Below are 57,671 nucleotides of genomic sequence, written 5' to 3' on the forward strand. Positions count from 1 at the left end.
GTAACGGATTCTGCGCATGTGGCGAAGATTCCTGATAAACAATTAACCGTATTGCTGGATCGGCTGCCTATGTCATGCGAAGAAGACTCCCTTGCATTCCCATGTTCATCCGTTAGCCCGTCAGATCTCGCGTATGTCATTTATACGTCAGGCTCTACGGGCAAGCCCAAAGGGGTCATGATCGAGCATCGTTCGGTTCATAATTTGCTCGTTGGCATCATTCAAGAAATACCACTCGAGACGATAAACAATGTATTGTCTTTGACGACTGTCTCATTTGATATTTTCGTACTCGAAACGCTGCTGCCGCTCATGCTAGGTTGTACGGTGGTTATGGCAACGCATGAGGAACAAATGGAGCTTGAGCGACTTGCTCATTTATGCCAGGATCATCGGATCGAGCTTCTTCAAACGACGCCTGCCCGGCTGAGGATGCTGCTGGATAATACCCGCATGGCAGAAGCGCTGGGTTCGCTGCGCTATATGCTAATTGGGGGAGAGGCGCTGACAGAAACGCTATTGCATCGTGTCCGTACGATAACGAGCGCCCGTTTGTTCAATATGTACGGCCCGACAGAAACAACCGTCTGGTCGACCGTCAAGGAACTCACTCATGATACGCGCATTACGATAGGTCGGCCGATTGCCAATACAAGAATTTATATTATGAACGATCACGGCCTGATTCAGCCCGTCGGCATCGAAGGTGAACTGTGCATCGCAGGTAAGGGCCTGGCACGGGGTTATATGAACAATCGGAAGCTTACGGCTGAACGATTCGTACAAGAGCTGAATGGAGATCACGATGATGGATACGGAAAAATGTATCGTACCGGAGACCGTGCCCGTTACCTCAACGATGGAACCATCGAATATTTGGGCCGCCTGGACGATCAAGTGAAAATTCGCGGGAATAGGGTTGAACCTGGCGAGATTGCTGCCGCATTGTCCAACCATCCATCAATCCGTGCAGCGGTAGTCGTAGACGGGGAAGAGGCGGGCAACAGCACATATTTGATTGCCTATTATGAATCGGCAGAACCAGAACCGCTGCCTGTATCTAATCTCCGTGAATATTTAGGATGCCGTCTTCCTGCCTATATGATCCCGTCTTTTTTTGTGCAGTTAAACAGCATTCCTATGAACACAAATGGGAAGGTCAATAAGCATGCACTGTCTCTTCCGAATGCAACAAAATCTCCTGTATCCCGAGATGCCCTGCCGCGCAATGAAGGAGAACGAATTCTTGCTGACATGTGGAAGGAAGTGTTAGATGTGCGGGAAGTCGGACGAAATGATAATTTCTTTGAGCTGGGGGGACATTCACTGCATGCTGCGCTATTAGTTGAAAGAATCCGCAGGGAACGAAACAGCCAGATAAAGCTGACCGACTTTTTCATGCATCCCACGATTGCATCATTGGCAAGCCGCCTGTTCGAGCCGTCCGTTCGCAAAGAGCGGATTGCTGATGTCGAAGAAAGGGTGGAATCACGCAAATCACTGATGAAGAGGCAAAGAGATCTCAGAGGAAAAGCAAGAACATAAAATAAATAGGGGTGAACCACTTGTTACGAGATGAAACATTATGGGAGCAAGGAATCGCTGTCATCGGCATGTCCGGGAGATTTCCCGGAGCTGAGGATGTAGACGCATATTGGAAACTGTTAAGCCAGGGCGATCTAGGAGTTCGCTTCTATACAGATGAGGAACTGCTGCAAGCGGGGGTTCGGGAAGAAGTTCTACAGGATTCCCAATATATTAAAGCAAAAGGGGTGTTGGATGACCCGGTCATGTTTGATGCCGCTTTTTTCGGAATGAATCCCCGTGAAGCGGAATGGACCGACCCCCAGCAAAGGCTGTTTCTCGAATGTGCGCATGAGGCACTGGAGAATGCAGGCTGGATTTCCGACGGCTATCCCGGACGGATCGGGGTCTATGGCGGCTGCTCGCTAAGCACTTACTTGTTGAACCATATTATTGCTTACGGACTCGATCAAGGATTGGGAGATATCACCTCCATTGTATCAAGCAATGATAAGGATTTCTTGACAAGTCGCGTATCATACAAGCTTGATTTAAAAGGTCCTGCAGTGACCGTACAAACAGCGTGCTCCACTTCTTTGGTCGCTGTACATATGGCATGTCAGTCTCTTATGAGCGGGGAGTGCGACATTGCGTTGGCAGGCGGAAGCACCGTTACGTTCCCCAATCATTCCGGATACAAGTACCAGGAAGGCATGATTTTGTCTCCTGATGGAATCTGCCGCGCTTTCGATAGTGAGGCTCAGGGAAGTGTCCCCGGCAACGGCGTTGGGATCGTAGTACTGAAGCGTCTAGAAAAGGCCGCGGCAGACGGGGACTTCATCTATGCTGTAATTCGCGGTACCGCGATTAACAATGACGGTGCACTTAAGGCAGGTTTCACTGCCCCTAGCCCGGAAGGTCAGGCTGACGTAGTTGCAGAAGCCTTGGCGATCGCCGATGTCCATCCCGAGACGATATCATATGTCGAAGCCCACGGCACGGCTACTATAGTTGGAGATCCAATCGAAATCGAAGGATTAACGATGGCTTATCGGCAGTGGACAGATTTAATCGGATACTGCGCAATCGGTTCCGTTAAAACGAATATCGGCCATCTCGACTGTGCCGCAGGAGTGGCAGGATTCATCAAGACGGTGCTCGCCCTTCATCATCGCCAAATTCCACCTTCCCTCCATTTTAAAGCACCGAATCCGCAAATCGATTTTACGGAAAGCCCGTTCTACGTTAATACGGAACTGAGGGACTGGGAAGATGCGAGATATCCTAGGCGTGCGGGAGTAAGCTCTTTCGGCATCGGGTCAACGAACGCTCATGTCGTCCTGGAGGAAGCACCCCTGACAGAAAGCGATGCTTGCTTGCGGCCTTGGCACAGCTTGCTTATATCCGCTAAATCGGAGAAGGCACTTGCCGCAGCTTGCGAAAGGATGGCTGGCTATTTAACTAGAAACCCTTTTATACCATTCGAAGAAATTACTTATACAACGCAGGTTGGCAGAAAAGCATACCCGTTCCGCAAAGCCGTAGTTTGCCGAAATGCCGCCGATGCACAGCGCATGCTGGCCTTTAAACCGGATTCGGAAAAGATTCGGAGCACAGATGAACAACCAATGACTGTATGGATACTTCTCCCTTGGTTGGAGGAGAGCCTTTCCGGGTTACTAGAGTTGTACAGAACTGAACCGCTCTTCTGCCGCGAATTAAATGAAGCAATTGAAAAAGCTGAGTCTGTCAGCGGACTAGAATTGAAAGCCGTATTTAAAGGCTTCTTAAACGATGCCCACGCTAATCAGCAGCATCATCCACTGCAATTAAATTCACGCATAAAACTACTGATCTCAGTAGCGGCTTCTTACAGTCTTGCTTCAGTATTGAATCACATGGGGCAAACGCCCGATCGAATTGGGGGTAAAGAAGAAGGGGAGTATGCGGCCGCCTGCATCGCTGGGTGTTGTTCATTGGAAGAAGCCTTCAAGCTTACGCTTGCCCGGCAAGACTTTATAGAAAATGGAGACATCGAGAAGTTCGCCAATACAGTCAATGGCATACGCTTTGCTGCTCCCCGCATCCCAACCTTGAATGCGGAGATGAATATCGCATTATATAAAGAATCGGAATTGACGGCAAAAATCAGAGAACGGTCGCTAAGTTCAGAAATTACAGAAGCGCTCAAGGATGGGCGATGGAGAGCGATAGCGATCGGATCACCACTGCACACCTACACAAACGGGGATGAAAATTCTTTAAGCTGCTACGACTTTCATTCTTGGGCGGACACTTTGGCAGCAATTTGGGAAGCGGGCAACGAAATGAATTGGCAGGCGCGTTATGCGTTAGAGAAGAGAAGAAGAATGCCGCTGCCAACTTATCCATTTGAAAGACAACGCTATGAAATTCCAAACTCGAGAGGCTTCGACGCATCCTTCCCGAACGCGAAAAGCAATGAAAGACAGGAGGAACCGGAATACCCGGCTCCACTAGAATACGAGAGCCCGCGTCAGTACGTGGAGCAGAAGCTTATTGTATTTTTCGAAGAGGTTCTCGGCATGCCGGAGCTGGACATACATGCTCCATTCTATGAGCTTGGGGCTGACTCTCTGAATAAAATGCAGGTTATATCACGAATTCGGGAGATGTACCCGATCTCGCTGAATGTGCAGGAATTGTATGCGGCTGAAACCATTTCCGAGCTTGCAGACATTATCGAACTAGCCTATATCGAACTGCTGGAAAAAGAAGAAGAGGAAGGAGAGGAAAAAACCCATGACCAATCGGCATTCGTTAGCACAACGTAGAGCGCAGTTATCGGACAAGCAGCGGGCGATGCTAGAAAAAATGCTTCAAGGGGACGTCAAAGCTGATCACGCTCCTTCCTCTGACAGGCATGAGATTCCGGTTCGCCAAAAAAAAGAAAAGCATCGGCTTTCGTACGCCCAACAGAGGCTATGGCTATTTTCTACCCTGGAGCCGGAATCAACGGCGTATAACTTGGTTTACGGCATGAGGCTGAGGGGAGATTTGCAGGTCGAAGCATTCGAGAAAAGCCTGCAGGAACTCGTAAAACGGCACGAGGTTCTGCGCACCGTATTTCACGAGGAGGACGGAAGTCCTTATCAACTCGTGCTGGATGACATGGATATGCCGCTGGAGCGGAAAGACTTGCGGGAAGTACCGCCAAGCGAACAGGATGAAGCGGTGAAACAGCATATGTCCTTGATTAGTAGGCCGTTTGATCTCACACATGGACCGCTGCTTAGGGCGATTCTTCTATGCCTTGCTGATAGGGAGCATGTACTGCTGATTTCCTTTCATCATATCATTACTGATGGTTGGTCCCACCATGTATTTGGCAAGGAGCTGCTGGAGTATTATCTTTCCTTCGTTAGCGGAGAGGCGGAGCGCATGCCCGCCCTTCGCGTGCAGTATGCGGACTTTGCGGAGTGGCAGCGGGAACGGTACTGCGAGAACGCGCTTCAAGAACAGTTATCGTATTGGAAACAAAAGCTGGCTGGAGCGCCGGAACTGCTTCAGCTTCCGACAGATCGCCCGCGCCCTGCACGGCAGCAATATACGGGAAAGAAGCTTAGCTTCGATCTTCCGCAGCAGTTATCGACAAGGCTTTTCCAACTCGCTGCCGAGGAGAAGGCCACTTCCTTTATGCTGTTAATGGCAGCATTTCAGACGCTTATGCATCGCTATACCGGTGAGGAAGATATTTGCGTTGGAACCGCGATATCAGGCAGAAACCACAAAGATGTGGAATCTATGATCGGTTTTTTTGTCAATACGCTCGTCATTCGTTCTGAGATCACTGCAAATTTGCCGTTCCGCGAGCTGCTTCGCCAAGTTCGAAAGCATGCGTTGGAAGCCTATGCATATCAAGATGTTCCGTTCGAGCTTGTAGTGGAGAAGGTGGCTGGGACGCGAAGCTTGGGTTATTCGCCATTGTTCCAGGTCATGTTCACGCTTCAAAATACGCCTGTAATTGATGTTGAAATAGCTGACCTGACATTCGAGCCTTTACACGTAAATACGGAGACAACTCTCTTCGATCTGACTCTTGAAGTGATTGAGAGGGGCGGGAGCTGGAAAGGAACTTTTACATACAATCAAAGTCTATTTGAAGAAGCAACGGTGAAGAAAATGATAAGGCACTTTCTGATGCTGCTTTCCAGTATTGCAGACCATCCAGACACCCCTGTCAAATCTTTGCCGATATTGCTGGAAGATGAGCGTAATCTGCTGCTGAATGTATGGAACAGGACCGAGCAGGAATTCTCCCCTTGCGAAACCCTTCACCGGATGGTGATCGCACAAGCTGAGGCAGAACCGGATCGGATTGCCGTTCAGAACGGAGCCGAAATTCTAACCTATATAGAGCTAGCGGCTCGCTCTGATCGTCTGGCCCATTACCTGATCAAGCAGGGCAGCGGGCCGGGGACGGTTACTGCAATATGTCTCAACCGTTCGCCTGAACTGGTCATTGCCCAATTGGCCGCGCTTAAAGCGGGCGGTGCGTACTTGCCCATTGATCCTGAGATGCTGGTGGAACGAATTGCTCATATCCTAGCAGATTCCAAGGCGTCTAATTTACTGACGAGTCGTTCTCTGCATGAGCATATCGCATCACGCTGTGAGACCAGAATCAAGATGGAACATGAAGGGATCGTTCTAGCTTCGCGGAATGGTTACAAAGAGGCGAGTCCACTGATCGACAAAGTCATTGGCAGTGACGCAGCTTATGTCATTTATACATCCGGTTCAACGGGTAATCCTAAAGGGACAATAATCCCGCATGCATCGGTTGTCAACTTCATGCACTGGTATAAAGACATTTCGGCATTAACGTCCACTGACCGCGTTTGCTTTGCCGTCGGTGTTGGCTTCGATATGTCCGTCGCGGAAATTTGGGGGTCACTGATCTGCGGTGCATCGTTATGGATTCCGCCCGAAGAAATAAGACTTCAGCCCGAGTTGCTGCGAGACTGGATGGTGGACAATGCGATCACGTTTGCCTTTCTTCCAACACCGATAGTCGAGCTATTAGTCAATATTCCTTGGCCTGAACATACCTCTCTGCGCCGTTTATTCACGGGGGGAGACAAATGGAACGCAACGCTTCCAATCGGACTTCCGTTTGATGTATATGAAGCATATGGTCCCACGGAGTGCACGATCGCCAGCACTTATCGCATCATTGAACCGGGACATGCGCATAGCCCCGCTCATATTGGTAGGCCGCTCGCAAATACAAAAATATATATTGTGGATAAAATGCTGCAGCCAACCCCGATAGGTATTCCCGGGGAACTGTGCATCGGCGGAATCGCGGTCGGCAGCGGTTATTTGCGAATGCCGTCGATGACCAACGAGAAGTTCATACCGGATCCGTTTTCGTTACGAGAGGGAGCGCGGTTATACCGCAGCGGAGACCGGGCCCGCTATTTGCCGGATGGACGTATCCAGTTTCTTGGGAGATTGGACGATCAGGTGAAAGTTCGGGGCTTCCGTATCGAGCTTGGTGAAATTGAAGCGGCGCTTGCCGCACAACCTTCTATAAAAGAAGCGGTCGTGATCCTGAGGGAGGATATCCCTGGAGATAAACGAATTACGGCTTACATGACAGGAAATACAAAGATTGCGCCGGACATAGAAGTCCTTCGTCGCGCTCTTAAAGAGCGTTTACCTGATTATATGATTCCAACGGCATTTGTTGCGCTTGATCGACTTCCGCTCAATAATAATGGCAAAATCAACCGGAAGGCGCTGCCGAAGCCGAATGAGGATAGCATGTCTAATGATCCGTCCGACGAACCACGCAATGATATCGAAAAGCTGTTGTGCGGTATAATGTCTAATCTGCTTGGACTTGGCAGGGTCGGAATACATCAGAACTATTTCGAGATCGGCGGCGATTCGATCAAGACGATGATGCTGATATCCCGTGCAAGACAAGCGGGTGTATCGATATCCCATGAGCAAATTTACCAATATCAGTCTGTTGCGGAATTAAGCGGAGTTATTGCCGAGTGCGACAAGGGAACGGTTGCTGCCCACGACGAAAAAGCAGTGCGAGAGAACGAAGCCGATGCGGGCTTTTCATTAGTAGGATTGAACCGAAGCGATGTTGCCGCTATTGCCTCCTTGGATCCTGAAGAGATTGAGGACGTATATCCGGTTACGCCGCTACAAGATTACATGCTTGATACCTTGCTGAACAATCCTGAACCGGCTCAGTTTTTTGTAAATATGGTCATGCGCTTTACGGACAAATTGGAGCCTGAACTCATGACACAGGCCTGGAATCGAGTGGCAAATCATTATGCATTAACGAGGACGTCCATCTTCCATGAAGGATTCGACCAACCGATACAGGTTATGCGGCGGAATGTTCGTATACCGGTTCACTACGCGGATTGGCGCGAATGGGATGCTGACCGTCAATTTCATGAACTGATGCGATATCAGGATGTTCAACTGTGTGCAAGTAATATTGCTTATATCAAACGGCCGACTACTTATGAAGTCATGTTTGCTCGGATAGGAGATCGCGAGCATTTCCTGGTTATGAGCTGTTCGTATTTGCTGATGGACGGGTGGAGTCATTTTATTGTCTTGGCCGAAGTGCTCAAATGCTATTACAGTCTGGTGGAGAGCAGGTCTTATCAGCTCCCGCCGGTACGCAATTATCGGAATTACATAGCATGGTTGCAGCAGCAAGATATAGAACAATCTAAGCGATATTGGATAGCGGAACTTGCTGGCTTCCGCCATGCGACCCCGCTTATCGAAAATGCTCCGCATAATCGGGGGAGGTCAGGAACTGGCGGCTTCGCGAAACAATACGTCGAATTCGAGGTCTCTGCTCCGCACATGGTGAAAGAGCTAATCCGTCAAAGTGGTGTAACAATGAGCGTAGTGTTTCAATTGTCTTGGGCGCTGCTTTTGGCTCGTTATACAGGTCAGCGCGATGTATTGTTCGGCGTCATGTCGACTGGCAGACACCCGGAATTCGAAGGGATTGAGGAGATAGTTGGTCCTGCAATCAATACGCTCCCCATGAGGATACGTTTGCTTGAAGACGAAAATGTATTGCAGATCCTCAAGCAAATTCAAGCGAAGCAGCTTCGATTGACGAAATATGATTATACACCGCTCAAGAAAGTCCGGGAGTGGAGCGGACTAGCGGATAATCAGATCCTGTTTGAGTCATACATGATTGTTCAGAACCTCGGATCATACTTTGATATCGCCATCGAAATGGATGAGGATGAGATTCCGTTGGTTAACGAGTATGGCAAGTCGCTTGCGATTTTCAACTCCGGTACGCCGCTGCGCATTGATGTCGTTGGGACTTTGGAGGGGAGCTGTCAAATTTATATGACCTATCTTAAAGCGCGTTTCCGCGACGAATCGATCTTGCAAATGCTCTCGGATCTTCAGAATATGTTCAATGACCTCTGCCTCCATCCGCATCAAAGCATTGCAAGCTTGATCTCTGCAACCCCTGAGCCTGCATTCATTTAAGTGAAGCAGAAAGGGGGGATGTGGATACATCCAATAAGAAGGTTGAAAAATTCATGCGAAGGAGCAGAATGCGAAAGCATCTGCTCTTTTCGTTTTTCTTTCAGCAGAAAGCTTCATTACATGCTAGATTTCATTGCACAAAATGAATTTTAGAACTATCGCATTCAGTTCTTGAATCTTCGAATCGCATGGTATATTATGTAAGGGAATGAACATTCATTCCGCATAAAGGGTGATACGATTGTCCACTAACAAAAGAGAAGACATTTTACACGCCGCATTACATCTATTTACCGCACGCGGGTACGATGCAACAACCGTACCAATGATCGCTGATCGGGCCAATGTTGGCGCTGGCACCATTTACCGATACTTTGAGAACAAGGAGGAGCTGCTGAATTCCTTATTCCAAGAATGTACTGAAAAATTTTTCCATTCCGTTTCACAAGGATTTCCTGAAGCTGCAACTGCTCGCGCACAGTTCCATCATATTTTTGTTCAGACCATTTATTTTGCAAAGGAAAATAGAGAGGCTTTTTCGTTCATAGATTCACATTTGAATCCTAGATTGCTGGATGAGAAAAGTCTGAAGACATTCGAAGTAGGCATGGATTTTATCCGACACTTTTTAATCAAAGGACAACAGGAGGGCACAATCTCCCCGTTGCCTCCCAATGCACTGATCTCCATTTTCTATGGGGCTCTTGTTAAATTATTCGAAACAATACGAGCAGAGGTGCTGGAGGAGACGAACGAGCTTCTTGCTGGCGTGGAGGAGTGCTGCTGGAATGCGATCCGAGTCCATTAACTCGGATGTCTTCTGCACATTACGGAATGAATATTCATTCCTATGATTTGAAATCATGATTTTTATTGCTATCCTGCACAACACGGCATCTTATGAGCTACCTCTTACGAAATGTTAGATACCATCCGAGGAGGCAAAATTATATGTCAATTTCGATTCCACAGCCCAAAACATATGGCCCGTTAGGAAATGTACCTCAATTGAATCCAAATACTCCGATACTGTCATTCATGAACCTTGCCGAGCAATACGGTGAAATCTACCGGATGAAGCTCCCATTTGGAACGCTGCATGTTGTCTCTGGCTACGAGTTGGCTAAAGAATTTAGCGACACTGCGCGCTTCGGTAAAATCGTGGACAAAACAATCTTGAACAATGTGCGCGCCTACGCAGGGGACGGATTGTTCACCTCTGAGACCAACGATCCGAACTGGAAAAAGGCCCATAATATTTTATTGCCAAGCTTCAGCCGTACAGCAATGCGAGGCTACTTCGATAAGATGCTTGATTTAGCGATGCAGCTTATCCAGAAGTGGTCTCGCCTAAATCCCGATGATCAAATCGAGGTGCCAGAGGATATGACAAGGCTAGCTATGGATACGATCGGGCTATGCGGCTTTAATTACCGCTTCAACAGCTTCTACCGTGATCAGCCTCACCCGTTTGTAACGAGTATGGTTCGGGCTTTGGAGGAATCCTTGAATCAAGCGCAGCGGCTTGGCATTCAGGATATGCTTATGGTCAAAACACGGCGGCAATTCCAGCAGGACATTGATGTCATGTTCTCCCTAGTTGATAAAATGATCGCTGAACGCAAAGCTCATGATCATGAAGGGGCAAACGACTTATTAGCTTATATGCTGAAAGGAAGAGACCCTGATACGGGCGAATCATTGGATGATGCAAACATTCGATATCAAATTATTACGTTCTTGGTAGCCGGACATGAAACAACGAGCGGCTTATTGTCATTCGCCCTATATTTTCTACTGAACAATCGTGATAAGCTGCAAAAAGGCTATGAGGAAGTAGATCGTGTACTGAAGGATCCTGTTCCTACCTATACACAGGTCAAGAACTTGAAATATATCCGCATGATTCTCGATGAATCACTGCGCCTATGGCCGACAGCCCCTGCCTTCAACTTGCTTGTGAAGCAAGATACGCTGCTCGCGGATAGATATGAGATGAAGCAAGGAGATCGCTTGCTCCTTTTGCTCCCTCAATTGCACCGTGATCCTGCTGCCTGGGGAAGTGATGCACACGAATTCCGCCCAGAAAGATTCGAGGATCCGAGCCGAATTCCCCACGATGCCTACAAGCCGTTCGGCATCGGACAGCGTGCGTGCATCGGGCAGCAATTTGCTCTGCAAGAGGCGACGCTAATGCTCGGACTTATTCTCAAAAATTTTGAACTCATCGATCATACGAATTATCAATTGAAGCTAATGGAGTCGCTCACGATAAAACCCGAGGGATTTATGATGCGAGTTCGCCCGCGTCGCACTCGCAACGAAGCAATTTCCGTTCATGGCGGTCAGCGCGTTCAATCTATTTTAGAAACAACGGCCATTTCAGAATTGAATTCGAGCTTTCCTCACAATATTCCGCTCCTCGTACTGTATGGCTCTAATCTTGGCACAGCAGAGGGAATTGCCCGCGAACTGGCGGAGAAAGGCCGACAACTAGGCTTCAAAAGTAAAGTAGCGCCCCTTAACGATTATGCAGCGGACTTGCCCAAGGAAGGCATTACGTTTATTGTGACAGCATCATATAACGGTCAGCCGCCCAGCAATGCACGACGCTTCGTAAAGTGGCTAAAGGAAGTGGAGCCAGAATCATTGAAAGGAGTTAGCTATTGTGTCTTTGGTTGCGGCGATCATAACTGGCCTAGTACCTATCAAAGCATTCCCATATTCATTGATGAACAGCTCGCGGCTAAAGGAGCGAATCGTTTGCTGCCTGTCGGACATGGCGATGCCAGCGGTGAATTCGAAACCGAAGTGGAGGAGTGGCGCGATAAGCTGTGGCCAGCAGTTATGCGTTCACTGGATTTGAAATTTGACGGAATTGATGGAATAGAAAAATCGACAGCTTCTTCTTTAACCGTAGAGGTTGTAAACATATCGGTTGAATCGCCGTTTGCCGATGCATACAATGTCCATTGTGCAACGATCCTCGACAATCACGAGCTGCAAAGGGGTGGAAACGGGCGCAGTACACGCCATATCGAGATTGAATTGCCTGAAGGAGTGTCTTATCTTGAAGGGGATCATTTAGGCGTGTTCCCTATCAATGCGGATAATCTAGTCGAACGGGTAATCAGCAGATTTGACTTAAATGGAAGCGATCATGTGGTGTTGCGAACTACAGGGAATAGTCCTTCCCATTTGCCATTACATCGCCCTGTACTGATAAATGATCTTCTAAGCCGGAGCGTCGAACTTCAGGAGCCTGCCACTCGAGCACAAATTCGCGAGCTTGCCGCATTGACGGTATGTCCTCCGCACCGAATTGAATTAGAAGCACTGCTTGAGGCAGAGAGCTACAGACAGAACATCCTTGAAAAGCGAGTATCGATGTTAGATTTACTTGAAAAATATGAGGCTTGCTTAATGACGTTTGAGCGCTTTTTAGAGCTGCTCCCGCCACTAAAAATACGATACTACTCGATATCCAGTTCCCCTCGCGTACAGCCGAATCAGATTAGTCTCACGGTAGGGGTCGTACAGAGCCCAGCTTGGAATGGACGCCATGAATATCGAGGCGTTGCTTCCAATTTTCTTGCAGACAGACAACCAGGCGAATCAATCATGATGTTCATTCAGCCGCCGCAATCCAATTTCCGGCTGCCGGAGGATCCGAGTACACCTATTATTATGGTAGGACCCGGAGTAGGGATTGCGCCGTTTCGTGGATTTATTCAAGCCCGGCAGGCCATGAAGGAGCAAGGGATTTCGCTTGGCAGCGCGTATCTTTATTTTGGCTGTCGAGATGCGACGGATCATATCTATGAGGAAGAGCTTAAGCAATATCAATTAGAGGGAATTGTTACGGTACACACCGCATTTTCTCGAATTGCGGGTCAACCAAAAACATATGTCCAGCATCTTATCAAGCAGCAACAGCACGAAGTGATCGGTCTCCTTGATCAGGGAGCAATATTCTATGTGTGCGGTGATGGAAGCGCTATGTCACCAGATGTGGAGGCAACACTTAAGCAGATGTATCAAGACGTTCATGGTGTTGGCGAGACGAAAGCGAACAGATGGCTGGAGCAGCTCGGGGCCGACGGGAGATATGTGAAAGATGTATGGGCAGGCAGAAAGCTTAATTACCAAACAAGTTGTAAATGAGTTGCAGGACAAGGGCGCCCTAGATGGGCGCCCTTTATCATTTGGATAGTTCAACTAGGTCATTCGTGTGATTGTGTTGAAAGGACAGGCTTTATATACTTGATTGGAGGTTGAAAGTAGTGGAGACCTTCTAGGATCAGAGACTAGTAGGGGGAATATCAATGATATATATTGAAGCTGCCGGGGTCGAGGAAGACGATCGGTACTATTTTGAGATAGACGAGAACGGAACGGCATATCGACAAATAAGCAAATATGGCGATTCACATTGTGAGGTTTCCACTTCGCCCGATTTTGTACTGTGCGATCAAGAAGTAATTGTTGAGGCGTACGATCGTATCCTTACGAAGGAACAATTTGAAATAGAATGGCAGCAAGCGATTGAGCCTAATCTAGCGGCATGGAAGCGAACGAAGAAGCAGTATCCACCGGGTAAACCAGTTAGCGGGGAAATTGCAATGTTTTATCCGCAAGGAGCGATCATCCGATTAAGCGATAATGCTTATGCTGTAACAGATTACAATAAACTGAGAGAACGAACGCCGGCACAATATTTATATCCAGGCTACTGGATAGAAGGGATTGTCTCACAATACGATGAGATCAATTTATGGCTGGTTATCGAGAACTGTAAGATAACGGGAGAAAACTCTTTGTAGGTAGTAGCAGCGCTATTGATACTAACTTTTGCAGAAGGGAAGAGGCAAGATGACGAAAGACGAGGCGCTATTTCTTCTCAAATGCCATGCCTTCCATCATGATGATATCGAGCACGAAAAAATGACGAATGGATTTTTAGGCATGCTGAGACCTTTTCGCGGTGAATTGATTGAAGATAATTTCCACGAGCTGATGAAGATCATTGAAGTTCTGGCTGATGAGTTCGCGAAGCCGCAAGTAAACAGAATCTTGATATCGTGCTTCTGGAGCATCTGCCAGCTATCCCGCGCATGGGCTTTATATCCTGACGGCATGCTGCAGAGCAATGGCCTGCTTTCCCAAGAACAGGTTCGAAAAATCGACGAATGGATAGACATGATCTCGTATGCTGTGATGGTTTTATTGGAAGGCGAAGATCAATTGGATGAAGCGTTATGGGGATATCGAGAATACTTGCGTCACCTAGAGAAATGAAAACCGTCGTGAAGGCGAATCAATGGGTTATCGAGGAAAATATAATGCATTTAGGAGAGTTATGGAAGCTGCAAGATGACCTTTTGTTCGATTACGTAAAAAAGTAGATGCAAGCGTTTTTTCTGAAGCATTTAATGTTATGAAAGCAGTTATCGAGATAACCATTTTTCGATATTGCTTCGTATGAACGATGAAATGGAAGAGGTGACGTGCTTAAATAAATCAACAGCGAGTATAGCATGTACTACTCTTTTTGTTCATTGTCATGGATCCGTGCAGACAATCTACATTTTGGTATAATTTCATTTTTTCAGGAAATGTTACATCTGTAAATGATTTTATACAACGGAGGATGTACGATGATTGAACGAAACGAGTTGCTCACGAACGGAGAAGTCACGATCGAACCCGATATAAGCAACCTTCCGCAATGTGTTGAAGATGTCAGAAAGGCTGTTGTTTCCAATATTCCCGGTCCGCCCGATCCGACGGATTACCACCAACTGCGCGGCAGATTGGAAGCAGTACGCAGAAAGCTGCCTGTTCTGTACCGGGACGCAGTCGTCGAACCATTCCTTAGAGCGCTGGATCAACTGGGTCCAGAAGGATTCACCGACATTTTAATTCACGATCCCCTGCGCAAAGGACCGGCCTTTCTGCTGTTCGATATCGCACAAACCATACTGCAGAACGGCGAAGGCTATAATGCGGATGCCACTGACGCTTTTCAGGAGATGGTAAGCGATCTGTACGACGGTTTCTTAAGCGCTGAGGACAGAGCGAGAGTGAAACGTCCAGACTTGAGCATGATACCGCCGCTCGTCAAGTGGGGGATGCCTGAATTCGGTCCGTATACCCTGCCTATTGACATAACAGACCAGATAGGCTTAAAAACGGGTATCGTAAGTCTTCCTCCCGCTCATGCCCGGCGGGGCCTCCTGGCCTGGTCCAGCTTGGGTCATGAAACGGGCGGGCATGATATTTTGCATGCTGATACGGGACTGCTTGAAGAATTGGCGGATACGGTACGAGCGGCTCTTCTCGCGAACAATCTCGGAAATGATTTAGCTGAGTATTGGGCTAAACGCATAGACGAGACGGCATCAGACGTCCTAGGGATACTCAATCTGGGGCCTGCGGCCGGGATCGGTTTAATCGGTTATTTCCGTGGAATCCGGGCGGCCTATTCGGGTATTCCCGCGCTCAAAAATATCGGTTCTGAGAGTGACGTCCATCCTGCTGACATTTTGAGAGGATATTTAGCCGCCTATGCCGTAGGTACCCTGCAGTTCGACCAGGCTAATATATGGGAGCGGCTCATCGAGACAGAAACGGACAAAGATCTGACCCACATCCGTCTGGAAGGAAAAGTTGTCGGCGCCGAGGAAGCCAAGCTGTCTGCAAAGATCGTGGCTGCCGCCATCATGACGACGAAGCTGCATACGCTGGAAAATCATAGCTTGGATCAAATTCAAAATTGGAGAAACCTGGACGAATCCTTCACTGCGCAATTACGGGCTTTGTTGAGCACCGCGGGTCCGCTGCCTGAACATTTGCAATCTGGATTCTACGCAGCTCACGTGGTCGCGGCCGCCGTGACGGGCGCCTTGGTGCAGCATGCGGATATCGACATGATTTTTCAGCGGATGATACTGCTGTTAAAATCGATGCATGATCATAATCCATCGTGGGGACCTTTGCTTGTTTTGCATCCCGGAGATATCGTGCGCCATCGCGTATACCAGGAAGACTGATTCTAGGAACGCTAGGAAGCTCCTCACCCGAGTTGGACTCGGTGGAGGAGCTTTCTGCCAGATGGGGGTTCTGCCCTATGCACCTGAATATGATCCACTATCGTTCTTCATCTATTATTACTAAAGTTTTGACTTATTGAAGCAAGCGATGTCTACTTTTACTGCAATCAAGAATGGCAATCACCAGCTTGCTCCTACTATTGATGAACTGCTTCAGTTATTCACCAGCTAACTCATATAGAACCTTTCGTCGTCATTAGAACAATAGAGAAGGTGATGCGTAATTTCGATAATTTATCTACCTTTAGCTTAGCCGTATGCTTACCTGAATAGGTATAATAAATATACGTTAGCAAACCCTAACAGCACGATACATACGAAATAGCAGGAATGAAAAGGAGATACAATGAACGAGAGACCTTCTAATTTAGACGCAGGATGGAACTTCGACAACAGTTTCACCCGTCTTCCACATTCATTTTATTCCAAACTGAATCCAACTCCTGTACGAGCGCCGGGACTTAGTGTTCTGAATGAATCGCTCGCTGTCTCCCTAGGATTAAGTGCAGAAGCATTAAGAAGCGAGTATGGCGTAGCTACGCTTGCCGGCAATACGATTCCTGAAGGGGCAATGCCTCTCGCCCAAGCTTATGCTGGACATCAATTCGGTTACTTTAATATGCTGGGGGACGGAAGAGCGATTCTGATTGGCGAACAGATTACCCCATCAGGAGAGAGATTCGACATTCAATTGAAAGGCCCGGGGAGAACTCCCTATTCGAGAGGCGGAGATGGGCGAGCTGCGCTCGGGCCGATGCTGCGTGAATACATCATTAGCGAAGCGATGTACGGTCTAGGTATTCCAACGACTCGCAGCTTAGCTGTGGTGTCCACTGGTCAACCGGTAATACGCGAATCTGAACTTCCAGGTGCAATTCTCACTCGTGTTGCAGCAAGTCATCTGCGCGTAGGAACGTTCCAATATGCATCCAATTGGTGCGGCATCGAAGATCTTCGCGCACTGGCTGATTATACACTGCAGAGACATTATCCGGAGGCAGACGGCAGCGAGAACCGTTATTTGGCGCTGCTTCAGGCAGTGATAAAACGCCAAGCATCGCTCATTGCGAAGTGGCAGCTTGTCGGGTTTATTCATGGAGTCATGAATACAGATAATATGGCGATTAGCGGTGAAACGATTGATTATGGCCCTTGCGCCTTTATGGATGTGTATCATCCAGATACCGTATTTAGCTCAATCGACAGGGAAGGCCGCTACGCCTACGGGAATCAGCCGAATATTGGGGGGTGGAACCTTGCCCGATTTGCAGAAACAATCCTGCCTCTGCTTAGTGACAACGAACTAAAGGCTGTGGAGATAGCGGAAGATACATTAGGTGAATATTTTGATCTATACCAACGCAATTGGCTTGATGGCATGAGAGCCAAGTTAGGTATATTCCATGAAGAAGAACAAGATGAGACACTGATCCAGAACCTGCTCAATCTGATGCAGAAGCATCGTGCGGATTATACGAATACGTTCCGCGCACTTACACTCGGCATATGCGAAGAACATTCTTCCTTATTTGGCAGCACCGAATATGCACACTGGTATGAGCAGTGGCAAGCAAGACTTGAACGACAACAGCATTCCAAGGATGATGTACGTCAGCTTATGCGCAGAAGCAATCCTGCCGTCATACCGCGCAACCATCGAGTTGAAGAGGCATTGGATGCTGCTTCTCAAGAAGGAGACTATAGTGTGATGCAGCGCCTGCTGAATGTTCTCTCAGAGCCATTTGCGTACTCGACTGAGCAGGAAGAATATACTTCACTGCCAGCTGCATCAACGCGCCCTTACCGAACTTATTGCGGCACATGAATCGGAAACATTGCATTGACTTGACATGAACTTTCCCAGGATGATACGATGATTGCATAATTTTCTAGGGAGAGATGTTGATGTTGGCGGTCGTTCTTAACTAATCGAATTCCATATATGAGGAATATGTAATACCAGTGAGAAGTGTTGCTGCTTAGCAATGTTTATTTGCTGTGGATGTGCGTATCCTCGGAATTAGTTAAGAACAACGGATATCATACATGCCTTAGATGATAGGTATGCCTATTTTTTGAACCCGCATCCGTGCTTCTTCAAGCACGGATTTTTGCTTTATTGTGGGGCTTATTTAGGCATCAATCAAGAAGGGCGTAGAATGACGTTTGTTCATTCTGCGCCCTTTTTCTGCGCCATGAATGAACGTCATTCCGCCATTGAGGAGGGATTTACGAATGCGTAACTTTATCGAAATCGCAAACGAAAGCGTACGCCTGGAAGAAGGCATTTCCATCATCGAACAACTATTGTTGGAGTGTTACATGAACCCTGGTATATCCACCAAAGAACTGGCCCGTGCAGCACTTATTCCCATCCCGGTTGCGGCTGCCGTCAAACGGGAGCTTATCAAGGCTGGAGCAATCGAGCAGGATAAGGGAGCACGCTGCTCGATGAGAGGCAGAGTATGGGTTGAAGAGCAATGGGGCTATCGGGGAATCAACAAAAAACTGTATCAGGAGCTGATGGCTTGCGAAGACTTGTCTCATCCCGAGCTCCACAATCTGTTGGTCGTTCTGAAGGAAATTATGATTCATCGTCCGATGGTCGATGTGCGGATCGATCAATCCAAATGTACGCCGGAGACAAGCCTGAGAAGAGCACTTCTATGTCTCCGGCAGCAGACCTTAGTAGGCAAGCAGATATTATGCGTTGGAGATGATGATTTGGTCAGTATCTCCATCGGCTTGCTGCTTCAAGTACTTTTCCCTAATGGAGGGCATTCCAAAACAATCGTACAAGTAATTGATGTGGATGAACGATTTCTACAATACATTCATGATATAGCGCAGCTAAGGCAATTGCCCATTCAATACGTCCATCACGACTTAAGGGAACAACTGCCTGCACGCTTGCACGGTCAATTCGATTGTTTCTTTACCGATCCGCCTTATACACTGCAGGGCATGAGCCTCTTTGTATCTCGAGGAATTAGTGCACTCCGGAAGAGAAAAGGATTGCCGATATTCTTGTCCTTCGCCCACAAGTCACCTGACTTCATGTTCGCGATGCAGCGTGAATTTATAAGAATGGGAATAACAACAAGTGCAACATTGCCCCGATTCAACGAATACGAAGGGGCGGAGATTATAGCCAATCGAAGTCAGATGATTATTCTCAAGACGACCGAGCGTACTATGCCAGAATGTAAAGGGCGGTTCATGGATGCACTATACACTGGCGAAGTGAGACAAACGATACGCAAGTACCAATGTAAACGGTGCGGGAACAAGATCACGGTTGGCATCCAAGGGAAGATGGCTACAATAGAGCAGCTTAAGCAGCGAGGCTGCTTGTCATGCGGCAACGATACGTTTCATTTGATTAGTAAGAAAAAAGTAAAATAAAGTAACGGAGGATGAATATGAACATTATGATCCGAAAAGAAACAGAGGAAGACTATCAAGCTACAGAATTAGTTGTAGAGCGCTCATTTGCAGCGATGGAGCACAGCGATGGGAAGGAACATGAGTTAGTATCCCGTATTCGACAATCAGATGGTTTCATCCCAGCGTTATCACTGGTTGCTGCCCACAATCATGGTCAACTTATTGGACATATCCTGTTGTCCCGCATTACCATTCAGGGAGATAAGCACAGCGTGCAATCACTCGCATTGGCTCCGGTAGCAGTCTTGCCGGAATACCAATCCCAAGGGATTGGGAAGAAGCTTATATGCGAAGCTCTGCGACAGGCTGCACAACTTGGATACGAGTCTGTAATCGTACTCGGTCATCCTCAATATTATCCGAAGTTCGGTTTCAAACAAGCCACTACATGGGGAATAAAGGCACCCTTTGAAGTGCCGGATGAAGCATTTATGGCATTAGAGCTGCGAGAACATGCTCTGGAACATGTAGCAGGGGTTGTAGAATACCCAAGTGTATTTTTTGAATAAAAAGCAAACCAATTCCAAAATTTTCTTCCTTGGAGGGGGTGGAACGGGAATTAGATCATGGGAGATTCTATTTTGGGAGACAGAATCGTTGCATATGGTAAAAAGTATCATGATAATTGAGTAGATATTTGGCATCGCTCTATTCGCATGACACACGTACATTTTTGACAGAAGAAGATATTCAAATCATTTGTAATGACGTTAAGCGGCTGAGGTGTGGATCCAGTTGAATGAAAGCAGCGAAGCTAATGGCTTTATCGGACTTGATGGAACGAAGATAGAGATGTTGTTCGTAGATCCAGACAACCATGGATAGGGAATATGATGTTCAAGTCAGTCTCCTCAAAGGAGTGGCTTGAACTCTTTTTGTCTTGAGATTAATTTCACAATAATTCAAGATGATGGACGTCATATTTGGATTGTTCCATCATATGATCGATACTGACCGAAAGGTTAGTAAAAAGTGAAGGAGGCGAAGCTTTGCCTGTAAGGCTCTACGAAAGAGAAAAATTGTTGAGGGCCTGCATATCCGTATTCGCGAGCAATGGTTATAAAAACACTTCGACCGGGATGCTGGCTGAAGCAGCCGGCACATCGAAGGCTTTAATATTTCATCATTTCACCAGCAAGAAGAAGCTGTATTTCAGCTTATTGGATCATTGCATTGAAAAGTTATCAAGCGAAATTCGAGCGGACTACATACTCGATAACGAGGATTTTTTTGAGGCTATAGATTCGATCAGCCGCTTAAAACTCAATTACTTTCGCAAACACGCGAATGAATACAAATTGGTGTACGAGGCTTTCTATTTGACGCCTGATGAACTGAAAAAAGACATTGAGCTGAAGTATGGGCACGCAATTGCCCTCAGGTATCAAGAGTGGGAACGATTATTTGAAAAAGTTCAGCTGCGAGAAGGCGTTCAGCGCAAGCAAGCTTTTGAGCTGATCAAGATTACGCTAGAGCATTTCCAAAGGAAGTTTATTGAGGAGCTCAAGGATATAGATAACATTGAGGAAGAATGCCTTGATGTCTTGCTTGATGAGATGAAAAGCTTCTGCTGCATGATCCGTCATGGAATTGCATCGGACACGACTGACACGAATGCATGACCCAATGATTATGGAAACGGCGAATGTGAAAAGGAGCGAAAATATGAAGAGATTAACGAGTGACGACTTTATCACTACGGAACCAATGCACGATGTCGTCTCATTTTATTCGAAATTTTATGAGCAACATGAACCGCTGTACCGCCTTGATAATTTTTTTGGCATGGGGGAAGCATGGCTCGCATTTCGCCACGATGATGTTGTTGCAATATTGAAAGACCCGCGCTTCATCAAAGACATCCGCAAGCTGACACCAAGGGAACAACCCATAGAGGAGAACGCATCCGTGAATGCCTTGATGGAATGGGTGATCAACATGCCGAATATGCTCACTGTTGATCCGCCCGATCATACCAGGCTGCGCAGGCTGGTATCCAAAGCCTTCACCCCCAACATGATTGAGGAGCTGCATCCCCGTATTCAACAGATTGCCGATGAATTGCTGGATGCTGTGCAGGAGCAGGGAAAGATGGATCTCGTATCGGATTTTGCCTATCCGCTTCCTATCACCGTCATTTCGGAAATGCTCGGCATTCCCGTTGCTAAGCGAAGCCAATTCCGAGAATGGACGCGTACACTTGGGCAAGCCTCACTGGATCCGAAGGAAAGTGAGGCGGTTGTTGCCACACTGAATGAATTTATTCAATATATTCAATTACTTCTAACCGAGAAACGCAAAAATCCTGGAAACGATGTAATCAGCAGTCTCGTTCAGACCTATGACGAAGGTGATCAATTAAGCGAGAATGAGCTCCTATCGACCATATGGCTGCTTATCTCCGCCGGACATGAAACGACATTCAATCTGATCGCGAACGGCACGCTGGCTCTGCTTCAGCACCCAGATCAGATGCGTCTGCTCCAGAACGATTCCTCTTTAGTGCCTTCCGCAGTGGAGGAATTATTGCGTTTCGCTGGTCCAGTCTTGCTTGGCAGCCGCATTGCGGGCGAAGATATAGTGCTTCACGGTCAGACGATCCGCAAAGGCGAAATGATTGTGATCACGCTGAATGGAGCCAACTTTGATCCACATAAGTTTGCGAATCCCGGTACTTTGAACATTACGCGTGAAGAGAATGAGCACTTAACCTTTGGCAAGGGAATTCATCACTGCTTAGGCGCCCCATTGGCCCGATTGGAAGGTCAGGTTGCTTTCCGCACACTGCTGCGACGACTGCCTAATCTGCGCCTCGCAATTGATCCCGAGCATCTGACCTATAACAAGGACTCAATGCGTTCACTTGCGAGCTTGCCTGTATTGTTTTAGGCTCTTCATCACAGTTCGCTTGCCTGTAATTCGACGTTCACATGTCTTCAGGTTTTGTCGTATCAATGATACGCAAGCTTGAGGACATTTCTTTTTTATAAACATAAAAGCCTTTAGCAAGATTGGAACAGCATCTATCCCACAGAACAGATACAATAAAGGGACAACGAACGACTGCTAGAAGAAAGGACAGATCTCGCATTGGATTACAATGACGATATTCAGCGCAGTATCGAGTATATCGAAACAAACCTCACCAGAGAGCTTACCGCCATTGAGATCGCAGAGCATATCGGATACTCGGTATTTCATTTTTGTAGAGTGTTCAGTGTTCACCAAGGCGTGCCTCTGATGGATTTTGTGCGCAAGAAAAGACTGATTCAGGCAAGGAGAGCGCTGCTCACGAACCGCAAAATTATCGATATTGCCCTAGATTACGGGTTCGAAACAGCAAGCGGTTTTTCCAAAGCCTTCCGCAAAGAATTTGGCTACAGTCCGACCGTTTATCTTACTAAGTTCGAAGCATGGCATTCAAGCCATCTATACATTCATTTGGAGGGAGACAGGATGAATCCTATTTTTGTAACGAAATCCGAATTCAAAGTAGCTGGCTATGGTATTCACACGAATCTGGCGAACGGGTATACGAAAGACATCGCAGCCTATTGGGATACGTATATCGGTGACAATTTAGAAAGTAAAATGTATGCGCAATTAACTCCGCCGCAGCACGGTGAGGTGGGAATCTGTATCCCCTCATCCGATGAAGGGAATATTGTCTATTTATTTGGCGTCATCGTTGATGATTATAGCAAGGTTACACCCGACATGATCACTGTCGAAGTTCCTGAGGCGCAGTATGCCGTATTCACAACACCGTCAGTCGATTACTTCGGAAGCGAAGCAGCCTATAATGCAGATCCGCTGGCTGCTGCCGTTCAAGCAACCTGGACATATATTTTCGAAGAATGGTTCCCGAACAGTGAATTTGTATACGATGAATCCAAGCTCGATTTTGAATTTTATGATGAACGCTGCCACGGCCAGTGCAATGTCGTCATGGATATTTATGTCCCAGTTAAAAAAACTGCTCAGGGGGAATAGAGTATGGAGAAGCAATATTATGGAGAATTATGTTCCTTATTTTATGATTTGGATAAGCCGGAAGCGCCGAAGGAGCAAATGGACTTCTGGATGTCTTATGCTGATAAGACAATGAGAATATTAGAGCCTATGTGCGGGTCAGGCCGTTTTCTAGTCCCATTTCTTGAACAAGGCTATCAGATCGATGGATTCGATTTGTCTGCAGATATGATACATAGATGTATAGAGAAACTCACATCATTAGGCTTCAGTACACGTATTGATATATGTGATTTTAACAACTTTGATACGACTGCTGAAAAATATGATCTTATTTTTATTGCGGCTGGATCATTATCCTTGTTAACAAAGCGTGAAGAGGTGATCAAGGCACTGAAGGTCATGAAGAATTGCTTAACCTCAACCGGACGAATTGTGTTAAGCGTTGCAACTGATCTGTCTTATCGGGGAAGCGATCCATCAAGCGTAAACCAGGAACAATTGGAATTGGCAGCGTTCGAGGAAGGCAGGAGGGTAGGGAAGGACTCCGTAGAAGTTGCACTGCGAAGCAAGCATGCTTACGATACGGACAAACAAATTTTGTACTCGATGATTTCCTACGAGTTGTACATCGATAATAGGCATGTACGTACCGAATACGAGGATTTTCATTTGAGACTGTATCAGCCAAAAGAATTTGATCGCATCGCAGAAAAATGCGGGTTAGTGGTAGGACATAAATATGCCGACTTGGATAAATCAAATGTTGATTTTCAGAATGCAGAAGAAATTTATTACGTGCTTCATCAATAGTAAGGGAGGGCGGTTGTTAATCTACAACACGAAGCCGCCCTCTTGAATTCGTTATTTAGCAGATACCGGAATATGTGTAAAGCTGGAGAAATCAAACAGCCCCATATCCGTCAGCTTCAATTCAGGTATTACAGGCAAACATAAGAATGATAATGTGACAAAAGGATTGAATTCCTGAGAAGCTCCAATACGCGCTAAAGCCTCATTAAGCTGTTCCATGTCCTCGAGTACCTTTGTATAACCATTTATCGCCATCAGTCCGGCCAGTGGAAGCTCAATCGCGGCAAGCACCTTGCCACCACTCGTCACAACCAACCCGCCCTCCATCTGACGAAGCGCCTGAATGGCAGTTAGCATATCCCGATCATTGCTGCCGGCCACAACTAAGTTGTGGGAATCATGTGCCACGGTGGAGGCGATCGCACCAGATTGGATGCTGAACCCCTTCACAATGCCAAGTCCGACGCAGCCAGTATGATGGTGCCGTTCAAATACAGCGATTTTCAACTGATCCTTCTCTACGGAAGAACGGAAATATCCGTTCTCAATGTCAACTGCCTCTACAAGATGAGTCGTAATCAGACTATTTGGATTAATGCCGATAATATGACAGTGGCGCTCCTGATTGCCAAGTTCGATTTGCAAATCCCGCTCTGTAATATCCGGCAAATGTACCGTCTTCATTAGTTGAGATGGGATAACAGCAGAATGAAGCTGCGGTCCTGTATATTGTCCGTTATCGCCAACCCTATTGCCGGCTTTATATACCTGAGCAATCGTAAGATCATGCAGATTATCAAGCAGCAGGAAATCCGCCTCGTATCCAGGGGCAATCGCGCCCTTCGTATGCAATCCGAAGCACTCAGCTGCATTCAAGGAAGCCATCTGTATCGCCTGAAGCGGATCAAGACCGCAGCGGATTGCAAGACGGGCGTTATGGTCAACGCTGCCTTCATGGAGCAGCTCATCCAAGTGCTTGTCATCCGTGCAGAACACACAGCGGCGTGCATTGCTTGCCGTTACAGCAGGGATGAGCGCTTCAACATCCTTGGCAACCGATCCCTCGCGAAGCATCACATACATGCCTCTGCGCAGCCGCACTCTAGCTTCCTCGGCTGTCACGCATTCATGATCGTTGCGGATGCCGACTGCCCGGTACACATTGATAGCCTCCTCATCTAAACCTGCGCCATGACCGTCAATCATCCGACCATTCCGATGCGAAGACAGCAGCTTGTCCACCATATCGTCATCACCGCGTCTTACAGAGGGATAATCCATTACTTCCGCCAGTCCCAATACGCGAGGATGAGCGTAGAAAGGTTCCAAACTGCCAGCATCCAACTTAGCTCCTGCATGTTCGAACGGCGTACATGGAACGCAGGAAGGCAGCATGATATATACGTCAAGCGGTAAATTCTCAGAAGCATCAAGCATATATTGAATCCCGGCTGTCCCAACGACATTCGCGATTTCATGCGGATCAGTTATGACTGTTGTAACCCCGTGCGGAAGCACGACACGTGCAAATTCAGCAGGCGTGACCATAGCCGATTCAATATGAACATGAGTATCGATAAAAGAAGGAGCAATATAGCGGCCCTCCGCATCAATGACGCGTTCTCCTTCATAGCTGCCGCCAATACCTACAATCATGCCATCTACAATCGCGATGTCGCCTTCCATGATTTCCAGATTGAAGACATCGACGATTTTTCCGTTCGTGATGACAAGATCGGCAGGCTTCCTTCTGCCTGCTGCGGCAATTCGATTAATCCAATGCTGCTTGCTCCAATTCATTCGAAATCACATTCCTTTTCTCGTTGTATAAATAGTGTGGGAAAGTATTGCCCATATAAATACAAAAGCTTTAGTTTTTGACAACTAAAGCTTGACGGTAAGGAACAAGAAAAGCTTGTCCGTATCATAAAGTCGATTAAACAGGCTCAAAACGACTCCTTGAGACAAGCGCTCTTATCCTCGTAGTCAAGCTGTTTACGGCAGCTCGGTAGAGACGATTGGACCCTATTTCCAAAGTTATACGAAGAAGTATGCGGTTGTAATTCTCTACATTGTATAGGGCGTCCTAATTCTCGTCAACCCTCGTGAAAAAAGTCAGGTTCTAATAGGATTTTCCTAATAGCAGGAAATGCTGTGGGGGAGGACTTCGTGAGGACTTCGTGAGACGGATTGGGCAGTAGAACAGAGGGAGCGAGGTTCCCTCTGTATTTTTTTGTGATTGATTGTAGAGCATGGATCATTAAGACATATCGGATTCCTTGCTCGGGACATTTAGCTGCTGCTGGTTGACTGGGAGTGTCATGACTGCTCCAGCGTGCAGGTTTAACAATGCGATCGTTTCTTTCGTATTCATACTGAATCCGCTTTGTGGGGAATGCAGGTAGTTGATAGCGACGGGCAGCTGATCGATTTTCGCTGTTTGAAAGCTGTCATTTTGCTGTGTTTCGCTCAATAACACCTTGCTGCCGTCAGGCCTAACGAGATACTGCCTGATGTAACCGTCTTCGCGAGCCGTGACGAGACGGCCTTTTTTGTCCCCTTCTTTTTCTTCTTCCTTGCTCGCGGTTTCTTTCATCGTATCTGCAAATAATGCCTCTTGGCCTCGATTGGTTCGGTTAGCAGCAGGCGAGAATCGGTAAATTGGCGATTCAATGCGCATTTTCTTTATTCACTCCTTCATTTATTAAAAAAGTATCGTCATTTTATGTATCGGAAAAGCAAGTCCGTTTCTTTAATCTTTGTATGGGCTTAATATTTGCACCAATTCATTCGATGAAATAAAAATCCGGCAGGTTGCGCAGCAACTTTCCTGTATATAAGGCTCAACACGAATTTAATAGATTAGTTGATTCACCAGCTTTAATCGGGAGTTTGTAGGGGGACAAACATTTTACTGAACGAGTGGCCTTTTCCTATATTGGAAATGTATTTTATTGGTTAATAGACAGTCCTATGTTGAAATATGATTTTTTTTGATTGAAACTACTAATAAATGGTTGTATCATATAACTCAAGTATGCTTATGGTATAAAATAGAAATTCAGCTATTTTATGCAGTCCTTCGTTCTTACAATTTATGATCCAGGTGGGTGATAAGGTGGAAATAGGACATGAGACGAAAAATCTGACTGGGCGCATTAGGGAATCGCCCTCCGTGCTAGTAAATGAACTTGTGTTGCGACCGCAATTCGAATACGAGCTTCAATACCTATTGCCTTATTACATCCGCATTGAACAAGTAATGGCAAGAGAATATGCGCGCTTAGGAGTGCTCTCCGAGAAAGACATGCTTGCTATCGTCAAACTATTGGAAGAGATTGAGCAGAAGCGTTCTATCGGGGCAGACCCTGAAAGCAATATGTCCGATATCCTGTTTGCACTGGAACAATGCGTGCAGAGCCGCATGAGCCGCATGCATCAGTCATCCTCGGAACTTTGGCATATGGATCGCAGCCGAAATGACGTACAGGCCACAGCGCAGTTGATGTTCGCGAGAGATGCACTAATTCGAGTGACAGAGCATTTGCTGGATTTCACTGAGGCTCTTCACTTTCTCGCTAGGAATACCGCAGATCTTCCCATGCCGGGTTACACTCACTATCAGCCAGCTCAGATTATAACGGCCGGCTTCTACATATCCGCTATGAGCGAACAACTGGGCAGAACAATTCGCCGGCTGCTGGCTGTATTCGACGACATCGACGAATGTCCGCTCGGGTCAGGTGCGATGGCTGGGTTGGAACTGGCATGGGACAGAACATGCTTGGCTCAGCAGCTTGGCTTCTCCCGTCCGGGACGACATGCGTTGTCCGGCGTCGCGTCCAAGGAATGGATGCTGCACATTGCCGCAGAATTATCGACCTTGGGCGTCGCATTGAGTCGATTCGCCACCGATTTTATCAGTTGGGGAAGCAGCGGATATCACTTCATTGATTTACCCGATTCCTTATCGGGTATCTCCTCAGCAATGCCTCAGAAAAAGAATTTTCCCATCTTGGAACGCATTAGAGGCAAGACAGCTCACATCTCTGCCTACTATACGGATTTTGTCATGATTCAGCGTAATACGCCATATACAAACCTGGTTGAAACCGCAAAGGAAGGAGGCCGTCATTTTCAGGATCTCATCGACGCGACCTGCCATACAGCGGCGTTATTCACAACGGTCATTCGCCAATTGAATTTTAAAGATGAACGTCTGCTCGGCATCTGTACGCAAGAGTTTTTCGGAGGGTTCAGCCTAGCCAACCTATTGGCTCTTAGAGCCAATATTCCTTATCGGACGGCGCAGGTTCTGGCGGGCAGGTATATTGTCGCCATGCTTAACGATAAGAAGCTTCCTCAAGAGGCGCCGGCTCCGCTGCTGCAGGAAATTTGCTCCGAAGCCGGATACAGCATAGACATTGGGGAAAGTGAACTTCGCATCGCTTTTTCGATTGATCACAGTCTGTGGGGCAAATGCACCTCAGGCTCAGTTCGCCCTTCCGAGGTTTTGTCGCTGCTGGACGAGCAAGTCAAGGAATGTTTTAGCCACAAAGAGCGATTGCAAGCAAACAAGCGGCGGATCGGCCGCAAATCGGGACTATACGAATGAGTACTTAGCGATATCAAAGATACAGGAGAGAGAGGAAACATGATGCAGCATCAAATGTCCATCATCTGCACGGGTTCGGGTAAGGCTTGCGGCACGTTCGGGGAACTGCTTCAGGGTGTCAGTGTGGACGGCAATGATTTTCTGGTTACCATGCCGATCAATCGTTTTTCAACTGCCACGTTTACCTCTTACGACCAGTGTTCGGATATTATGGTGTATCCGAGCTCCAAGCATAAATCGAAACAGTTGGTTGATTTAATCTTATCTCATTACAGACTTCCGCCAGGTGGAATGCTGGAGATCGAAAGCAATATTCCTGTAGGAAAAGGTTTGGCGAGTTCATCTGCTGATCTTGTAGCTACGATACGGGCGGTCAGCGATTGTTTCCAATTGAGGCTTGATGAACGGCAAACGGAATATTTTTTAAGGAAAATCGAGCCGACCGACGGCGTGATGTACAGTGGAATCGTATCCTTTTTCCATAGGCATGTCCAGCTTCACCGGTTCCTTGGCGAATCTCCTCTCTTGACTGTGCTGGGAATCGATGAAGGCGGCGAGCTTGACACCGTCGAGTTCAACAACAAGCCCAAGCCCTTTTCGAATATGGAGTGTCGGGAGTATGACGATATGCTGTGCCGAATGACAGAAGCGATTCGCGCCAAAGACGTCCGAACGATCGGCGAAATTTCGACGCGCAGTGCGATCATGAACCAGAAACTATGTGAAAAAAAAAGGCTGGACGATGTCCTTGCCATCTGTCGACAGGTGGACGCACTCGGGGTTATAGTGGCGCACAGCGGGACTTTTATTGGCATTTTATTTACGGAATCCGATAAAAGACATTTTCAACAGCTTCATGCTGCGCGCCTCTCGTTGCTTCGCCTAGCGGATGAGGTGCACCTGTTCCATGCTTGGAATGAGGATAAAAAGAAAGGAACGGCTGGACGACAGTGCCAGAATGACGAATTTCCTGGCCGGAACGGGAACGGTGCAGTCCAGACAGTAGGTGCGGCGACGCTGCTATACGGCAATGATCAGTAAAGGAGGGACGCGAGATGCTGCATGAAAGCATGGTAGACGCGGTGGGACGCGTACCGCTCGTCAAGCTTAGGCTCGATGAGCAGTGCAGAGGTAATGTGTACGCGAAATTGGAGCTTATGAATCCCTTCGGCATGAAAGATCGCGTAGCCAAACAAATTATCCTAGAAGCAAAAAAAGCGGGGCAGCTCAAAGACGGCGCTCCGATCGTGGAGAGTTCCTCCGGCACTATGGCTTGCGGCATTGCGCTTGTAGGTACGCATTTGGGCCATCCCGTACATATCGTAACCGACCCAAGAATCGACCCGATTACGATGGCCAAGCTTACATCATTAGGATGCCGCGTATACATCGTAGATAAGATGAACGAAAACGGATGGCAGGGGGCACGTCTGGAGAAGCTGCAAGAACTGCTAAACCAATACCCTGACGCATATTGGCCGCGTCAATACGATAATCCCGACAACCCTCGCGCCTATAAGGAGCTTGCCGAAGAGTTGGTGTCAGATCTTGGTCATGTGGATATTCTGGTTGCTTCCGTCGGCAGTGGCGGCTCCATGTCGGGTACGGCTGCGGAATTGCGCAGACATAATCCCAACATGCGCGTCGTTGCAGTTGACGCGACCGGCAGCGTTATTTTCGGTCAACCGGATCGCAAAGACCGATTGCAAAGCGGATTAGGCAACAGTCTTGTAGCGGCAAATGTGAACCATAGCATTGTCGACGAGGTTCATTGGTTAAATGACGAAGAATCGTTTGCGGCCACATTGCAACTGGCGGAACGCGAGAAAATATTTGCCGGCAACAGCTCCGGTTCAGTATATGCCGTTGCGCGGTGGATCAGTACTCGAGTCAATCCGGAGACGAAAATCGTCGCTCTATTTCCGGATCGAGGCGATCGTTACGTCGATACCATTTATAGCGAACGGTATCGGCTTGAGAAGGGAATTCACCAACTAAGGCTTCCCGATGAGCCTTTACAGGTTTCGGAGCAGTGCGTGGTTCATTCCTGGTCTTATACCCAGTCGAAAGGAGCATATGCAGGTGTGCGATAAACTGGTGTTCATAGAAGCCAATACGACCGGTACGGGCATGCTGGCACTGCGCAAAGCTGCCGAAATGGGATGGGAGCCACTTTTTTTGACCAATTGCCCCGATCGATATGACGGACTTATGGAAACGGGCTGTTCCGTACTTGTATGCAACACTAATTCCATTCCTGACATCGAACAAATGCTGGGCTCGGAAATAGACCGCGGTGCAATTTGCGGCTTTGCAACTACAAGCGAGTTTTATATTGAAACAATCGCCACCCTGAGCCAGCGCTACCAGCTTCCGGGCAACTCACCCCAAGCGATCAAGACCTGCCGCAATAAACATATGACGCGCTTGCGGCTGGAGGAGGCAGGAATAAGGCAGCCCGAATTCGCCGTCGTTCGTTCGGTTCATGAACTCGGCCAAGCTATCGGTTGCATAGGATTCCCTTGCGTAATCAAGCCTGCAGACGATAGCGGATCGAACCACGTGAAGCTGTGTAGGAGCCGAGAGGAAGCAGAACAACAAATTCGATTGATTCTGGACGTACAGGTAAATATGCGCGGACAATCCACGTCAATGACAGCACTAGTAGAGCAGTATATTGACGCGCCTGAATACAGCGTGGAAATGCTTTGCTGGCAGGAAACCATGCGCTGTATCGGCATTACGGAAAAACAAGTGGGCGGCGCTCCATTTTTTGTAGAGAAGAGACACATTTTCCCCGCCCCATTGTGCAAGAAAAGCGAAATGGAGATACGATCCGCCGTGGAGTCAGCTCTGCAAGCTGTAGGCTTTCGAAACGGCGCCGCCCACGTTGAAGTCAAATTGACGGAACAAGGCTGCTCTATTATCGAAATTAATGCTCGCCTGGCCGGCGGCATGATTCCAGAATTGATTCGCTACACAACGGGAATTGACGTTCTAGAGCAGCATATTCGCTGCTCAGTAATGAAGCCGGAACCATGGAACGGAGAGATGGTTGGATTTTCCGGCATTCAATTTTTGACAGCGAAAGAAGCCGGGGTGTTGCGCGAAGTGCTTGGCAGAGAGCGAATCGAGCAGTTGCCGGGTATGCGGCAATTGACAATTACGGCCAAGTCCGGTTCCCGCGTAAGGCTGCCCCATAACGCTTATGACCGGTTAGGTTATGTAATCGTTACGGGACGGACATACGAGGAAGTCCGGGATACGCTGGATCGGGCATCCGAGATACTGGAAGTACGGCTGGAGGATGAGGCAGCCGCAGCAAGCATCAATCCTTAAGAGGAGGGTGTATTCGGAATGGAGCGAAAGGAAAAAGAATTCAAATGCGTCATCTGGGATCTGGATCATACAATTTGGGACGGCGTTCTCCTTGAATCTTCGAATGATGTGCGACTGCGCCCAGGAATAGCCGAGGTTATCAAGGAGTTGGATGCACGAGGGATTCTCCACTCGATTGCAAGCAAAAACGATCATGCACATGCATATGCGAAGCTGGAGGAATTCGGAATTGCCGATTATTTTCTGTACCCGGCAATCAATTGGAACGCCAAGTCGTCCAATATCGCCTGGATTCAATCTAAACTAAATATCGGCATGGATTCGATGCTGTTTTTGGACGATCAGCCTTTCGAGCGGGATGAAGTTCAAAGCTTTCATCAAGAAATTGCTTGCTGGGCTCCCGACGATATACAGGGGCTGCTGGTTCATCCAAGGCTGAACCCGGCTTTCATTACGGTCGATTCGGCTCGACGCCGGCACATGTACATGCAGGATCAGAAACGTAACGAGGAAGAACTTCAATTTGAAGGGCCCAAAGAAGAATTTCTCGCCTCGCTTCGCATGGAATTCATTATTTCGGAAGCCCAGCATGAGGATTTAAAGCGAGCCGAGGAATTGACGGTAAGAACCAATCAATTGAATTCTACGGGAATCACTTATGATTTCGAGGAACTGAACTATTATTGCACATCGGAGCAACATAAGCTGCTCGTATGCGAATTAACAGATAAATACGGCTCGTACGGCAAAATTGGAATGGCGCTGATCGAGATGGGGGACACAGCCTGGCATATGAAATTATTGCTTATGTCCTGCCGCGTCATGTCACGCGGGGTCGGAAGCGTGCTTCTCAGTCATATCATGCAAGAATGCAAAGCGTCCAATAAAGTGCTGCGAGGAGATTTTCGCAAGACGGGACGCAACCGGATGATGGAGATGACCTACCGTTTTTCCAACTTCAAGGAAATTTACAATCAAGCTGATCTCATTGTATTCGAAAACGACTTGTCGATCATACAGCCGCTTCCTTCCTATATTCGAGTTCGAATTGGAAATCATGCGGGGATTTAAATGAAATAGAGCAGGGAGATGATGTTGCCATGCATAAGGCTGGCATTATTGGCGCAGGTACCATGGGCATCGGCATGACGGTAGATCTCATTTGGCACGGCATCCCGTCTGTGCTGATCGACGTGAGCGAGAACGCGCTTGCCGCAGCGAAATCTGAAATTTTGAAAACCGTGCGGCTTGCTCCGCTCATCAACCGATCAGCCCCCCGGTTAACGGCTGACCAGGCACTTGAACTGGTTACGTTCGACACGGAGATTTCGGCTGTTGCAAACTGTAATTTTATTGTCGAAAACGCAACGGAGAACGAATGCGTAAAAAAGGAGATTTACGGAACACTCGATCAAATATGTCCGACAGAAGTCTGCTTCGCCGCCAACACATCGTGCATCTCCATTACCCGCATCGGCAGCTTTACCGAACGGCCGAGCAAAGTAATCGGGATGCATTTCATGAATCCTGTCTATATGAAATCCTCCGTTGAGGTCATTCGGGGTTATCACACCTCTGCAGATACGATTGATCAGGCTCATCGATTTCTGGACAGCTTGGACAAAGAAGCCATTCTAGTCAACGATATGCCGGGCTTTGTATCGAATCGGATATCTCATTTGTTTATGAACGAAGCGGTTTATGTCGTTCAAGATCAGGTCGCTTCGCCCCAGGAAGTGGACGACATCTTTAAAAAGTGTTACGGACACAAAATGGGACCGTTGGAAACCGCGGATTTGATTGGGCTGGACACCGTATTGGATTCCCTGAATATCCTTTATGAAAGCTATCAGGATAGCAAATTCAGGGCGGCCCCCTTGCTGCAGAAGATGGTGGATGCCGGTTTGTACGGCAAAAAAGCGGGCAAGGGCTTTTACAACTATAGTTAGCAAGGAGGCAGAACGATGGAATTCCGGCGACTGACGGACATGCTTCATGCTGTAAGGCGACAGGAGGATAGAGGAATTACCTTTATCCAAGGAGGTGAAAAGGAACACTTTCTTTCTTACAAAAACCTGTATGACCGGGCTCGGCACCTGATCGGTTATTTTCAGGAAAAAGGAATCGTGCCTGGAGACGAAATTTTATTCCAAATTGAAGACGAAGAGCTATTTATTCAAATGTTTTGGGCATGCGTGCTGGGCGGTTTCATTCCGGTACCTGTATCGGTTGGCAGCAATGATGAGCATAAAAGGAAATTGTTTCAAATATGGGACGTGTTGAAGCGTCCCGTGCTTTTGATAGCTGAAACCAGCTATTCGTACGTAGAAGCTTTTTCTCAAAAAGCGGACTACCAAGATCGATGGTCCGATATGAAGAAGCGCACTTTGTTTGCTGACAGCATTGATTTCGCATCCTGCAGGCCCGGAGCCGTCCATGAGGCAGAGCCGTCGGATACAGCTTTTATCCAATTCTCATCTGGATCGACAGGAGAACCAAAGGGAGTCATACTGACCCACGATAACCTGCTTAGTAATATACTTGCGATGATAAACCGCTCGGCTATAGGATCAGAGGATTCAACGCTTAGTTGGATGCCCTTGACACATGACATGGGATTGATCGGCTGCCATATGGTGCCAATAGCCGCACAAATTCAGCAGTATCTCATGCCCACTTCCTTATTCATTCGCCGTCCGACACTATGGATGGCGAAATGCAGCGAACACCGATCGACTATACTTTCATCGCCGAATTTCGGCTATCAATATTTCTTGGGAAAATTCAAACAAGAGGCGGCTTCAGCATGGAACTTGTCCCATGTGCGGCTCATTTTTAATGGAGCGGAACCGATTTCAGCAGAGCTTGCCGCCCGGTTTATGGCTGCATTGGCTCCATGCGGGCTGAAGCAAAATGCGATGTTTCCCGTATACGGTATGGCCGAAGCTTGTCTCGCTGTAACCTTTCCCCCTGTCGGAGATGAATTGAATACGATGCACCTGAATAGAAAGCATCTCTCACTCGGAAGCGTCGTCAAGGAAACGGAAGCCGGAGAGGGCGTGTCCTTTGTCGATGTAGGCAGCCCGGTTGATGATTGCTGTATATACATCGGGGACAGCTCTGGCACGGATTTGGCTGAGCTGATGATCGGCGAAATTTACTTGAAGGGAAGAAATGTCACTTCCGGTTATTACAACAACGAATCGGCGACAGCCGAACGAATCACGTCTACCGGTTGGCTTCGGACAGGCGATCTCGGTTTTATGCGCAATGGAAGGTTATACGTAACCGGACGCGTTAAAGACATTCTGTTCGTTAACGGGCAGAACGTATATCCTCATGATATTGAACGAGTATGCGAAGCTGTGGAACCGATCAAGCTCGGCACGATAGCGGCCTGCGGAGTAAGCAATCCCGAGGCGGCCAGCGACGATTTGCTCCTGTTCGTTCTCTATCGCGGCAAGCTGGAGGATTTCGCTCCCCTGGCGGTAACGCTGCGGAGCCATGTTCAGCGTCAACTAGGTATCACTGTTGAGCATGTCGTTCCGGTTACCAGGCTCCCGAAAACAACGAGCGGGAAAATACAGCGCTACAAGCTTGGCGAATGGTATCGGCAGCAACATTTCGCCGAAATCATCGAGCAGGTATCCGAGTATGTTCAATTGCACCTGCAGGAACGCCAACTCGCGATGCCCGTTTCGGGGACGGAAGAACGGCTGCTGGAAATATGCTGCCGATTATTAGGAGTCAACGAGATCGGCACACTTGACAGTTTGTTTGATTGGGGCAGCAATTCCCTACAGTTGACCTATTTGATCGCAAACATCAGAGCAGAGTTCGGCGTAAAAATCTCTTTGCACGACATTTTTCATCAGCCGACAATTCGACAAATCGCCCATTTGATCGAACATGCTCAAGCGAGCGATGCGGATGAAGTCATAATGGAGGTCGATCCCTCTGAAAGATCGATATTCCCGACAACGCCGCCGCAGCGCCGAATATATGCCTGGCAGCAATTAAACAAGCAAGGAGTAAGCTACAATATTACCGCCGTCCTGAAACTGGAAGGGCCGCTATCCTTTGAGCAGGTCGAGAAGGCTTGGTCGGCAATTGTCAAGAGACATGGAGCGCTGCGCACTTATTTCAATTTTCAGGACGGAGAACCCGTGCAGCAAATCGCTGCCGTTTCTGACCTTGTTGTCAGACTGGACTACGAAGAAGTCTTTGGCGGCATCGATATCCAAAATTATGCGGACTCGTTCGTTCGACCTTATGATCTTCATCATGCGCCGCTTTGGAGGACAAAGCTGTGCAAGACTTCGGAAGACCAACATCTGTTCCTGATCGATCTTCATCATATCGTGATCGATGGAACATCCATGCACATCATCATGAGCGAATTCGTTCAGCTCCTGTTGAATCAGAGTCTCGGCCCGTCGCCCCTTTCCTTTGCCGATTATGCCTTGTGGCGGGAGAAACAGCCTTTATCTGAAGAGCATCAAGCTTACTGGCTCGCGGAAATGTCGGGAGAACTTCCCATACTTGAGATGCCGACCTGTTCTCCTCGTCCTGCCCTATTATCTGGTGCGGGCGACCACTACTTCGACAGGCTGAGTAAAGAGCTTGCGGAGCGCTGCAGGAGCTTCGCTCGCGAACAATGCGTAAGCGTCTATATGGTGCTTTTGGCAGCATACAAGCTTATGCTCGCCCAATGTACCGGACAGCAAAATCTTGTCGTCGGCACATCGTCTGCCGGGAGAACCATTCCCGGTACAGAACGAACCGCCGGCATGTTCGTACAAACGCTAGCGATTCGGAGTCAGCCGGAAGGCCATAAAACCGTATCCGAATATGTTCGGGAAATCAAAGAGAAGACGCTGCTCGCTCTTGAACATCAGGATTATCCGTTCGAGCGGTTGCTTGAGAAATTGCCAATCCGGCGGGATGCGAGCCGAAATCCGCTGTTCGATACAATGTTTGTCTATCAAAATATGGACAAAGCAGCCTGGCGGGAGAACGAGCTTCACATCGAACGCGTTCCTTATTCCGCGAAATCATCCAAATTTGATTTTTCGCTCATTGTGGAGGATTTGGACGATACATTCGCGCTCGATTGGGAATACAGCCTGGATTTGTACGAGCAGGGCATGATATCGGAGCTAAATGCTTACTATTGCGGGATTTTAAGTCAAATGTGCGAGAATCCGGAGAATCGATTATGCGAATTAAACGTCTTGAACTCGTCCCAGCAGGAGGAACTGCTGCGAATGGGGGCAGGCCCGGAAGCCGATTATCCGAAAGACGCATTCATTCACTGGCTGGTCGAGGATCAAGCTGCCATGACGCCCGATCATACCGCCATAGAGGACGGGCAACGTTCGCTAACTTACCGGGAACTGGACGAGCAGACCAATCGCCTGGCTCGCGTTCTTGTCGCTAATGGCTTGCAGCGGGACATGCTGGCTGCTATTTTGCTGCCTCCGTGCTTAGAGCAGATCGTCTGCATTCTGGCCGTGATGAAGGCAGGAGGAGCCTATCTGCCAATCGATTCCGATTATCCGGCGGAACGCATTGCTTATTTGTTGGAGGATAGCGGTGCGCAGCTTCTGTTAACAGGCGGTCATTTGCGCGATAAGCCGAGATTTTCAGGCAGAGTGGTCGATGTGCTGGATCCGTCCTTACTGGAAAAGAGCAGTCCCGAGCCGATAACGCGCTCCGGTTTACCTCGTCAGTTGGCCTATGTTATTTATACGTCAGGTTCTACGGGAAAGCCGAAAGGCGTCATGGTCGAGCAACAGGGGCTGGTCAATTATATATGGTGGGCACGAAAAGTATACGCAAACGGGGAGAAGGCTGATTTCCCTCTGTATTCTTCAATCTCGTTTGATTTGACCGTAACCTCTATTTTTACCCCTCTCGTAACAGGCGGTAAAATCGTGATTTACGGAGATGACGACAAGGATTTGGCCGTGCAGCGGATTTTCAAAGACAATAAAGTGCAAATCGTAAAGCTGACGCCTTCTCATCTCAAATTCATTAAGGAATGGGACAACCGTCATTCGATGGTAACGGCGTTGATTGTTGGCGGGGAACAGTTGGATATGTGTTTGGCCTCGGAAGTTTTTGACAGCTTTGGCGGAGAGGTTGCGATTTTCAATGAATACGGACCGACAGAAACCGTAGTCGGATGCATGATTTATCAGTTTGATGCGCAAATTCGGCGAGCGTGCGTACCGATCGGGAAAGCTGCCGATAATGTCCGCATCTACTTGCTGGATGGCAGTCAACGGCTTGTGCCGAAATTCAGCGTTGGTGAAATTTACATTGCCGGGGATGGTGTTGCACGAGGATATTTAAAACGGTCCGATTTAACGCGGGAGCGATTCGTAGAAGATCCGTTTGCCGAGCGCCTAGGTGCTGTTATGTACCGGACCGGGGATTTGGCTCGTTGGTTGCCGGACGGCAACATGGAGTATATCGGACGCGCTGATGATCAGGTCAAAATCCGCGGATATCGCATCGAACTGCAGGAGGTTCAGCATGAACTCCAGCAACTATCCGGAGTCCGTGAGGCTGTCGTGGCGGCGCACCAAGATAACGCCGGGAAAGCTTATTTAAGTGCGTATGTGATCGCCTCCAGACCCGTTTCGATATCCGTCATTCGTAAAGAGTTGAACCACACGCTGCCGTCCTACATGCTGCCGGCTTACGTCGTTCAGGTCGAGCATATCCCTTTGACTGCGAACGGAAAAGTCAATTTCCATGCTCTCCCCAAGCCTCAAGACAACATTCGTACGAACGGGGTGACAGGGGCGCCGCGCAACGAGACGGAAGAAACGTGCGCGCGCATCTGGGCGGAAGTTCTAGATTTGGACGGAATAGGCATTCATGATGAGTTTTACGAAATGGGTGGAGATTCCATTAAAGCCATCCAAATTTCATCCCGGCTTAAGCAAGCAGGGATTTCGGTCGAAACGAAACAGATTTTGCAGCATCAAACTATCGGTTCGCTGTGCGAGAATCTGGATATGAATGCCGTTGCGAAGCGTTATGAACAAGGCCTTATTTCAGGAGATAAGGAAATGTTCCCGATTGATCATTGGTTTTTTGAACAAAAGCTCCGGCATCCCGGTTATTACCATCAGAGCGTGCTGCTGAAAATGAAACAGCCGATCGTGCTGGAACGCCTCCGTACTGCGCTTGGGCAGCTCGTTTTGCATCATGACGGACTAAGGCTGAATTACCGGGCAGACGGCGAATCCCTATTTTATCAAAATAAGCATGCGCATCTATCTTTTCCGCTTGAAACCTATGAACTGAAGCAGCAATCCGAAGAACAAAAAATGCTTGAAATCGAAGCAGCTGCAAGAAGCTTGAAATCCAAATTGGACATCTATAAAGATCTGCTCATCCGAGCAGTCGCATTTACATCGCAACTCATAACCGAATATGTGCTGATTACGGCTCATCATCTTGTCATCGACGGAGTATCGTGGCGCATTTTGCTGGAGGATGTCAAGCTTGCATACGACCAGTTATCCGAGTCCCGGCCTGTCGCATTGCCGGCCAAAACAGCCTCTCTTCGCGACTGGCACGAAGGCTTGCGGCAATATGCGGAGCAAGCGGAAGTCAACCAGCAAATCGACTATTGGAGCGCTAACCAACAGGCTCAGCACTGGTTCTTTCCTCAAGCCGCGGAAGTCAAAGATTGGACTTCTGGCCGCAGAGAATGCCATGTCACATGGCTTGATGATGAATGTACCCGCACGTTGCTTACACAATCACATCGGGCATTCAACACCGAACCGGTGGACTTGATGTTAACCGCTTTTGCCAGAACCATGCACTTCTTTACCGGACATTCCTTGATCGGATTGGAACTGGAGAATCATGGGCGTCATTTGGAAGGCATTGACGCTTCACGGACGATAGGCTGGTTTACGGCGCTATTTCCGCTTAGGCTGGAACTGCCGCAGGCCTCTCTATCCAAGCAAATTCAATCAATTAAGGAGCAATTGCGTCAGATTCCGGATAAAGGAATCGGTTATGGAGTTCTTGCTTATATGAATAGAGATCTCCTCGAACGAAGCTGCGAACCTGCGCCGTTCCGCTTTAATTACTTGGGGCAATTCGGCAGGGAAGCGGATAATGACTGGTTTGAGCTGGTTTATCAAGAACATGCCATGGAATGTCATCCGGATAATCGAATGAGCGCCAAATTAGAGCTGAACAGCCTGGTGATGAACGGAAGGCTAAGGCTGGAATTGATGTATCACTGCGAGGCTTATGATCAAGAAACGATCGGGCATTGGATGAGCGTTTATGTACAGCAGTTGCAGGATATTATTTCTCATGCCACCAACGAGCGCGAGGAGCAATTTACTCCTTCTGATTTCGATACGGTCGAAATTTCACAGCAGCAGCTTGATATGTTGTTTAAATGAATTTTTTACTACGTGAACAAAAAAGGACGGAGTCGCATGGCGGAGGCAAAGCAAATCGAAAGGGATCAAGTACAGGACATTATCGGATTGACTCCTTTGCAAGAAGGGATGCTTTTTCATTATCTTAATCCGCAAGACAGGGAGCATTACTTTGAACAGCTCTGCGTATGGCTGGAAGGGGACGTTCAGGCGGATCTGGTTCAGCATGCCTGGAATCTTGTTATTGCAAATAACGAAGCGCTGCGCAGCGTATTTCGCTGGCAAAAGCTCAAATCACCACTGCAAATCGTCCTGAAGAAGTGGGATTTTACCGTTGCGCTTCACGATTGCTCCCAAATGACCGCTGAACAGTGGAGCAATTTTCTCCATCAATTGAAAAAAGACGACCAACGGCAAGGCTTCGACCTGACGGAAGTGCCGTTTCGGGTCACTCTCTGCAAAGAGAGCGAGCAGAAATACGTCATGATGATTAGTAACCATCATATTTTGTACGATGGCTGGAGCAACGGCATCCTCCTGTCCGAATTTCTAGATGCTTATCAGCACTTATACCGAAATGTTCCTTATGCTCCCGGCATCAAGACGAGCAATAAGGAATATCTCAAATATGTACAATCGCAAGGCAAAGCCGGGCAGGAGCACTATTGGCGTTCCTATCTTGCGGGGTTCGATACTAAATCGCTGCTCCCCGCGTTCCCATCTCCTTCCGAGAAGGAAGAAGCGCCCGGCATCCACAACTTCAGGCTACCGGCCGAACAAACGCTGGAACTGATACAGTGTGTCAGGTCTCTTAAAATAACGCTGGCTGCATTTGTATATACGGCCTGGGGGATTTTGCTTCAACGCTATACCAATTCCGCAGAAGCTTTATTCGGCACCACAGTCTCCGGCAGAACCGACAAAGTTCGAGGAATGGAGTCGATGGTCGGCCTTTATATTAACACGCTCCCATTCCGCGTAACTGCCAAGCCGGAGGAGACGGTTTCCGAACTTCTTGCGCGAATGGAAGAGGCGCTGCGTGTACGGAACGATTTTGAAGCGACTGCGCTGATCGATGTTTATGAATATAGCGACATCGATAAAAGGGAGGGACTGTTCGAATCTGTGCTCGTATTCGAGAACTATCCCTTGAACGCAGCAATGCAGGATGAAGAGCAAGTCATCCGCTTTACCGATTATGAAATGAGCGAGTCGACTCCATACGAAATGCTGCTTAGCATACATCCCGGGAACGAATTGAATTTTCAAATGCAATATGCGCTGCATAAATTCCCGCTAGAGCTCGTAACTCAGCTATCCAAGCACTTTCTTTGTCTTATTTATGAGATGATCACGCGTCCCGAAGCTTCGGTCGACGAACTTCATATTATGACGGAAGAGGATACGCATCGATTGTTGACCGATTTCAACGGAAGCTGCCAGCCCATCCCTATACAGCATACCATTCAGCAGCACTTCGAGATGCAGGCTGCATGCTCTCCTCAGCGCACGGCCATTATTTATGGACAAGCAGTCCTGACTTATGAACAGCTCAATAAGCGGGCCAATCTCCTGGCGCATCACTTGCGCGCCAAGCAGGTTGAACCCGAGCAAGTCGTTGGAATTCTCTTGGAGCGGTCAGCCGATGCGATCATAAGTATGCTGGCCGTGCTCAAGGCGGGCGGTGCCTATATGCCGATTGATCCGGAATATCCAGCCGATCGAATCAAGCATATGCTGGAAGGCAGTGGATGCAAGCACCTTCTTACTCAGCGGAATTGGTTGGAAAAGCTGGATAACACCGATATCGAAACGGTGCTTCTGTCCGAATTCGATTTCGAGAAATCCGATCCCGGCAATCCGGCACCCATTAACGAAATAAGCGACCTGGCGTACATCATTTATACGTCCGGCTCGACCGGGAAGCCGAAGGGCGTCATGGTGGAGCATCGCAATTTGAACAGCTTCATTTATTCTTTCATGTATGATCAGCTCCAGGCTGAAGACCGCGGGATATGGCAGTCATCCCTGTCTTTCGATACGTCCGTCGAGGAAATTTTTCCTTTGCTGCTGCGGGGCGGAACTTTGGTCATTTTGCCAAGAGCGGATGTACTGGATATCAATCGGCTAGTCCACTGCATTCAAGAACAACAGATTACGTTCATGTCATGCTCGCCGCATTTGATTCATCAGTTGAATGGGAGGTTGACCGATCATAGGCTGCGTTTGCTGATATCGGGAGGCGATGAGCTCAAATGGTCTTATTGCGACGATTTGCATGGCATGAAGCTGTACAATTCATACGGGCCCTCGGAAACAACTGTTGCCGTTACCTATTATGAATGCTTGAGTCCGACAAAAGGACGGATTCCAATTGGCGGGGCTATCGCCAACCATTATTTCGCTGTCGTGGACAGGCTGGGTCGACTTCAGCCGTATGGCGCCGAAGGCGAGCTATGGATCGCAGGGCCGTCCGTTGTCCGAGGATATTTGAACTCGCCGGAGATGACGGCGGAGAAATTCGACGAAAGTCCGTATTTCCCAGGAGAACGCATGTACAAGACGGGCGATTTGGTGCGCTGGCTGCCTGGCGGATTGCTTGATTATATGGGAAGGGTGGATCAGCAGGTTAAAATTAGGGGATACCGCATCGAACTGGCCGAAATTGAATGTGCGCTGCTGAACTGCTCCGGAATTCGAGAAGCGGCAGTGTTGGCCGTTGAGGTAAATAACGGGCATCGGACACTATGTGCTTACTATGTAGGCATTCAACAATCCGAATCCGCACTGCGATCCTATCTGCAGGAACGGCTTCCCGCTTATATGATCCCATCCTATTTTGTGCATATGGAGAAGATGCCGCTTACGGTCAATGGAAAATTGGATCGGCATTCGCTGCCGGCGCCGGCAATGCAAAGAGATAACGAAACGCGTTGTGTGGCTCCTTCCAATGAAATCGAGCAGCAGTTGCTGCGCATATGGAAAGAGCTGCTGCCGACAGAAAGAATCGGCATACACGACAATTTCTTCGAAATAGGCGGCGATTCCATCCTGCTGATGAGGATGCACGCACAAATCGACATGCTCCACCCAAATCGCGTAAGCATTACGGATTTGTTCGCTTATATGACCATATCCAAACTTGCGCAATTTATTGGGGAAGAGGGGGCACATATTCAGTCAGGGCAGGTATTCGAAGGAGTCGTGTTACCGCAGGTTTTCTTTACCCGCATGCCCAATGGGTCTGCAAGGCAAATCAAGCATTTTGAATGTGCCGAACCGCTATATTCCAAACTGAGAAAGCTTGCGCAAGGGGAAGGGCTTGAAACGCATGATGTCGCTTTGGGCATGTTCATGTATCTCCTTCAACAAGCGAGCGGTCAGCAGGCAGTGGAAGTACAATCCATTGTCAGCCGAACAGACACGGTTGTGCCGATAAGGGTGGATTTTAATGCGATCGAGGATTTCTTCCAGCTCTTTTCTTTTGTGAAGGAAATAAATAATGGAAAATGGATCAACGGATCTCATTCGCTCCAAACGGCAATTGTCGAAAGACGGGGGGGATTGCCGGATACGGCAATAGTGCCCCTTTTTGTAAAGTCCGGCCTGATATCCAACTATTCGGCGTTGACCCGAAGTTATGATCTTATACTCGAATTCCGAGAAACAAGGGATCGGTTGGAATTCTGCTATGAATACAGTAGAAAATTAAGCCAGGAGGGGCTCGATCATTTGGTTCTCGGCTACAATCAATTGCTTGCCGACCTTGTGGAGCAATATGAGCTGCTCGCATAAATCTCTTGCTTGGAATGGGACGAAAGGAGGCTTGCGAATGAAAAGCGTGAATGTAGCCTTGGAAGAAATGAAGCTGGCAGTAACGGGAGTGGGTGGCTTCTTGAAGGACGCCCGTGATTTTCGTGATTGGTGGAATTCATCCCCCATATCGATGGAAGAAGGTACAGCAATCGAAGAAAAAGATCGATTCGATGCCCGCTTTTTTCAGATGACCATTCAAGAAGCGGCAGAGATGCATTCGGCCGAACTCGATTTTTTGGAAGCATCGTGGACGGCTCTGCAGACTGCTGGGTGCACACGAGGTTTCGGCAGAAGAATTTGGATCTACGCCGATAGCAAGCTCATTCAACAGCGGACCGCAGCTCGATTAACGGCCGCTCTATCCTCACTACCGATTACGATCATTCACGGGAACAGTTTGCCGAACATGTTGCTGGATATCCGTGTCCGTCTGAACGGCAACCTGAACGATGTTGTACTGTGTGCGACTTTAGGGAGCAAGGGCGTGGGGACTTTTGTCATAAGTCCATGGAATATTGCGGAGCGGAAGCTGTTATCCATTACGGCCGTCCTTTGTGTGGATGGCGAGCATGTCCGCATAGAGACGGACGGGCAGCCGTCCTTGAATGAACTCGAAACCGTAATGCCCGCGCAACCACGTGCCGGAGAACTGCTCATGCTAGCGGCGGGAACAAGTTCGGCACTGGAGGTCTCAACGGATCAACTTGTCGGCTATCTCAATCAACACGTTGATGCAAATCTGGGAGATGTCGCCTACAGTCTGCATAACATGGCGGCATCACTCCCTGAGCGCCGCATTCTGGTGTCCTCCGGCATTCGTGAGGCCGTCGAGATTTTGCAGAACCGGGATGCGTGTCGATATTGGGACAGTTCATGCGATGCAAGTACTCGCAAGCTCGTTTTCATGTTTTCAGGTCTTGGAGATCATTATGAGAACATGGGACGCGACATCTATGAGCAGGAACCGATCTTTCGCGATACGGTCGATGGCTGCTGTAAATTTTTGCAGCCTCTCCTGGGATTCGATCTGCGCGAAAAGCTTTATCCGGTGCGTTCGGCCAAATCCTCAGGCGGAGGAGAACAGCTTAGCACGGTGCCGGAACTGGACATTCGGCGCATCCTTCGCCGAGACTCGCCAGGAACTGCGGGCGAGCAACGGGATTCGACGTCGTGGGCGCATCCAGCTTTGTTTACAGTCGAGTATGCACTGGCACGCCTTCTGGAATCCTGGGGCATCAAGCCGCACGTCTTGATCGGCCACAGTCTAGGAGAGTATACTGCGGCCTGCATTGCAGGGGTATTTACGTTAGAGCAAGCGCTGACCATCGTCGCCAAGCGCTCCCAACTCATCAATGGGCTGGAGAAGGGAGCGATGCTCGCCGTCTCGATGACAGCAAGCGAGGTCTCGCCGCTGCTGCCGGAAGGCACGACAATCGCATTGATGAACAGCCCAGAGTCACTGGTCATTTCCGGCACCGCGGAAGGCATCGGCGAGCTGGAGCGGCGTCTTGCCCGTATGGGTGAAGTATCTGTCCGCATTCCGTCCGATCGTGCCTTTCACTCGCCGATGATGGAGCCTGCCGCCTCTGCACTGTCGGCACTGATCTTCGAGCATGAACCGAAGCCTCCGTCCATTCCCTTTTTGTCGAACGTAACGGGGACATGGATAACGGCAGAACAAGCAACAGACCCCGGATACTGGGCAGACCATCTGTGCCGAACTGTGCGCTTCAGCGACGGAATAAACGAAGTTATTCACGACGGGGATGCGATTTTCGTGGAGATCGGACCGGGGCAATCACTATGCAGCTTTGTGCGCCAGCATCCGTCTGCTGCAGATGGCGAGCGGCTTCAGACTATTCCGACCATGCGGTATGCTTACGAGCACGCTTCCGATCGCCTCTTCCTGCTCCGAACTATTGGACAGCTATGGCTGAACGGGGTTGACTTTTGTGTGGACGCCTTTTACCGGAAAGGATGCCGGCATTTGCCGCTGCCGACATATCCGTTCGAGCGCATGCCTTTGACGAAGCGCTCCAAAACTATCAAGGGAGGATAAACCGATGGAAGTACAGCATAAGGAAAAAATTCGGGCTTTTTTGGCGAAATATTTCAAACAAGTCCAGTTGCACGACGACGATCAATTGTTCTCGCTCGGATTTGTCGATTCTCTTTTCGTGATGCAACTCGTCACGTTCTTGGAATCCGAGTTCGCCATCGTGCTTGACAATGATGATTTGGAATTCTCACATTTCCGCACCATTCAAAGCATGTCGGATTTGATTGAGCGCAAGCTCGCAATAAAACAATGACATTTGATCGGTGGTGAAAACGATGCATTTCAACCTGACTCCAGAACAGCAATCCCAGTATGAACAATTCAAGCATTTCGTAGACCAGGACATTGTGCCGATCGCCAACTCGTATGACCAACTGGAGAAAACGCCAAGAGCCTTAATTGACAAGCTTGCCTCGCTGGGCTATTTGGGCGCGCTTATCCCGAACTCATATCGCGGTTCTGGCATGGACATGATTACGTTCGGATTGCTGAACGAAGAACTGGGGCGCGGATGTTCGTCTATCCGCAGCCTGCTCACGGTTCATACCATGGCAAGCCAAGCCATCATCCGCTTTGGCACGGAAGAACAAAAAGAGACGTGGCTGCCCGCAATGGCAATAGGCCATACCATCGGCGCGTTTGCCCTGAGCGAACCGAATATCGGCAGCGACGCTCGGCATATCGAAACGCAAGCCGTGCTTTCCGGAGATCATTACGTGCTGAACGGGACGAAGAAATGGATTACGTACGGACAACTGGCGGATGTATTTTTACTTTTTGCCCAGGTCAATGGTCAGCCGACCGCATTTCTAGTCGAAAAAAATCGGCCTGGTCTTTCCATTGAGCCCATTAACGGTATGTACGGCACGCGCGCTTCGATGCTGGCCGAGCTGCGCCTGAACGATTGCCGCATTCCAAAAGAAAATATACTGGGCAAAGAGGGAACGGGATTCCCCTATGTGGCGCTGCATGTTCTAGAGTATGGCAAGTACAGTGTCGCATGCGGGGCAGTTGGTATTGCACAAGCATGTCTGGAAGATTCGATTCGGTATACGGAGAGTCGTATTCAGTTCAAACAACCTTTAAAAGAATTCCAATTGGTACAGGCCATGATTGCAGAAATGCTTGCAAATACAAAGGCCGCCCGCTTGTTATGTCTGAACGCGGGATTTATGAAGCAAAACAAAGCGTTGCAGGCCGGGGACGAGTTGAATGCCGCCAAATATTTTGCATCGCAAATCGCGGTTAAGGCAGCGAATGACGCCGTTCAGCTTCATGGTGCGAACGGATGCAGCAACGAGTATTCTGTGCAGCGCTATTTGCGAGATGCCAAAATTACGGAAATTATCGAAGGCAGTACACAAATTCAGCAAATGAACATCGCGACATACGGTTATCTGGAGTATGGAACGAGAACCGCAGCCGCATCATGCAATGCCTGAGGTTCAGCAAGCCCTTGGCGCAGCAACGAAGTAGAACTGCCGGATTGTGCCGGCAGTTCTCACAAATTCCGGAGGGGAGCAGCTTATGCCTAATCTCGCCAAAAAGTCCGCTCCCTCATTTGTTACGAAGTGCTTGGCGTTAGCGGCGAGCGCGGAAAACAAGAATGAGGATGCCGGCGTATATGAAAAAGAAGTGATCGAGCTTTACCGCAAGCTGGAAGCAATGAACGAAACGTTGAACAGTGAAGGAAGAAGCCCTGGCGAGGAAGAAAAGCAGCAAGCGGCAGAGTGGCTGAAAAGAATATTGACAACCAAACAAATTCATCCCGCTGAACTGGCGGAACGAATGGATGACCTGTGGAGCTTCTCCCTTAACGCGCATTAACAGATGCATAGAATGCTAAAGGGGCAGAAAGGAAGTCGTTATGGTAAAGAAAAAGCTGGGGTTCGACAAAGTTACATTGCTGAAACGCGATAACATGTCATCGCATGCCGAGCATTATGAAGCTCCATCTTCAAGAGATGTGGCCATTATCGGGATGTCTCTGCAAATGCCGCAAGCCAACAATCCGGATGCGTTCTGGCAGAACATCAGGGACAAGGTGGATAGTGTCAGGCTGCCTTCCGCAAGTAGACAAAAGCAGGCGAAACGCTATGCGGCGGTCGCATATGGAACGGACTATCAGGCGAAATTCTACAAAGGCGCCTGTCTCGACAATATCGATTCGTTCGATTACCGTTTTTTTAATCTGTCCCCCCGCGAGGCAAGCCTGATGGATCCGAACCAAAGGCTGTTTCTGCAGACTGTATTCTCCGCTATTGAAGATGCGGGATACGACGGCAGAAAACTGGCCGGAAGCCGTACGGGCATATATGTCGGTTACGGAGATGACGGGGAGTATTCGCGGATGTTGCAACTGTTGGAGCCCGATGCAATGAGCGTGGCGCTGGCCGGAAATATCCGTTCGATTATCGCTAGCCGAATCTCTTATTTACTGGATTTGAAGGGGCCAAGCATGCTGATTGATACGGCGTGCTCTTCATCGCTCGTTGCCATACATCAGGCTTGCCAATCCCTGCGCGCTGGGGAATGCGACATGGCGATTGCCGGTTCGGTGAAAACCTATATTTTGCCGCTGGATACCTCGCAAAGAATCGGCATCGAATCATCGGACGGACGAACCCGATCATTCGATGACTATTCCGATGGAACCGGTCCGGGCGAGGGGGTGGCAGCGCTTATTTTGAAGCCGCTGCCTCAGGCTGTCAGGGACGGGGACGCGATTTACGCCATAATCAAGGGAAGCGCCGTTAATCAAGACGGAAGCTCCATTGGTATAACGTCGCCGAATGTATTGTCGCAGGAAGATGTTCTTATTCAAGCCTGGAGAGACGCAGGCATTGAGCCGCAAAGCATCGGTTATCTGGAAGGGCACGGTTCCGGGACGGAGCTGGGCGACCCGATAGAAGTCGATGCGATACAGCGCGCTTTTCGCCGATATACCGATAAAAATCAGTTTTGCGCATTGGGATCAATCAAATCGAATATCGGCCATCTCGATCACGCAGCGGGGATTGCCGGGGTTATAAAAGCGGTGCTGGCTCTTAAGCACAAGGAACTGCCGCCAAATCTCCATTTCGACAAACCGAATGCACGAATTGACTTTATCCGCTCTCCTGTGTACGTCAATGACCGCGTAAAGCCCTGGCCACGAGACGCAACGCCTCGTCGATGCGGGGTGAGCTCGTTCGGCATGAGCGGAACAAACTGCCACATCGTGTTACAAGAAGCTCCCGAACCAGGATCGACAAGCTATCCCGAAAGAGAAGAATTGCTGCTTTTGTCGGCCAAAACGCGCGAAGCGCTGCTTCATCTCGTTAAACGTTATACTGCATTTTTGCACGAACATGCGCCCATTCCGCTGACGGAGATATGCTACACCGCCAATACGGGAAGAATCCACCATCCATGGCGGCTGGCCGTACGGTGTTCCAGCATAAGCGATTTACAGTCAAGGTTGGGGGCAATCGAGGCACACGGTCTGACTCATCGCCCGGAGTATGGCCATTATTTTGGCATGGCGGCAGAGGCTGATGTGAAGGATAGCATCTATCCGGCGGATCGTGAGCTTTCTGAGCTGGCGGAGCTGTTCGTGAAGGGTAGCGAGGTGATATGGGAAGCCTGTTATCCATTTCACGTGAATAAGCGGAATTTGCCTACCTATCCATTTGAAGCATGCTCATGCTGGCTGAATTTGCCCGTTCTTCCGCAAGAGCAGAAATTTCATTCTCTCAAATGGATCCGGGAACAGCTTCCTACAGCAGCGAACAAATCAGATATGGGTACGGTGCTTGTAATTGTGGACAAGTCGGGTTTCGGAGTAAAGCTGGTGAAAAAATGGCGTTCGAAAGGGAGACGCGTCATTGAAGTCGAGATTGTACCGGATATCCATAACATGAAGCTGAACGATTACCGTTACGTTACCGACGGCTCGGAAGAAGGTTACCGGTTCGTGCTCAAAAGCGTGAAGGCGGAGCGTCTTACAAAAATCGTCCATATGGGCGGCTTGGACTGCGACCACCATCCCCGTTCACTCGCGGAATTGGAGAACACGCTCCATGCAGGCTTGTACAGTCTTTTTTCTTGTGTCAAATCCCTGGCAATGCTGCAGCGATCCCAGCCTATTGAGCTTATTTTGACCGCACGATATGCGCAAGAAGTAAATCAGCTTGAACCGCAGATTCATCCGGAGCATGCCGCGCTGTTCGGGCTGGGCAAGGTTGTCGGACTTGAAAATCCGCAGCTCAAATGCCGCGCCGTGGATTGGGACGATGAAACTCCACTGGCCACAATCCTTCAGGAACTGGACGTATCGTCCGATTCGTATCATGTCGCATTTAGGGGCGGAGAGCGTTATACGGAGCAATTCGCTCCGCTTTTGTTTGAGGAAGAGCCGGATGTTCCGCTGCAGTTGCATACTGACGGCATCTACGTCATTACGGGGGGGATGGGCGGCATCGGACTGGAGACGGCGAAATATTTCGCGGCTAAATCACCGGTCAATCTCGCTTTGTTGAATCGGACCCCTTTGCCGGATCGTTCCAAGTGGCCTTCAATATTGACTGATGCGAACCAGACAAGTACGGCACGAAAAATCGCAGCGATTATGGAGATCGAGCAGCTCGGAGCAAAGGTTCATCCCTATAGCGCGGATGTAGCCGATTATGAAGCCATGCAGGAGCTTTTCGCCGCTCTACGTACCAAGCACGGCAGCATCAGAGGCATTGTTCACGGAGCCGCCGTAGGGGGATCGGGATTTCTTTTGAACCGCCAGGAAGCCAAGTTTCGCGAGGTCGTTCGACCCAAAATTCAGGGGACATGGATATTGGATAAATGCACGCATCATGACCAACTGGATTTCTTCATCCTCTATTCGTCCGCAACGACATTGACTGGCGGCCTTGGTGAAGGCGATTATACGGCGGCCAACGCTTATCTCGATGCTTTCCAAGCCTATCGCAATCGCCAAGGAAAGCGCACGCAAACTATCAATTGGGTATCTTGGGCGGAGACAGGAATGTCCTATGAACATGGGGTCGCCGATGACGATTTGTTCGAAAAGCTGACGAATGCTGAAGGCATCGAAGCGCTAGACACCATAATTCGCAAAGGAATTCGCCAATCATTCGTTGGGACAATTGCCTACCGCAGTAAATATCGCAATGAAAATCTTATGCAGCATGGCATACTGCCGTTCCGATTCGCGGACGAAATTGCGGCGAAGATGAACCAAGCACGTTCGACCTCAGTTACGGATGTTGTCCCTGGCGCATCTGATTTCGTTCAAGCCGAACGCACCGAAGGGTTGAACCTGAAAGAAATGCAGCTTGCCGACATTGAACAAGCTACGGCTGAAATATGGAAACGGAGTTTGGGCGTTCACCATATCGATCCGGACGACAGCTTTTATGCTCTGGGCGGAAACTCGCTGATCGGGATGGAAATCATGCTGGAGCTTTCCAAAAGAACCGGCATTCAGTTGAACGTTGCCGTTCTGCTCGAGCATGAAACGTTAAGAAAATTGAGTCAGTATCTGGAATCGACCGCCAAAGGACATGATTCAAGGCCTAAAATGAAATCAATCCCGAAGGCAAAGACATTGTCGTAGCAAAAAACTTGGAATCGCAGCTTGCATGATAACCGCATTCAGAAAGGATTGATGGAACGTGAAAATGAATTTGGAGGCGGAAGCGGCCATCCACAAATACGAATTGTCTCATGCGCAAAAGCGGTTCTGGTTTACGGAACAGCTTGAGTTTGTTCAGGAGGCTTCCGTTCATGCCATGACTCATGTTTCAACCGCGTTTACACTCCAGGGTGCATTGAATGAAGCTCTATTCAAGCAAGCGGTTCAAGTCATAGTCGACCGGCACGATACGCTGCGCACCTGCTTTATGGAGGAGGACGGGAATCCGGTTCAACTTGTTCATGAGAAATTGCCATTCGAGGTTCAGCATGAAGATTTGAGCCGTTTGCCGGAGGAAACGCAATCCCAGGCATTGAATCAGCGAATTGATTCTGCGTTGAACCAGGCGTTCGATTTGAAGCAACCCCCTTTAGTAAGGGTATATCTGTATAGATTGGCCGAAAATGAACATTTATGCTTGATTGCGGCACATCATATTATTTCCGACGGATGGGCTGTGGATGTGTTCATGTCTGAGCTCATGGCCAACTATGCAGCTTTCTTGAATGGCCAGCCGTCGCCTCTGGAGCCTCTGGATGTGCAATATGCGGATTTTGCCCATTGGCACAATCACCGTCTTGCCGAAGGAGAGCTGGACGGCATGAAACGATTTTGGTCGGACAAGCTGGCGGGAGAACGAGCCGATCTGAACTTTCCGCTCGATTTCCCTCGTCCGGCCCTGCAATCCTTTAACGGAAGCACTGTCCCCGTCATTATTGATGGTGAATGGATGGAACGGCTCAAGCAGACATGCGAAAGTCTCGACGTCAGCCATTATATGTATTTGCTTGCCGTATTCAATGTGCTGCTCGCCAAGTATACGAGAAATGAAGACATTATTATCGGAACATCCCTGTCCGGTCGCGTTCATCCGGACGTCTTGCCCGTTATCGGCTGCTTCGTGAATACGCTGCCCGTGCGCAATCAGGTAGAGGGAGACGAGTTGTTTCAGGATTTTGTTCTGAGAATGAAGCAGACTGTGTCTGAGTTGCATGAAAATCAGGAATACCCGTTCGACAAAATTGTTGAGGATCTTGGGGTGGAACGAAGCCTTAGCCGCAACCCGATATTCGATGTGTTGTTCGAGGTTCACACCTTAAAAACGGATGCCGCAAGCAGCGTAGATTTAGGCAATGATATGACACTTGCTTACCATAAATCTTTAGACTACATCCGCTTTACCGGCTTCGATTTCGTATTCGAGCTGTACCAGAAAGACGGCTATATTGACGGTTATATCCAATACAACTCGGATTTGTTCCGCCCAGATACGATGCAAAGGCTCAGTCTTCATTTTATTCAGCTCTTGCAGCATGCACTAGAGACTCCTAACATCCGGATCGCCGATCTGGACATGCTCGTCGATGAGGAAAAAAAGCAGGTCATGGAAAAATTCAATCATTGGAAGCTGGACTTTCCGACCCACGAGCCGGTTCAAAGTTTATTCGAAAAGCAAGTAGAGGACACGCCGGATCAAATCGCGCTTTCATTTGAAGGCGTTGACGTCTCCTATCGGGAATTAAATGAACGCGCCAACAGGTTAGCGCATCTATTAAGAAAGCAGCGGGCGAACCGCAATCAATTCGTCGCCGTCATGAGCGAGCGCAACCTGGAATGGGTCGCGGCATTGATCGCAATATGGAAAAGCGGCGCCGCCTATGTGCCGGTCGACCCGAATTTGCCCGATGAACGGCTGTCTTATATTTTGGAGCATAGCGAAGCTGGTATTGTCATCACGCAGAGAGCGCTGCTTCAGCGCGCTAGGAGAATGTCCTTTCGCTCTGTGCGCACGATTGTCTGCCTGGATCAGCTCGATTCCTGCGATGATGCAGATTTCCAGATTCTTCATAAAGCAGATGCCGACCTTATGCCTTCCGACAATCCGCAGCATGTCAATGCAGCATCCGATATCGCATACATGATCTACACGTCAGGCTCGACTGGCAACCCCAAAGGCGCACTTGTTAGACATAATGGAATGATCAATCATTTATATGCGAAGATCACGACGCTTGGCGTTACGCATGAGGATGTCATCATTCAAAATGCATCCGTGAGCTTCGATGTATCTATCTGGCAAGCCATGACGGCGCTTATGGCAGGGGCCCAAACCTCACTCGTTTCCTTTGAGACATCCAGAGATCAAACGCTGTTGTTAGCGCATTTGAAAAAAAGCGGCGCTACGATTATAGAAACGGTTCCGTCCATGTTATTTGCGTTTATTGACACGGTTGGGCTCGTGTCCAAGGAAGAACGTCAATTGCCGAATTTGCGTTGGATGATTGCAAATGGCGAAGAATTGCCCGTTAAGCTCGTAAATTCTTGGTTTTCTCATTTTCCGGAAATCAAGCTCATTAATGCATACGGACCGACTGAGTGCTCGGACGACGTGACTCAAAAAGTGCTGGAGGGACCTGTAACCGAACATCAGATTCGTATTCCGATCGGTCGACCTCTTCCTAATATGCAGTTGTACGTTATGGATAAGTACCATAAGCTTGCTCCCGTGGGCATGAAGGGCGAAATTTGGATCGGCGGGATTGGCGTCGGCGGCGGATATTGGAAGAACGACGAACTGACGGGAGAAAAATTCATCCCTGATCCGTTCAGCGACGATCCGGAGGCCCGCATTTACCGCACGGGGGATCTGGGCCGTTGGCTGCCGGAGGGCGAGCTCGAATTTTTCAGCAGAATAGACTTTCAAGTTAAAATCCGCGGGTTCCGAATCGAATTGGGCGAAATCGAGGGCTGCATCGGCAAGCATCCGGAAGTAGACGAGGTCGCGGTGATCGTCATCCCAGAATCCGACGGGGGCCAAGCGCTGGCTGCCTTTTATACAAGCCGAAATGGTCTGGAGCCGGACTCGCTCAGGAACCACCTACACCAGCAGCTTCCTTACTATATGGTACCGGCCCATCTTACTTGCATTCCGGGCATGCCGCTGCTTGCCAGCGAGAAGATCGACAGGCATGCACTAAGGAAACTGCGGGATACGCTAAAAGAAAACGAGCCCGTATTTGCTTCCAAGCCGCAGACTATGATGGAATCCGCCTTGATCGACATTTGGAAAGAGTCGCTTGAAGCAACCCAAATCGCGCCTGACGATAATTTTTTCCTCGTTGGCGGACATTCTATCAGCGCAGTCAAGGTGGTCAACCGGATTCGTGATCGGCTACGCATCCAAATTGCGCTGCAACAAATCTTTTTGACGCCTGTTCTCAAGGATCTGGCGGCTTTGTTGGATGAGCAGGTAGCGCGACAAGGGAAGTCGAACATCAGCGAATTGTCTCCAATTTTGAAAAGGCCGCCTCAGCATGCCTACGAACTTGCGCCGGTTCAATTGCCCGAATGGTACTTTCACGTTTTGGAACCAGACAATCCTTATTACAATGTCAGCTTTGACATTATGTTCGAGGGCCACTTGCAGCTAGATGCATTTGAGCGGGCATGGAGAATGCTTATTGAGCGTCATTCCGTATTGCGGGCATATTTCAGGATTGATGAAAATTCCGGAATTCCGTTTCAATATATTACACCGGTGGCGGATTTTCCTTTTCACTTATTGTGCGAGAATTATACGCACATTCCCGAACACCATGTGGAGGCGACCGTTAGGCGGCTTTCCCAAGAACATGCAAATCAAGTATTTTCATTCGAAACGGGGCCTCTTTTCAGCATTCGACTCGTCGAATTCAAAGGGAATCGTTACTTTTTCTTGTTTGCCACACATCACATCATTTGGGACGAGACTTCGTCCATTCAGCTTTTTAAAGAATTGAATGAACTGTATAATGCCGAAATGATGGGCCGATCGCCGAAACTGGCGGATTTGGAAGTAGAGTACACCGACTATATGCAATGGATCAACGAGGCTGTGCGAACCGGCAAGCTGGAAGAGCACCGGCAATATTGGCTGAAGGAGCTTGCCGATCCTCCTAACGGACTGCAACTGCCAACCGATTTCCCGCGCCCGCCGCAGATGACGTTCCGGGGCGGCACTATTTTGGGACGGTTCGATTCCGAATTGGAAAGCCGGGTTTATCGGTATTGCCAGGAACAAGGCCTTACCTTGAACATGTTCTTGTTAACGGTGTTAAATTTACAGTTGTACAGGCTAAGCAACCAAAAGGACTTTATTGTAGGCTCGCCGATTGCCAATCGTGACGACGTCCGGATCGAGCATGTGCTCGGCCTATTTGCCAAAGCGATGCTGCTCCGTTGCCGCATCAGAGAGGGAATGAGCTTCGAGCAGCTTGCCGCGCAGGTGAAGAAAACGTCGATCGAAGCCTATGACAACCATTTATATCCAAGCAATTTTATCATTGAGGAACTGCGTCCGGATACGGATTTGTCGCGCACCAAGATGTTTTCCATCATGTACGGTTTGCAAAACAATAAAAGAGAGATGTTGAGTCAACTGAGTTTTGAAGGCTTGTCTTACAAGGTGCAGCCATTTGATTTCGAAGAGATTAGCGCACGCTTCGATCTTACTTATGTTTTCGACGAACTGGAATCCGGTATTGAAATCAATCTGAATTATAATACGGATCTCTTCAAGAGAACGACTGCCAAGCGTCTGGTCGAGCAGTTCTTCTTGCTGACGGAGCAAGTGCTAAGCGAACCATCGAAGCCGCTGGAGACATTTGAGCTTGTGACTGCAAAGGACAAAATCACGCTGCTTGAGGAATGGAATCGGACAGACCACCCTTATAACGATGCAACCTGTGTTCACCGTTTGTTTGAAGCGCAGGCTCGCCGAACGCCCAATCATGCGGCTGTGACATTTGCAGACCGGACGCTTAGCTACCAAGAATTGAATTCCAGATCAAACCAATTGGCGCGCGCGTTAATCAGAAAAGGAGTGCGGCCAGAAAATAAGGTGGGGATATTGCTCGATCCGTCTGAGGACATGATTATCGCGCTCCTTGCGGTTTTAAAGTCGGGAGGAGCTTATATTCCGCTGAATCCCGATCTTCCCGATTCGCGCCGGCAGTGGATTGCCGACCGGACAGGGATGTCCATCATCATTTCGGAAGGGCGGCTTGCACAAGATAAACAGCTTCCTTTCCAACAATGGATGCTCCTAGATGAAGAGGCTTCCGAGTTGGAAAAGGAATCTCCTGCTGACCTGCAACTGTCTCTTGATTCTAGAAATTTGGCCTATGTAATGTTTACATCAGGCTCGACCGGATTGCCGAAAGGCATTGAAATTGAGCATCGCGGCCTCGTCAATTTGCTTGAGTGGACGCAGCGAACCTACCCGTTGACAGACCGCGATTCAACACTGCTGATAACGACCTATACGTTTGACTCTTCC

The 57,671-nt window shown here is 48.6% G+C and carries 31 protein-coding genes and 1 riboswitch (2 of these 32 cut by a window edge); of the genes, 29 read left to right on the forward strand and 2 right to left on the reverse strand.

Annotation, left to right across the window (positions count from 1 at the left end):
• From NO352_RS09780 to NO352_RS09850, 15 genes are all read left to right on the forward strand, one after another.
• Positions 1–1,545 carry the 3' portion of a non-ribosomal peptide synthetase gene (locus NO352_RS09780; protein WP_289355508.1) on the forward strand. Its footprint begins 7,956 nt before the window's first position, so the window shows 1,545 of its 9,501 coding nt (coding positions 7,957–9,501); the start codon falls outside the window, past its left edge; its stop codon occupies positions 1,543–1,545.
• Positions 1,546–1,565: 20 nt separating this feature from the next.
• Positions 1,566–4,337 carry a type I polyketide synthase gene (locus NO352_RS09785; protein ID WP_289355509.1) on the forward strand — a complete coding sequence of 924 codons (2,772 nt, stop codon included), beginning with the start codon at positions 1,566–1,568 and terminating at the stop codon, positions 4,335–4,337.
• Positions 4,306–9,069, forward strand: coding sequence for a non-ribosomal peptide synthetase (locus NO352_RS09790; RefSeq protein ID WP_289355510.1), 4,764 nt, complete (start codon positions 4,306–4,308; stop codon positions 9,067–9,069). The genes NO352_RS09785 and NO352_RS09790 overlap by 32 nt, the downstream gene beginning before the upstream one ends.
• A gap of 232 nt (positions 9,070–9,301) precedes the next feature.
• Positions 9,302–9,877, forward strand: coding sequence for a TetR/AcrR family transcriptional regulator (locus NO352_RS09795; RefSeq protein ID WP_353961246.1), 576 nt, complete (start codon positions 9,302–9,304; stop codon positions 9,875–9,877).
• A gap of 143 nt (positions 9,878–10,020) precedes the next feature.
• Complete coding sequence (locus NO352_RS09800) at positions 10,021–13,233, forward strand: bifunctional cytochrome P450/NADPH--P450 reductase (protein WP_289355512.1); 3,213 nt, start codon at positions 10,021–10,023, stop codon at positions 13,231–13,233.
• 161 nt (positions 13,234–13,394) lie between these two features.
• Positions 13,395–13,892: a hypothetical protein gene (locus NO352_RS09805; protein WP_005550914.1), complete on the forward strand. Its 498-nt coding sequence runs from the start codon at positions 13,395–13,397 to the stop codon at positions 13,890–13,892.
• 49 nt (positions 13,893–13,941) lie between these two features.
• Positions 13,942–14,367, forward strand: coding sequence for a hypothetical protein (locus tag NO352_RS09810; RefSeq protein WP_005550913.1), 426 nt, complete (start codon positions 13,942–13,944; stop codon positions 14,365–14,367).
• A gap of 359 nt (positions 14,368–14,726) precedes the next feature.
• On the forward strand, positions 14,727–16,121 hold the full coding sequence (locus NO352_RS09815) for a hypothetical protein (protein ID WP_005550911.1): 1,395 nt from the start codon (positions 14,727–14,729) through the stop codon (positions 16,119–16,121).
• A gap of 406 nt (positions 16,122–16,527) precedes the next feature.
• Positions 16,528–18,006, forward strand: coding sequence for a protein adenylyltransferase SelO (locus NO352_RS09820; protein ID WP_005550910.1), 1,479 nt, complete (start codon positions 16,528–16,530; stop codon positions 18,004–18,006).
• A 410-nt stretch (positions 18,007–18,416) separates the two neighbouring features.
• Positions 18,417–19,586 carry a bis-aminopropyl spermidine synthase family protein gene (locus NO352_RS09825; protein ID WP_268620269.1) on the forward strand — a complete coding sequence of 390 codons (1,170 nt, stop codon included), beginning with the start codon at positions 18,417–18,419 and terminating at the stop codon, positions 19,584–19,586.
• 17 nt (positions 19,587–19,603) lie between these two features.
• Entirely contained in the window at positions 19,604–20,137 is a 534-nt protein-coding gene (locus NO352_RS09830; RefSeq protein ID WP_268620268.1) for a GNAT family N-acetyltransferase, read from the forward strand.
• Between the two features lie 480 nt (positions 20,138–20,617).
• Positions 20,618–21,250, forward strand: coding sequence for a TetR/AcrR family transcriptional regulator (locus NO352_RS09835; RefSeq protein ID WP_289355513.1), 633 nt, complete (start codon positions 20,618–20,620; stop codon positions 21,248–21,250).
• 43 nt (positions 21,251–21,293) lie between these two features.
• Complete coding sequence (locus tag NO352_RS09840) at positions 21,294–22,517, forward strand: cytochrome P450 family protein (protein ID WP_268620266.1); 1,224 nt, start codon at positions 21,294–21,296, stop codon at positions 22,515–22,517.
• A 201-nt stretch (positions 22,518–22,718) separates the two neighbouring features.
• Positions 22,719–23,621 carry an AraC family transcriptional regulator gene (locus NO352_RS09845; protein WP_262866742.1) on the forward strand — a complete coding sequence of 301 codons (903 nt, stop codon included), beginning with the start codon at positions 22,719–22,721 and terminating at the stop codon, positions 23,619–23,621.
• A 3-nt stretch (positions 23,622–23,624) separates the two neighbouring features.
• Positions 23,625–24,413: a class I SAM-dependent methyltransferase gene (locus NO352_RS09850; RefSeq protein ID WP_040736841.1), complete on the forward strand. Its 789-nt coding sequence runs from the start codon at positions 23,625–23,627 to the stop codon at positions 24,411–24,413.
• Positions 24,414–24,464: 51 nt separating this feature from the next.
• Here the strand turns inward: NO352_RS09850 and ade are convergent, their stop codons facing one another.
• Both ade and NO352_RS09860 read right to left on the reverse strand, forming a co-directional pair.
• On the reverse strand, positions 24,465–26,213 hold the full coding sequence (gene ade / locus NO352_RS09855) for an adenine deaminase (RefSeq protein ID WP_289355514.1): 1,749 nt from the start codon (positions 26,211–26,213) through the stop codon (positions 24,465–24,467).
• A 163-nt stretch (positions 26,214–26,376) separates the two neighbouring features.
• Positions 26,377–26,478, reverse strand: a riboswitch (purine riboswitch).
• A gap of 195 nt (positions 26,479–26,673) precedes the next feature.
• Positions 26,674–27,093 carry a hypothetical protein gene (locus NO352_RS09860; RefSeq protein ID WP_289355515.1) on the reverse strand — a complete coding sequence of 140 codons (420 nt, stop codon included), beginning with the start codon at positions 27,091–27,093 and terminating at the stop codon, positions 26,674–26,676.
• Between the two features lie 438 nt (positions 27,094–27,531).
• On the opposite strand from NO352_RS09860, the gene NO352_RS09865 reads away from it, so the two are divergent.
• The 14 genes from NO352_RS09865 to NO352_RS09930 all read left to right on the forward strand — a co-directional run.
• Positions 27,532–29,028 carry an argininosuccinate lyase gene (locus NO352_RS09865; protein WP_268620264.1) on the forward strand — a complete coding sequence of 499 codons (1,497 nt, stop codon included), beginning with the start codon at positions 27,532–27,534 and terminating at the stop codon, positions 29,026–29,028.
• Positions 29,029–29,067: 39 nt separating this feature from the next.
• Positions 29,068–30,069 (forward strand): GHMP family kinase ATP-binding protein, encoded by a 1,002-nt coding sequence (locus NO352_RS09870; RefSeq protein ID WP_289355516.1) that lies wholly within the window; start codon positions 29,068–29,070, stop codon positions 30,067–30,069.
• Positions 30,070–30,083: 14 nt separating this feature from the next.
• Positions 30,084–31,121: a cysteine synthase family protein gene (locus NO352_RS09875; RefSeq protein WP_268620262.1), complete on the forward strand. Its 1,038-nt coding sequence runs from the start codon at positions 30,084–30,086 to the stop codon at positions 31,119–31,121.
• Complete coding sequence (locus NO352_RS09880) at positions 31,111–32,367, forward strand: ATP-grasp domain-containing protein (protein WP_289355517.1); 1,257 nt, start codon at positions 31,111–31,113, stop codon at positions 32,365–32,367. The genes NO352_RS09875 and NO352_RS09880 overlap by 11 nt, the downstream gene beginning before the upstream one ends.
• An 18-nt stretch (positions 32,368–32,385) precedes the next feature.
• Complete coding sequence (locus tag NO352_RS09885; protein WP_005550896.1) at positions 32,386–33,438, forward strand: HAD-IIIC family phosphatase; 1,053 nt, start codon at positions 32,386–32,388, stop codon at positions 33,436–33,438.
• A 29-nt stretch (positions 33,439–33,467) separates the two neighbouring features.
• On the forward strand, positions 33,468–34,316 hold the full coding sequence (locus NO352_RS09890) for a 3-hydroxyacyl-CoA dehydrogenase family protein (RefSeq protein WP_268620260.1): 849 nt from the start codon (positions 33,468–33,470) through the stop codon (positions 34,314–34,316).
• A 15-nt stretch (positions 34,317–34,331) separates the two neighbouring features.
• Complete coding sequence (locus NO352_RS09895) at positions 34,332–40,811, forward strand: non-ribosomal peptide synthetase (RefSeq protein ID WP_289355518.1); 6,480 nt, start codon at positions 34,332–34,334, stop codon at positions 40,809–40,811.
• Between the two features lie 36 nt (positions 40,812–40,847).
• Positions 40,848–44,585 carry an amino acid adenylation domain-containing protein gene (locus tag NO352_RS09900; protein WP_289355519.1) on the forward strand — a complete coding sequence of 1,246 codons (3,738 nt, stop codon included), beginning with the start codon at positions 40,848–40,850 and terminating at the stop codon, positions 44,583–44,585.
• Between the two features lie 37 nt (positions 44,586–44,622).
• A complete protein-coding gene (locus NO352_RS09905; RefSeq protein WP_289355520.1) occupies positions 44,623–46,665 on the forward strand; it encodes an acyltransferase domain-containing protein in 2,043 nt (680 codons plus the stop codon).
• A gap of 4 nt (positions 46,666–46,669) precedes the next feature.
• Positions 46,670–46,918, forward strand: a complete 249-nt coding sequence (locus NO352_RS09910; RefSeq protein ID WP_005550891.1) for an acyl carrier protein — start codon at positions 46,670–46,672, stop codon at positions 46,916–46,918.
• 22 nt (positions 46,919–46,940) lie between these two features.
• Complete coding sequence (locus NO352_RS09915) at positions 46,941–48,107, forward strand: acyl-CoA dehydrogenase family protein (RefSeq protein WP_005550890.1); 1,167 nt, start codon at positions 46,941–46,943, stop codon at positions 48,105–48,107.
• A gap of 85 nt (positions 48,108–48,192) precedes the next feature.
• Positions 48,193–48,492, forward strand: coding sequence for a hypothetical protein (locus NO352_RS09920; protein WP_005550889.1), 300 nt, complete (start codon positions 48,193–48,195; stop codon positions 48,490–48,492).
• Between the two features lie 40 nt (positions 48,493–48,532).
• Complete coding sequence (locus tag NO352_RS09925; protein ID WP_289355521.1) at positions 48,533–52,276, forward strand: type I polyketide synthase; 3,744 nt, start codon at positions 48,533–48,535, stop codon at positions 52,274–52,276.
• 64 nt (positions 52,277–52,340) lie between these two features.
• Positions 52,341–57,671, forward strand: partial view of a non-ribosomal peptide synthetase gene (locus NO352_RS09930; RefSeq protein ID WP_289355536.1) — the 5' portion only. It continues 1,971 nt past the right edge of the window; only the first 5,331 of its 7,302 coding nucleotides appear in the window; the start codon lies at positions 52,341–52,343; its stop codon lies off the right edge, out of view.

It is taken from the genome of Paenibacillus sp. S-12, from assembly GCF_030363895.1.
Lineage (GTDB): Bacteria > Bacillota > Bacilli > Paenibacillales > Paenibacillaceae > Paenibacillus_B > Paenibacillus_B alvei.

Excerpts from the sequence above, each read along its gene's own strand:
- NO352_RS09790 (WP_289355510.1), top strand. The coding sequence starts at position 4,306 with ATGACCAATCGGCATTCGTTAGCACAACGTAGAGCGCAGTTATCGGAC.
- NO352_RS09800 (WP_289355512.1), top strand. The coding sequence starts at position 10,021 with ATGTCAATTTCGATTCCACAGCCCAAAACATATGGCCCGTTAGGAAAT.
- NO352_RS09805 (WP_005550914.1), top strand. The coding sequence starts at position 13,395 with ATGATATATATTGAAGCTGCCGGGGTCGAGGAAGACGATCGGTACTAT.
- NO352_RS09810 (WP_005550913.1), top strand. The coding sequence starts at position 13,942 with ATGACGAAAGACGAGGCGCTATTTCTTCTCAAATGCCATGCCTTCCAT.
- NO352_RS09815 (WP_005550911.1), top strand. The coding sequence starts at position 14,727 with ATGATTGAACGAAACGAGTTGCTCACGAACGGAGAAGTCACGATCGAA.
- NO352_RS09820 (WP_005550910.1), top strand. The coding sequence starts at position 16,528 with ATGAACGAGAGACCTTCTAATTTAGACGCAGGATGGAACTTCGACAAC.
- NO352_RS09825 (WP_268620269.1), top strand. The coding sequence starts at position 18,417 with ATGCGTAACTTTATCGAAATCGCAAACGAAAGCGTACGCCTGGAAGAA.
- NO352_RS09830 (WP_268620268.1), top strand. The coding sequence starts at position 19,604 with ATGAACATTATGATCCGAAAAGAAACAGAGGAAGACTATCAAGCTACA.
- NO352_RS09840 (WP_268620266.1), top strand. The coding sequence starts at position 21,294 with ATGAAGAGATTAACGAGTGACGACTTTATCACTACGGAACCAATGCAC.
- NO352_RS09850 (WP_040736841.1), top strand. The coding sequence starts at position 23,625 with ATGGAGAAGCAATATTATGGAGAATTATGTTCCTTATTTTATGATTTG.
- ade (WP_289355514.1), bottom strand. The coding sequence starts at position 26,213 with ATGAATTGGAGCAAGCAGCATTGGATTAATCGAATTGCCGCAGCAGGC.
- NO352_RS09860 (WP_289355515.1), bottom strand. The coding sequence starts at position 27,093 with ATGCGCATTGAATCGCCAATTTACCGATTCTCGCCTGCTGCTAACCGA.
- NO352_RS09870 (WP_289355516.1), top strand. The coding sequence starts at position 29,068 with ATGATGCAGCATCAAATGTCCATCATCTGCACGGGTTCGGGTAAGGCT.
- NO352_RS09875 (WP_268620262.1), top strand. The coding sequence starts at position 30,084 with ATGCTGCATGAAAGCATGGTAGACGCGGTGGGACGCGTACCGCTCGTC.
- NO352_RS09885 (WP_005550896.1), top strand. The coding sequence starts at position 32,386 with ATGGAGCGAAAGGAAAAAGAATTCAAATGCGTCATCTGGGATCTGGAT.
- NO352_RS09890 (WP_268620260.1), top strand. The coding sequence starts at position 33,468 with ATGCATAAGGCTGGCATTATTGGCGCAGGTACCATGGGCATCGGCATG.
- NO352_RS09895 (WP_289355518.1), top strand. The coding sequence starts at position 34,332 with ATGGAATTCCGGCGACTGACGGACATGCTTCATGCTGTAAGGCGACAG.
- NO352_RS09900 (WP_289355519.1), top strand. The coding sequence starts at position 40,848 with ATGGCGGAGGCAAAGCAAATCGAAAGGGATCAAGTACAGGACATTATC.
- NO352_RS09905 (WP_289355520.1), top strand. The coding sequence starts at position 44,623 with ATGAAAAGCGTGAATGTAGCCTTGGAAGAAATGAAGCTGGCAGTAACG.
- NO352_RS09910 (WP_005550891.1), top strand. The coding sequence starts at position 46,670 with ATGGAAGTACAGCATAAGGAAAAAATTCGGGCTTTTTTGGCGAAATAT.
- NO352_RS09915 (WP_005550890.1), top strand. The coding sequence starts at position 46,941 with ATGCATTTCAACCTGACTCCAGAACAGCAATCCCAGTATGAACAATTC.
- NO352_RS09920 (WP_005550889.1), top strand. The coding sequence starts at position 48,193 with ATGCCTAATCTCGCCAAAAAGTCCGCTCCCTCATTTGTTACGAAGTGC.
- NO352_RS09925 (WP_289355521.1), top strand. The coding sequence starts at position 48,533 with ATGGTAAAGAAAAAGCTGGGGTTCGACAAAGTTACATTGCTGAAACGC.